Here is a 45729-nt window from a genome sequence, read left to right on the forward strand (position 1 = left end):
GGCGTGAAGCTGTGCCGAGGAGTCTATGATCGCGGACGATTTCGATGCATTGCCGATCGATACGGAGTTTATCCGCAGAGTCGGATCGTTTGCCGCCGAGTCTGATTTCAAGACTAAAGTCTGACGCTACCGATCATCGGAGATCGACGAGCGACTTCGACTCGGGTACGACGACGAGAACAAAGGACAGCATGGAAAGCGCAAAATAGAAGGCGAGGCGACAAGGAGGCGAAGAAAGACAAGGATGGAAAAACGGGCCCGCCAGTCGAGAGCGGGCCCGAGGGGCTGGAAACTCAGTCACGAAAGTTATCGTATTGCAGCGGAAGGTCCGGGCCATCCTCTCCCTTGAGCAGCGCGATGGCCTGTTGCAGGTCGTCGCGCTTCTTGCCGCTGACGCGGACCTTGTCACCCTGGATCGCGGGCTGCACCTTGAGTTTCGAATCTTTCAACAGCTTGACGATCGCCTTGGCGTCCGGCTGCTCGAGCCCCTGCTTGAGCTTGACCTGCTGGCGCGCCTTGACGCCGGAAGTCTGGGCATCCTCGATTTCCATGCAGCGCGGGTCGATGCCTCGCGCGATCAGCTTGTTGCGCAGCACATCGATCATCTGTTGCAGCTGGAACTCGGCGTCCGCCTCGAGCGAGACGGCCTCGCCTTCCAGCGCAAAGCTGGCATCGACGCCGCGAAAGTCGAAACGGGTCTGAATCTCCCGATTCGCCTGATCGACGGCATTGGTCGCTTCGTGACGATCGAATTCGGAAACGATGTCGAAAGATGGCATGTCAATCCTCCTTGAAAAAGGGCCTGTGTGCGGCCGAAGTCAGTCTTCAAGCGCCGCAGCCGGTATTTCGGCCGACTCGAGTCGCTTGTCCATCTGCCAGGCGGCGCAGCCGTCGGCATAGTAGTCGTCCAGCCAGCGGCGCGCGTTGAATCCCATTCGCCGGTAGAGCCCCATCGCCACGCGATTGTCGGCACGGACCTCCAGCAAGAGGCGTTGGCTGCCCCGCTCGCGCGCGGCATCTTCGAGCGCCTGGAGCAGCTCCCGACCGAGCCCGGTACCGCGAGCGACGGGGTCGACGCAGAAAGAGTAAAGCCTGGCCGTCACGCTGTTGCGCCGAAACAGCAGCGTGCCGTAGCCAACGACGCGCTGATCGTCGCTGACTGCCAGCAGATTGACGGCGTTGGCACGGGTCAACAGATGCGCGAGTTGGCGGCGGCTGAAACGGTCGTCGTCAAAGCAGCGCTCTTCCAATTGATACAGAGCGTCGCAATCGGCGGGCAGGCCTGGGCGAAGCGTGCGGCGCAGGCGTGCACTCTCATCTGGGATTTCGGTGGCGGGCGGCCCTTCGGCGGCATTCATTCGACGAACTCTCTCGACGTGCTTTTTTTGACTTGCGCTTTCGTCATGCCGTCCCGGCATGCTGTCTCGACGGCGCTGACCAATCGAGCCGAAATTATTTCATGCCGGCAACGGCTTGTCGTCGACTTCGCATCACTGCAAGCTGTTTTCCCTTGCAGTTCCGGCTGCATTTTCGTATCAACGCCGAATACTCTCGGGCAACGTCGAAAAAGGAGTCACCCATTCATGTCTCGCCTGCGTATCGTCGTTGACCGCCTCACCGACTGGCAACCCTATTACCCTTCCGAGGACCTGACCGTCGCCGACGACTTTCTGGCCCTGGCGGGTTCGGCCGCGACCGATGATGCCACTCACGTCATCAATCTGTGCGCCAACCTCGACTATCTGGAAACCGGCTATTACGTCTCGCTGCTGGCGCAGGCCCGCGATCAACGTGTTCTACCCAGCGTCGAAACGCTCAACCAGTTGTCACGCAAGGCGCTGATCGACATGCAACTGGCAGCGATCGACCCGTTGCTGATGGAGCTGGACAAGCGCGGCGTACTCGCGGGAGACACCTTCACGCTGCGCGTCTTCTTCGGCGAATGCCTCGCGCCTGAGCTGCAACGCCTGGCGCGCCGCCTGTTCGAGCGCCTGCCTCATCCACTGCTGGAGGCCCGTTTCGAGAAGCGCCAAAGCGTCTGGCGCCTGACGCGTCTCAAGCCTCTGGCGCTGACGGCGTTGCAGCCCGAGGAGGAAGATCGGTTCGCGACGGCGTTGAACCGTCACTCCACCCGGGTCTGGCGAACACCGCGAGCGCGGCGTCGTTATCGCTTCGATCTGGCGATACTGATCGATCCGCAGGAGGCCTTGCCGCCCAGCAACCGAGGCGCGATCAAGCGCTTCATTCGTGCCGGACGACGCCTGGGTATCGATGTCAGCCTGATCACCCACCGCGACGCTGGCCGGCTGGCCGAATTCGATGCTCTGTTCATCCGCGAGACGACCCGGCTGGATCACCACACCTATCGCATGGCCAAGAAGGCCGAGCATGAAGGCCTGGTCGTGATCGACGATCCGCAGTCGATCCTGCGCTGCACCAACAAGATTTTCCTCCACGAGCTGCTGGGCACCCACAAGATCCCCGCGCCTCGGGGCCAACTGCTGTATCGCGGCGACATGAAACGGCTCGACGAAAAACTCGCACACCTGGAGTACCCGCTGGTACTGAAAGTGCCGGACGGCGCCTTTTCCAAGGGCGTGGTCAAGATTCGCTCGCGGGAGGAGCTGGTCGCCGAGGCGCCCAAGCTGTTCGAGTCGTCCGCCCTGCTGCTGCTACAGGAGTGGCTGCCCACCGATTTCGACTGGCGCATCGGGGTGCTGGACGGCCAGATGCTGTTCGCCAGTCGCTATTACATGGCGCGTGGCCACTGGCAGATCTACGACCACTCCAGCGGCAAGACCCGCAGCGGCGGATTCACCACCCACGATCTTTCCGAAGTACCGCCACCGGTGGTCAAGGCGGCGCTGCGGGCGACCAAGCTGATCGGCAACGGTCTTTACGGTGTCGATCTCAAGCAGATCGGCGACCGCGTGGTGGTCATCGAGGTCAACGACAACCCCAACCTGGATGCCGGCGTGGAGGATCTCGTACTGAAGGACACGCTCTACGAGCAGGTCATGGCGGTATTCCTGAAACGCATGGAGCGTCAGCTCGAGCACAAACCGCGCTGACGGGCCTGCCGGCTCGGGCTAGATCACCCCGGGCTAGATCACCCGGGGCTAGTTCACCCCGGGCTATGGCAGCCCGGGGCATTCAGCTCGAAGCGCTCCAGCTCAGGCCGCTTCCGCGCTCGCGGACACTTGGTAGCCGGCGAATTTGCGCAGGTTGATGACGCCGGTATCGAGAATCATGTACTGCCCCTTGAGGCCCAGCAAGGTGCCCTCGATCGACGGTGTCTTGTCGAAATTCAATGACACGATCTTGCGCGGCCATTCGAGAACGGGATAGTCGATCGCCAGCGGCGCGACGTCGTCGACCGTCTGGATCGCCTCTTCACCGAAACGCCGGCGCAAGGCTACGAGCCCCGGCGCAAGCTCGGTCAGCAGGCGATCGCGCTCGGCCAGCAGATCGAGCGGTTCGACCTCGCCCTTGAGCATCGCTCGCCAGTTGGTGCGATCGGAGACATGCGACTTGAACAGCGTTTCCACCATGCCCGACTGCTGGCGCGTATCGACATCGAGAATCGGCAACGCCTGGATCGCGCCCTGATCCAGCCAGCGCGTCGGCATGTTGGTACCCCGCGTAATGCCGACCTTGAGGCCCGAAGCATTGGCCAAGTAGACGGTGTGGGGGCGGAAACAGTGACGTTCGCCCCAGGCCGGGTCGCGACAGGTGCCCTGGAAATAGTGACAGGTCTCCGGGCGCATCATGCACAGATCGCAATGCGCCAGCGAGGTAAAACAGGGATAACAATGGCCCTGACCGAAGCTCTTGCGCGTGGCTCGCCCGCACTCGACGCAGTGAATCTGGCCGCTGGAATGCAAGCGAATACGCTGCCCCACCCAGCCGTTGATCGCCACCCGCTGTTCGCCGGTGCGCAGATGATAGTCGGCTCGGCCAGTCTCCGTCGGCAGCCGAATATCGAGCTTTCGCAGCTGGCCGCTGGCGGCCTGGCCCTCGTGTCGTGAATCGGGCCGACCCAGAATCAGTTGATCCATTTGACCGCGGCTTCCTCGGCCGACGAATGGCTGCCGGAAGCACACTCGTTGCGCTCCAGGTATCCCACGCGCTGATCCGCAGGCACGTCATGGATCATTTCGTACTTGATCACCGCTTCCAGGCAGAGCTCGGTCTGCTCGGGGCTCAAGCGGCGTCCATCGGGCCATTTCCGCAGCTGGATGGCCTGCTTGAAGTTCTCGTACATCTCTACCGTCATCTGCGCGACCATGCGGTCGAAATTCATCTCGCTCACTGATTGTCTCCTGAAGAGCTCTCTCCTGAAATCTCGTGGCCAGCGCCGCCGGAAGCGTTGCGGCTGGCGAACCAACCCATCACCAGCCCGACCAGCAACCCGCCCAGATGGGCCTCGTTGGCGACATTGCCAAAGCCGACGGCATCTCCCAGCCCCGTCATGGTGAAGACCATCCAGCCCAGCATGAAGACCATCAACATCTGCGGCACGAAAAATCCGCTGCCCGGCCGGCGGCGAGATATCAGCCACACGTAACCCAGCAGCGCATAGTCGACCCCTGACATGCCCCCGAACAGCACGGTGCCGGTGAAATATTGCGCGAGGTTGGAAAACAGTGCCGCGACCAGAACGATAACGCCGAGCCGACGCCAGCCCTGGACCGACTCGACCTGGCGGCCGAAATACCACACCCACAGCATGTTGAAGATCAGATGCATCCAGCCGAAGTGCAAAAGCGCTGGCGTGAACAGCCGCCATACCTGTCCACCGGCCAAGGTATCGGTGACCAGATCGCCCGGCACGATTCGCTGACCCACCACGTCCAGCGGAACGATGACAAGCGCACGGACGATGGCGTCGCCGGCGAATGTCATGGCGAGAAAAATCGCCACGCAGACGGCAATCAGGCCGGCGGCAAACGGCGCCTGTCCGAACGCCTGCCCGGTGACGCTGGGCCGACGCCGAGGCGCGGCACGGGTCGCTGACGCGTCCAGCTCGCCGCGATGCCAGAGTTCGATCAGCCGGGCGGCCTCATCGCGCTGCTCGGGATCGGCCAGCCACAATACCTGCTGATTTTCCTGCTGGGTAAAACGATGCCCGATATGGTGTGCCCATAGCGCCTGCCGCAACGAACGCGTATCCAGGTCACCGGGCAGCTCGAGAAGTTTGTACATGAAAGAGATCCGACTCACTTGCCGAGAGAATAGCGAAACATCGACTCCGGAAACGCTCGTGACGTTTGACCACGAACGCGAGCATCGATGCCGACAGGCATCCATACCAAAACGAATCCGAGCGGCCATTCTACAGAGCCGACAAAGAAAAATCCGGCGGTAGGCCGCCGGATAAGAGCAAGGGATCATTCAAGGGAACACTGACTTTGAGGACCTCGGGTGGCGGTAGTTCCCGGAAGGCTCGAAAAAATTCCGATTCTTTCTCGCTCTCGACCGGGTTTTTCCCAAAAGTATCCTCGAATCAAAAACCTGCAGCCGTGTAAAAAAATGCAAAACTCAGAATCGCGAAGACGTCAGTCCCGAATGCCCTCCTTCGATACATCGACCCAGACGAAACGATTGGCATCGAGCCGCTGTTCCCCTTCCCAACGGTAAGCCACCAACCGGCCGTGCTTCACCGCGCTGTAATCGAGGCAGGCGATGTTGGCCCGCGGCAGCGCCGGCACGCCCTGGCACCAGTAATGACCGACGAACAGCGGCGGCGCCGATTCCGGATAGAAAGCCAGCCGCTCACGCTCGGCAGCGCTCAGCGGCCTATCTTCGAGCGCCGGCGGCAGATTGTCGGGTTGAAACACCACATCGCCATAGGTGTGCGGGTTTCGGCACCAGAAATGCGCTCGAAACGAGCGCCGCGTGAAGCCATCGCGAGACCGAATCTCGACCCCGGGTGGCAGTGGCATCTGCGTGCCGCGGGTCAGCCGATCCATGACCCCATGGGCAAAACTGCCGGGGGACGTCGACTCGGTCAGAAAAGCGCGGTCGATACGGGCATCGGGGCGGCGTGCGAGAAAAGCGTCGACCAAGGGCTCGTCCCAGCAAGCGTGAACCACCCGCAGCCCTTCCAGGTCGAGACACAGCGGCAGCGTCATGAACCAGGCAAGACAGGTTTCCCACTCCATCGGAAAGGCGTGAAACTGTTCCAGCGTCCGCTCGATGATGCGGTGGTTGCGCGGCGTATGCTCGCGCAGCCAGTCGCGTTCGCTATCGCTGGGCGCCTGGTGGCAGTAGGCCAGGGCGTTGTACTCATGGTTGCCCATCACGATGTGCGCCTCGCCAGCGTCGACCATCCCCTTGGCGATGGAAACGGCAAGCCGGATGTCGGGGCCACGATCGATCAGATCCCCCAGAAAGATCACCTGGCGGCGGGGATGACGAAATACACCGTCTTCCGCCCGATAACCGAGCTTCTCGAGCAGCCTGACCAGGCTCCGACCGCAGCCGTGAACATCCCCGATCAGATCATAGCCATCGACCTCGCGTTGCTGGGCCATGTCAGTCTCCCAGCCTGCTGCTCCATCCCAGCTTGGAACGGCAGGCCTCGAAGAAACTGTGTCCGCGCGGATGGATCAGCGTCAGGCGCTCGGCGTGGCGACGAACGTAGAGTACGTCGTCGGGCTTGCAGACGACACGGGTCTGACCGTCGCAGCTGACATGCGGATAGGCCTGATTGATATCGCCGATCTGCACCCGGATCTCGCTGGCCGCATCGATCACGATCGGCCGGCTGGAGAGCGTGTGCGGGAACATCGGCACCAGCGTGATGGCTTCCAGCCCCGGATGCACGATCGGCCCGCCGCCGGATAGCGCATAAGCCGTGGAGCCGGTCGGCGTCGCCATGATCAGGCCGTCGGAGCGCTGTGAGTAGACGAAACGATCGTCGACGAACAGTTCGAACTCGATCATCCGCGCGGCCTTGCCGGGATGCACGACGACATCGTTGAGGCTGGTGCCGGAGCCGATCAGTCGTTCGCCACGATAGAGTTCCGCCTCGAGCAGGAAGCGGCGCTCGGTATCGTACTGGCCGTCCAGCACCTCGGCCACTTTCTGTTCGACCTCGTCCGGCAGAATGTCGGTCAGAAAGCCCAGCCGTCCACGATTGATGCCGAGCACCGGTACCGCGCTGTGACATAGCGTTCTCGCCGCGCCGAGCAGACTGCCATCGCCCCCCACCACGATCACCAGATCACACAGCGTACCCAGCTCTCGACGCCGGGCTTCACCGTGGCGATGGCCGGGAAGCAGCGCGGCGGTACGATCCTCGATCACCAGATCGAGACCACGACGCTCGAGAAAGATCATCAGACGCTTGAGCGTCTCGACGACCTTGTCGCTGCCCAGGCGGCCAATCAGACCGATGGTGTTGAACGATTCCATACAAGGTGTCTCTCGCGACGTGACGGCCGGCCATTATGCTGGCTGCTCTCGTCCGCCGGCAAACGAGGCTCGGATGCGGGCAAAAAAAGCAGGATAGTTTCTCTGCTAACTTCTAAAAATCCTTTATACTTTAGCCGGCCTGGCATGTGGAATACGGGCAAGCGTAGCCACACCATCGAGCTGTTTCGTCGATGTTTTTTGGCCTGATGCAATATCAGAGCAACGCAGAAGCAGCCGCCAGGTGCACCAAACCGCTCTCATCAGGAGACAACAACCTCATGTCCCAATCTCGATCATTCAGGGCGGGCATCATCGTGCTGCTGCTGGGCTCGCTCGTCGGGCTCGCCGTGTCACTTTATGCCTATTTCACTCCGCTGACCGGGGTCAACGGCACGCTCGGCGCGCTGGTCGTCATCCTCTCGACGATCGCACTGGTCGTTCTGACGCTGGTGCTGGCACCGCTGTCATGCCGTAGCGGCCGCGTCGCGCTGCGTGTGCTGATCCTGCTGGCGCTCGTCGGCACCGGCTTCGCTGGGCTGCTGCTGCATCAGTGGTGGCTGACGGCCGCCATGGTGGTTGGCCTTATCGGTCTGCTGATGGACATGGCCAGCCCGACCGCCTCCACCAAAACAGTTCATTCATGAGGAGCCGATTCATGCCCATACCCTCGCCGACACTGTCCATACCCACGCTGAAAGCTACGGCACAGCGGCTGGGAATGGCCACGGCACTCGCGCTCTTGATCGCTCCCGCTCCACTGCTGGCGCAAGATCAGCCCACCGAATCCAGTCAGTCTTCGGCCAATAGCAGTGCCGGGGATTCATCAGCCGGAACTCAGGGCGCCACTCAGTCCGATACAACTCAGTCCGATGACGCTCAGAGCGACTCGACTCAAAGCGACTCTACTCAAAGCGAGTCGACACAGAGCGACAGCGCTGCCGACTCTCAGGATTCCGAAGACGTTGCCACGACGGACACCGGCGCCCGCAACGACAGCGATCGCCCGTCGATTCCGCTGGTGCCGGAAAACGCCACCTGGGACAGCTTCCACGGTCAGCTCAACGCTCAGAAGTACAGTCCCCTCGACCAGATTACGGCGGACAATGTCGGCGATCTCGAGAAAGTCTGGGAATTCCACACCGGCGACGTCTCCGACGGTTCCGGAGATACGCCGGCAAGCGTCTGGTCGGCGACCCCCGTCTTCGCCAACGACACCATCTATATCGGCACGCCCTTCTATCGCTTGATCGCGCTGGATCCGGGCACCGGTAAAGAGAAGTGGAGCTTCGACACCAAGTCTTCGCGCAAGGCCTTGACCCAGCCGGTGTTGAAGAACCGCGGCGTGTCCTATTGGGAAGCAGAAAACCCGGTCGCCGGTGAGCCGTGCCAGAAGATCGTCTACATGGGCACCATGGACGCTCAACTGTTCGCGCTGGACGCCGATACCGGCAAGCTCTGCAAGGGCTTCGCCGACAACGGCGTGCTCAACGTCAACCAGTGGAACGACACCCACGCCGTATGGCCGCTGTCCATACTGCAGCCACCGACCGTGGTCGGTGATCACCTGATGCTCGGTTGGGCCGGTATGGACTGGGCCTACGAACAGGCACCGCCGGGAACGATCTTCTCGCTGAACGCCCAGACCGGCGAGCTCGAATGGACATTCCAGGCGCTCTCCGACGAGATGCGCGAGAAGAGCGGTACCGCCAACGTCTGGACGCACATGTCTGCCGACCGCGAGAACGGCCTGCTCTATCTGCCGGTCTCTTCGCCATCTCCGAACTACTGGGGCGGCAACCGCACCGAAAAGGCACCGCTGGCGACATCGACCACTGCGCTGGATATCGATACCGGTAAAGTGGTGTGGTCTCGTCAGTGGGTTCACCACGATATCTGGGACTACGACATCAACTCCGCCCCGACGTTGATGGATATCACCGTCGACGGAAAAGAGATTCCGGCACTGGTTCAGGCGACCAAGCAGGGCTTCCTGTTCGTGGTCAACCGTCTGACCGGGGAAGACGTCTGGCCGATCGAGGAACGTCCGGTACCGCAGGGCGATGGCAGCGTCAAAGGCGAAGTCTATGCTCCGACACAGCCGTTCCCGACCAAGCCGGCGCCGCTGCTGGATCAGTCCAAGAAGCCCAAGATCTGGGGCCTCGCCGATGCCGTGGGCGGTGGCCAGTGTTCGCGTCTGTGGGACGATCTGACCTACGAAGGCATGTACACACCGCCGACCACCAAGGGAGAAGGCGCACTCTCCTATCCTGATAGTGCTGGTGGCGTGCAGTGGGGCGGTGTCGCGTACGACCCCCAGAGCCAGACCGCGATCGTCAATACCTCGCATATCGTGCAGACCATCAAGCTGTACAACCGCGAGGATTACAAAAAGGCCGATAGCGGCTCTGGCAACGAGAGTGGCTTCGCGCCGCAGGAAGGCGCGCCGTACGGCCTGCGCCTGCAGGTCGCGACGAACTGGCTGGGCATGCCCTGCTGGGAGCCGCCCTTCGGCGAGCTCGTGGCGATCGACATGCATACCGGTGACGTGAAATGGCGTCGTCCGATCGGGGCTTCTCAGCAGTACGGCTTCTTCATGCCAGAAAAATGGGGCTCGCCGACCATCGGTGGCCCGGCCGTGACGGCAGGCGGCGTCGTGTTCATCGGTGCCTCGATGGATGCCAAGCTGCGCGCCTTCTCGCTGAAGACCGGTGAAGAGTTGTGGGAAGACCAGGCCGAAGCACCGGCCGTGGCCAATCCCTCGGTCTACGAGTACAAGGGCCGCCAGTATGTTGCCTTCGTCGCCGGCGGCAACACGATCCTCAAGGATCAGGTTGGCGATCAGGTCGTGGTGTACGCCCTGCCGGAGGATTGATTCTCTAGTTCGGCAACACTGATGCGGTAACAGCCGCAATCGTCGTGACGGGGTGGGCCTTTGGCCCACCCCGTTTTACGTCAGGCCATCCAATAAACAGAACACCTCGCGCCTTTCATTCGATCACGCTCTCTCTCGATACTCGGTCAATCACCTCTCCACCAACAATAAAGAGGTCGCGACCGATGTCCCTCTCCCAACTGCTCAACTGGCGCCTGCACCTGCTGGTCGTCGTACTCTCGCTGTTCAGTGAATGGATCGGCATTCTCAAGATCCCGCTCGGACCCGGCGCCCTGCTGCTGTTGCCGTTGTTCTATGCCTTTATCCTCGGCGTACTGCTCAACCCCCATCTATTTGCGGGAACGAAGCGATTCCTGCCGGAAAGCGTCAGCCAGGCGGCTACCCCGCTGATCCTGATCTCGATCATGCCGTTCATCGCACGCTTCGGCTCGACCATCGGCCCGGCCATCGACCAGCTCATCAGCGCCGGCCCGGCACTGATCCTGCAGGAACTGGGCAACCTCGGCACCATGCTGGTGGCATTGCCGGTCGCGGTGCTGGTGCTCAAGATGGGACGCGAGGCCATTGGCGCGACCTATTCGATCGCTCGCGAGCCCAATATCGCGATCATCTCCGACAAGTACGGCCTCAAGGGGCCGGAGGGGATCGGCGTAATGGGCGTGTATGTCGTCGGCACCATGTTCGGCACGCTGTGGTTCGCGCTGATGGCCGGCTATCTGGCCTCGCTCGACTGGTTCGATCCACGCGCGCTGGCCATGGCCTGTGGTGTCGGCAGCGGCAGCATGGTGGCGGCCTGCTCCGGTGCGCTTGCCGGCGCCATGCCCAATCTCGCCGATGATCTGCTCGCTTTCGCTGGCGCCAGCAACCTGCTGACCTACGCCACGGGGCTTTACGTGTCACTGTTCATCGCGCTGCCCGTCGCGGAATGGCTGTATCGCCGCCTGGGCGGACGTAGTCGCGCCGATAGCATGGCGGGTGTCACCTCGGCCGATGGTGGCAGTCAGGGTGCAAACGACGACCTGACCGCCGAAGAACGTCCCGAAGCGAATCTCGGCAAGACCGCCGCGGTGCAGGCGATGGCCTGCGTAGTCGGCTGGATCGCCAATACCATCAACGGCTCCTCGCTGATCGACGCCCTGCCGGGCATGATCATTCTCTACATCATGACCCTGATCGGCCTGGTCATCACCCGCCTGGCACCGTTCTATCTGCCCGGCGTGGCCTGGGTATCACTGGTCAGCATCGTCATGACGTTGCCGTTCTTTCCGGGCAGCGGCTGGATCGTCGATCAGCTCGCCGCGGTCAATTTCCTGGCCATCGTCACGCCGGTGCTGGCCTACGCCGGACTGGCCCTCAGTCGCCGCGAGTTCACGATGTTCCGCCAGACCGGCTGGAAACTAATCATCATCTCGCTGCTGGTATTCACCGGCACCTATGTCGGTTCGGCGGTCGTAGCCCAACTGTTGCTGTAAGTCATTGACCGCCATTGTCGGAGGAGATCATGAACCAACCCGCTTCCTATCCCGATCCTGAAACGTTGATCGAGTGGCGCCACGACTTCCACCGCCATCCGGAGATCGCGTTCGAAGAGACTCGCACCAGTCAGCGCATCGCCGCGATACTACGTGAGCACGGTCTCGACCCGGTCACCGGCCTTGGCGGCGGTACCGGTATCGTTGTCACCATCGAGGGTAACCGAGGCCCGGGCCGTGCCATTGGTCTGCGTGCCGATATCGATGCGCTTCCGATCGAGGAGCTCAACGACGTCGACTACCGCTCGACGATACCGGGCCGCATGCATGCCTGCGGCCACGACGGCCACACCACCATGCTGCTGGGCGCGGCCTGCGCACTGGCGAGAAACCCAGACTTTGCCGGCCAGGTGCACTGTATTTTCCAGCCCGCCGAAGAGAGCGAAGGTGGCGGCCGCGTGATGGTCGAGGAAGGATTGTTCGAGCGCTTCCCGATGGCGGCGGTCTACGGCCTGCACAACTGGCCGGGACTCGCCGTCGGGGAAGCGGCCGTCCACGACGGCCCGGTGATGGCCGCGTTCGATGTTTTCACGCTCAGACTAACCGGGCGCGGCTGCCACGCCGCCATGCCGCATCTGGGCACGGACGTGGTGCTTTCCGCCTGCCAGCTGGCCAATCAACTGCAGGGGCTGATCAGCCGCGAGACCCCACCCCATCAATCCGCCGTGCTGAGCATTACCCAGTTTCACGCCGGCGACGCCTATAACGTCATTCCCGAGACGGTCGAACTGCGCGGCACCGTGCGCTGCTTCGATGCGGCGCTCAAGGCCAGGCTGGAGCAGCGCTTTCGCGATGCCGTGGATGCCACCGCCCAGTTTCACGGCCTCAAGGCCGAACTCGACTATCAGGCGCGCTATCCGGCGACGATCAACGATCCCGAGCACGCCGCGCGCTGCGCCGACGTGCTCGACACGCTCCCCGGTATCGCCAAGGTTCACCGCGACATGGCGCCCAGCATGGGGTCGGAAGACTTCGCCTTCATGCTGAACCAGTGCCCCGGCGCTTATGTCTGGTTGGGCAATGGCGATAGCGCCGCGCTGCACAACCCGGCCTACGACTTCAACGATGCCATCGCTCCCCTCGGCGTTGCCTACTGGCAAGCGCTGGTGAGGGAACTGCTGAGCGAGTGACACGACGCGCCGAGCAGAACGCTTCATTTTCAGACCCAGCCTGGAGAACTGCATGAAAATCACCGTCATCGGTCTTGGCCAGATGGGCGGCAACATGGCGCTGACACTCAAGCGCGCCGGCTTCGATGTCACCGGCAGCGACGTGTTCGAAGCCGCCCTCCAACGTCTCGCCGATCAGGGTGTTGACACCGTCACGCCCGACGCGATTCCGGCGAGCGACGTCTATCTGCTGTCACTGCCAACCTCCGATCATGTGCGTGAAGTCATCGAGACGTCCCCGGGCTTGCTCACACTGGCGCCCAGGGGCAGCGCGATCGTCGATACCTCCACCAGCGATCCGGTGGTGAGCCGCGAACTGGCGGCCAAGGTGATCGATGCCGGGCTCGAATGGCTGGACGCGCCGATCAGCGGCGGCCCCAAGGGCGCGGCGAGCGGCAAGCTCGGCATGCTGCTGGGCGGCGACATGGCAACGATCGAGCGCGTCATGCCGATGCTGGAAGCGATGTCCGCCAGACGCACCCACGTGGGCGGCCCGGGCAGCGGCCACGTCGTCAAGCTGGCCAACAACTACCTCTGCGCCGCCCACCTGATCGCCACCGCCGAGGCGGTCACGCTGGCCGCCAAGGCGGGAGTCGACCCGGCGGCCTGCCTGGCCGGTCTTAACAGCGGCTCCGGTCGCAGCGCCATCAGCGAGATCAACTTCCCCGAATGGATTCTCTCCGGGCGCTTCGACTCCGGCTTTACCAGCGGTCTGATGCGCAAGGACCTGCGCCTGGCGCGCGATGCCGCCGCGGGTCTCGACCTCGACCTGGCGCTGTTGGATCAAGTGGTCGCTCGCTGGCACGCCAACGCCGATCGGCCGGCGGATGCCGACGATTTCAATCACATTACCTCGCCGATTCTGGCCCAGGCCGGCATCGATTTCGCCCCTTCCGCCGCCGACGATGAAGAGACCTCCGCATGAATGAACTGAACCGTCAGGCACAGCAAACCCTGCATCGTCTTCTCACCCAATTCGGTTTGTCGCTGGAAGCCGGAGACACGCCCTGCTCCAACTGGATCAATGGCGATCTGGTCACCGGCCAGGGCGATGCCATCAGGCTGACGAACCCGGCGACTGGGGCTGAGCTGATCAACTATCGAGATGCCGGCGCCGAACTGCTGAATCAGGCCGTCGAAGCCGCTGTACGTGCCCAGGTCGAATGGATGGCGCTGACCGCCAGCGAACGGGGTCGACGCATGAACACCGCCGTCCGTCGACTGGAGGGCCACGAAGAAGACCTCGCCCAGCTCGAGAGCGTGATCGCCGGCAAGCCGATTCGCGATTGCCGGGGCGAAGTCGGCAAGGTCCGCGAAATGTTCGAGTACTACGCCGGCTGGTGCGACAAGCAGCATGGCGAAGTCGTCCCGGTGCCTACCTCGCATCTCAACTACGTGCGCCACGTTCCGTTCGGCGTCGTCGGCCAGATCACGCCCTGGAATGCGCCGATGTTCACCTGCGCCTGGCAGCTTGCCCCGGCCCTTGCCGCGGGCAACGGGGTCGTGCTCAAACCCTCGGAGCTAACGCCATTCTCTTCGGTCGTCATCGCCCGCCTGCTCGAATCCGGCGGCCTGCCGCAAGGCCTGATCAACATCGTCAACGGCCTCGGCCCAACCACCGGCGCGGCGCTGACCGGCCATGACGGCATCAGCAAGCTGGTGTTCGTCGGCTCGCCGGATAGCGGCCGCCTGATAGCCGAAGCCGGCGCCCGTCGGCTGGTGCCCAGCGTGCTCGAGCTCGGCGGCAAATCCGCCAATATCATCTTCAGCGATGCCAGGCTCGACGACGCCGTGGCGGGCGCGCAGGCGGCGATCTTCGCGGCGGCCGGGCAGAGCTGCGTGGCCGGCTCGCGACTGCTGATCCAGCGCGACATTTTCGACGCCGTGGTCGAACGCGTCGGCCGTGCTGCCAGCCAGATCGCCGTTGGCCTGCCCGCCGAGGAAGCGACCCGGATGGGACCGCTGCAGAACGCGCGCCAGTTCGAACGCGTGACCGGCATGATCGAACGCGCCTGCGCTGCCGGGGCTCGCATCGTTAGCGGCGGCGCCCGCCCTGCGGACCTGCCAGAAGGGGCGGACGGCTACTATCTCGCGCCCACGGTCCTCGCCGATGTCGATGCGTCGATGGAAATCGCCTGCGAGGAAGTCTTCGGTCCGGTCGTGGTGGCAATGCCGTTCGATGACGAAGCCGATGCCATTCGGCTCGCCAATGCAACTCGCTTCGGCCTCGCCGGTGCCGTCTGGACGCAGGATCCGGCCCGGGCGCATCGCGTCGCCGCTCAGCTGCGCGCCGGCACCGTCTGGATCAACAGCTACAAGGCGATCAATGTGATGTCGCCCTTCGGCGGCTTCCGCGACAGCGGTTTCGGCCGCTCCAGCGGACTCGACGGCTTGCGCGAATACACGATTCCCCAAAGCGTATGGGTCGAGACCGGCCTCGAGGCCAGCGTCGCCATGGGGTATGGCAGCGGCCAAGGGTAGCGATCTGGGCGCGGTCGACAGTAAGAAACCGGCAAGCCTGAGCCATCGGGCTGCCGTGAATCTCGCCTCATGGACCCAATACGTCGAAAGATACCGACCGTGTCGTGGCAGAGCCGGATCGAGAGAGCGGTGCCGAAATGAGAAAAAGCGCGGCCGATCCCGTACCCTACCCATCTCTTATCTCGATATTAGGCAATACTGCAGACAACGACACCATCGGACGGACGGCTCATGAGCTTCGGTATCGATCACCCTTTACTGGCGGTCAGTGATCTCGATCATGCCGCCCGAGCAGCCACGGATCTGGGTTTCACCGTCAACGCGCGCCATCAGCACCCGTGGGGCACGGACAATCATCTGCTGTTTTTCAGCAATAATTTCATCGAATTGATCGGTATCGGGCGCCCCGAATGCCTCGATTACCAGGACGATAACGGCTTCCAGTTCGGCCGGCTGATCGAGGCCCGTCTGAAGGCGGTCGGCGACGGTATCGCCATGGTGGCGCTCGATAGCAACAGCATTCAGCGCGATCATGCGCTGGTGGCATCGCGAGGATTTACCGAGGCGTGTCCGATCATTTTTCGACGCACGACCCACCTGCCAGGCGGACGCGACGAAGAGGTCAGCGTGGCGCTGGATATCCTGCATGATGCAGAACGCCCCTTCCTGACCCAGTTCCTGTGCCAGCAGCTGCGTCCGGAACTGTTTCGTGTCGACCCGACCCAGGAATCGCATGCCAACACCGCCACCTCGATCGCCGACATCTGGTACGTCAGCGATGATCCCGGCTATGACGTCGAATACTTCAGACGCATTCATGGCCCCCAGGCCGTACGCGGCGGCGACACCGAATGGACCATTCATACCCACAAGGGCGACTGCCACCTGCTCGATCGCCGAGCCCTGGCGGAAACCTTCCCCAGCCTGGGGGATCTGGAAGAGCAGCCGCCACGAGCCGTGGCGCTGACGTTGACCTGCCGGGACCTGAATGCCGCCATCACGCAATGGGAAGCTGTCGGCATCGACTACCACCGCCACAGCGAAACTCAGGCCGATATCGCGCCCGGCGTGCTCGGCACGCTGCTGCGTTTCGAGCAGCGCTGAACGTTTCAGTCAGATCGGCCTGACAGCGAGCGGAATGCCTGCATCCACGAACCGAGATGACGCAACAGCTTGAGACTCGCTTGAGGTTGGCGCCGACCCACCCGAGTGACCATGTGGGCCTGGGAATTCTGAAACAGTGCCGACGCCACCGGCAAGGCAACGACATTGCCTTCGCCCAGTTCGTGGGCAACGGCAAAGCGAGGCAGTAGCGTGATGCCCATACCCGCCACCACCGCGCGACGCAGCACGGCCATCGAATTGGTCTCCACGGCCACCTGCGGCCGCAACCCCGCCTGCACGAAGGCCTGATCCACCAATCGGCGCACGCCGTGGCCCGGCTTCCAAAGCGCCATGGGGGTTTCGCTGAGCCGTTGCAGCGAGATCGGCTGCGATTCCCGGGCCAGCGCATGATCCACGGGGCAGATCGCCAGCAGCGGCTGGCCACTGGAAGCCCAGAAGCGAATCTGCGGGTGCACTCGCTCGTGGAACATCAGCCCGATATGTGCCCGATCCTCGACCACGGCTTCGATGATCTCGTCGGTGCTGCCCTGCTCGATGTCCAGACGCACGCCTCGGTAGCGCTCGGCAAAAGCTTTCAGCGGGGCATCGATCAGATCGTTGATGAACCCCTCGCCGACGACCAGCGAGATGGTGCCTGTCTCGAGCCGCTGGTACGCCTCCAGCCGACCGATGAATGCATCGTCGAGGTCTCCTCGCTGGCGACAGTAATCCAGCGCCATCTCGCCCACCGGTGTGGGCCTGATCCCTCTCGGCGTGCGTTCGAGCAGCGGCGCTTCGAAGGCAGATTCCAGCAGTGCAATCTGCCGGCTGACCGCCGACGGCGCGATGCCGAGCCTGGCCGCGGCCTTGCGCAGCGAGCCGGATTCGACCGTGACCCGAAAATAGACCAGGCGCTGATGAGGAATATCCATGGTTGATGACCGAGAAGCGGGAACCGTTGCCTCGATTAGCCCACTAACCCCTGGTGACGTCAACGCCTCGCTCCATCCTGGCTGAGCCTTTCCGGCTCGACTTTTGCCACGGGATGCTGGCAATGTTGTCCAGTCAGGGCTGAAAACGAGCGGCGAAGGTCTTCACACGGCGTCTTTCGCTGACGCCGATGTTCTAACCAGAAGAATGTCTTACCAGGACGATGTCTTAACCAGGAGTCAATGCATGTTCATCGCCATGAACCGCTTTCGCGTCAACCCGGAACGCACCCAGGAATTCGAAACGATATGGCTGGAGCGAGAAACGCACCTTCAGGACCTGCCCGGGTTCGTCGAATTTCAGATGCTGCGTGGCCCCCAGGAAGAAGATCACGTTCTCTACGCCTCACATACCGTGTGGCGCACTCGCCAGCATTTCGAGGACTGGACGCATTCTGAAGCCTTCCGTGCCGCTCATGCCAACGCCGGCCAGAGTCGACGCGAAGGTCTTTATCTAGGCCCGCCCAAGTTCGAGGGTTTCGAGGTCATTCAAACGATCGGCACCGATGACCAGGCTGTCTAATCGGCGATACCGGGGTCTGTCCCGCTACCTTGCGCTAACCGTTCTATTGTTGGGCTGTACTTCAGCGTTGGCCGGGCCGCCGCCCACCAAAGCCGAAATCGCCAGGCAGAAGGCCGAACGGCTCGAGCGGCGCGTCGTCGAAACGGATCAGATAGCGCCGGCTCCCGCCGCGATACGACTCACGCCCGAGGGAACGCAGGCCGTCGATCCCAACGGGCGAGCCCCCCTGGACGACGCGATCACCTGCCTGGCCCGGTCGATCTACTGGGAGGCCAAGGGCACCGACTCGCAAGAAATGCAGGCGGTCGCCAACGTGATCATGAATCGACTGGGCGATCCGACCTTCCCTTCCACGCTGTGCGGCGTCGTTCAGCAGGGTTCGGAGACCGGCCGCTGCCAGTTTTCCTGGTGGTGTGACGGGCGGCCCGACGAAGCCGACGAACCCAAGGAATATACAACGGCCAGAGAAATGGCTCGGCGTGCACTCAACGGAACGCTGCCGGACATCACCCACGGCGCGCAGTTCTTTCATCATCGCAGCATCGGGCCGGGCTGGATGGCGACGCTGGTCAAGACGACACAGACGCACGAGTTCAGTTTCTATCGCCTTCCGGGATGAGCGCGGGCATTGATCGAACGATCTGCCCGCTCCGAATCAACGGACGTCACCGCCGTGGCCGCGAAATCTAGGGGCTAGGCATACGACATCCGGCGCCACGATCGAGCCGCTTCCGACTAAGGCGCCGGACCACACCCATCGAGCCATGATGACTCACGACTCAGAACCTGACGCACTATTCGACGCCTTTCACCCGACGGCAGAGCCGTTGCGCCAGGATCTGGTGCCACTCCGCCAGCTCTGGGTGCGCGACATCGCCTGGCTGCTGCACGCGCCGGATATGGCGACCCTCGATGCGACGTCCGGCTATTTCGGCCGCCCCACATTGGCAGAGCTCGGCCTCGATGAGCCTCGCCGAAGACGTTGCTGGCTGCTGACGCAGGAATCACGCACAGCCAGTTTCGAGGCCCATCATCAGGCGCGCCGTTCCCATCGCCTGGGCATCTATCATGAGTCGCTGTGGCAATGGGTTCTGGATCACGCGCCCCGCACCCGGTTACTGGCCCACAACGTGACGCTGCGCGAGGACAGGCAGACGCTCGGCGAACTCGACCTGCTGTATGCCACCGAAGCGTCCACGGCGACGACTGAAGCCGAGCACGAGCCGCTGATCTACCATGTCGAACTGGCCATCAAGTTCTTTCTTGGCCTACCCGAAGGACCCGGCGACGAACGAAATGCCGCGCGCTGGATCGGCATCGGCAGTTTCGACTCCCTGGCGATCAAATGCCATCGCCTCGAGTTCCATCAGTTACCCAAGGGGCGATCGCCAGCCGCCCAGCATCAGCGCCAGCGGCTCGGCGCCGGAGGACCGCTGCACCAGCGGATCATCATGCCCGGGTTTCTCTATCACCCCTGGCATCAGCGCCTGCCGCTGCCGACGCTAGCCAATGAGGGCGTCTGGCAGGGCCTGTGGTGCTCCCATCGGTGCTGGGCCGCCCTGGCTCGGCGGTTACCCGAGGCGACTACCGGCCACTGGCTGATCAAACCCCACTGGCTCGCGCCACCGATAATGGCGCCGATGTCCCTGGCAGAGCTGAGTGCTGCGCTCGCCGACCACTTTTCGCTTCACGGCTCACCCAGGCATCTGTTGCTGACCCTGCCGGACGGTCGCCATTGCCGGGTTTTCGTGGTCAGGAACGACTGGCCGCCGGCGTTGCCGTTGCCACCCCGCTGCGCTTCGCCCAGCGCGCATTGAGCCACAGCGAACCGGCGAGAATCGCAGCGCCGACGCACAACCGGGCCAGATCGGCGTCACGATTCCAGATCAGCAGATTGACGATCAGACCCGCGGGAATCAGCGCGTTGTTCATGATGGCCAGGGTACCGGCATCGACGCGGCAGGCACCCTTGTTCCAGAGAAAATATCCCAATCCGGAGGCCGCGATCCCCAGCCAGCCCAGCACACCCCACTGCAGCGGCGTGGACGGCAGTTTCGTCGCATCGCCGAGGATCCAGAACGCCGGCACTGCCAGACACAGCGCCCCCAGATAGAACCAGCCGAAAAGGTGGCGATGCGCCACGCCGCTTGGCAAACTGCGCGCCAGATGGCGATAGCCGACCTGGCCAAAAGCGAAACTCAGGTTGGCCCCCTGCACGACCAGAAAACCCAACCAGTAGTCGCTGGTCACGCCGTCGTAGCGAATGACCGCGGCCCCTGCCACGGCCACGATTGCCACCAGCAGGTAGCGCGGCGAAAAGCGTCGTGCCAGCAGATCATCGATCAGGGTGATGTAGAGCGGCGTGAAGATGGTAAACAGCAGGACTTCGGGTACGCTCAGCAACAGGAAGGATTGATAGAAGAAGAGATACATCACGCCAAGCTGCACGCTACCGATCGCCATCAGCCCCAGGCGAACGGGCCAGCGTAATGCGGCGGGGCGCAGAAAGGGAAGAAATACCAATGTCGCCAGGATGATGCGGGTCATGACGGCGAAGTAGCTGTCGACTTGTCCCGAGAGATAGACGCCGATCAGACTGAACGAGAAAGCCCATAGCGCCGTGACGCCAACGAGATACGACATGAACGGTAAACCTTCAAAAGAGCCAAAGTTGACAGCCATTATACGGCTACGTCGACTTTTGCCCAAGCTCTCGCGCTTCGAATTCGACGCACGCTCCGGTGAAGCGTCGCACGTCGGCTGGAACGGTCACGGCGAAGGCTCGCTCGACATCACGCAAGAGGACAACCATGTGCGGTTCTTCGAGTCGGGTACTTTTATGGTCGCCGGTGGGAGTCGTAGCGTTCCCATGCGTAACGTCTACCGCTGGGAGCTCTTTGATGACCGCGTCGGGCTTTTCCACGAAAGACGCGGGGTCGAAGCGGCCGTTCCGCTGTTCGATCTGATCGCGGAGAGCGATGACACTCTGGTCAATGCCGAAGTTCATCAGTGCGCGGCGGACGCCTATAGCGCCAGGCTGGTGCTGACGCCGGAAGGACTGGACCTCGAATGGCGAATCGTCGGTCCGCGCAAGGACGAGCGAATTCTCTATCACTATCGATGATTAATCACTACCGATGATGAATAACTACCGGCGATGAATGGGAGTTCCATCGCGTCTTCAGGAGAGTCAGGAGATCCCCTGAAAAGCCCCTGCTCTGAGACGACGACGGCTTCCCGAAGGAAGCCGTCGTGACTGTCTCGAAGGACTGTCTCGAAGGACTGTTTCGAAGGACTGTGTCGAAGCGGTGCCTCAACGCGTTGCGATGATCCAGATCGCGTGGATGATACCGGGAATATAACCCAGCAGCGTCAGCACGATGTTGATCCAGAACTGCAACCCCAGACCGACCTGCAGGAATACTCCCACCGGCGGTAGAATGATAGCGATAATGATACGAATGATGTCCATGTAGCCTCCTTTGCCCAGAACGACATCTTTATTGATTTTCGACAATCCATTGCGGCGCCTCGAGAATAGAGATCCCACTCCCGAGGGCAAATTGACGAAAGCTTTGGTTACTCTTGCTTCACCCCGTGTAGAGCATAGTGCCCATCAACGCCGAACGCAGCCTTTCATTGATCACGCTCCTTGTCATTTATCTCGCTCTTCGCATCGCGCCCTTTGGCGCGACCCCGATCGCCTACCTTGCTATGGATCGAGCGTGAATCGGAAGCCAGTTCGTCGTGGTGGCGCTCCCAGTCTTCCCAGTCATGCGGCGTTCCACTGCGGGGGCCATGTTCCGCGGCCTCGCGGGCACGGGCCCAGGCTTTCTCCTCGAGCGATTGAGGCTTTTCTTCCTCCTTGTCGAGCGAGATCCCCTGCTTGGCCATGTAGTCTTTTGCATTCATGAGCTGATTCTCCTGTTCGCGCCTGAGCGGTACGACGAACCACTCACATGAGGAGCCGATTTACGGTATCGACTCGTTCACGGCTGCGCCACGACGGCAAAGGCAGTTACGACACTGACCTCTGATATGGCGTCGAAGTCCCGGGAGTTCAAGCCTCCCGCGTCTGAAAGGATTCCAGCCTGAGCAGACTGCCAAGATGAACGACAAAGTGACGAGTGCAAATTCTGCGGACAAATGGAGACTATGCACTATAGTTAATGTGTCTTGACCGTAGTAAAGCGCGATGCCGTTCTCCTCCACAAAAGGAATTTGTCATGAGAAAGAATCTGATCACCGCTTCACTGACCGCCCTGATGCTGATGGGTTTCGCTGGCGGCGCCATGGCGCAGAGCGATGCAATGCAGGAAGCCGAGAACGCCAATGACAAGCCTCTCGCCGAAGGCAGCGGCGTGACCGCCTCCGGCAAGGAAGATACCGACAAGGAAAGCGGCCACAGCGATGCCGCCAACCAGTCGCTCGATGCCGTCGACTCCGAGACCGATGAAGCCACTGATGTTTCCGACTCGAAAGAACTGGACGACATCAACGCCGAGGGCCAGAGCGACGCCGCAGGGGACGCTATAGAAAGCCAGTAACTTTCAATAGTCAGGAGCTTTCGATAGCTAGAAACTTTCGAAAATCAGAAACTTCCGAATGCCAGTTCCTGATTATTGTCAGATAGCTTCAACACGCTTGAAACCAGTGACGAACCCACCCTTCCGGTGGGTTTCGTCGTTATAGGGCTCAGCGCGTGGGATAGCGGTAACGCAGCAACCGGCTCCCGCCGGATTTCCATTTATGTCAGACTTCGCCTTTCTTTTGTTATCAGGCCTTTGTCAGCAGGAGCCCTTCCACGCATGCTGGATCGCATTCGCATCGTTCTCGTCCAGACTTTCCATCCCGGCAACATCGGTGCCAGCGCACGTGCCATGAAGACCATGGGCCTGAGCGATCTGGTACTGGTGTCGCCACGCCAGTTTCCCGATGAAGAAGCGACTCGGCTCGCCGCTGGCGCGACCGATCTCATCGACGACTGCCGTGTCGTCGAAACGCTTTCCGAGGCGATCGGCGACTGTGTCCAGGTCATCGGTGCCAGCGCTCGTCTACGCAGCCTGCCCCTTCCCTGCTACCACGCGCCGGATCTCATGGCAGCGGAGCTGTGGCAGCGCCTACCGGAAGGGCCCGTCGCGATCATTTTCGGGCGAGAGCGCTACGGGTTGACCAACGAGGAAATCGGCCACTGCACCCATCAGTTGAATATCCCCGCCAATCCCGACTATGGCGTGCTGAACCTTTCCCAGGCGGTGCAGATCGTCGCTTATGAAGCGTTCAGACAGTCCCGAATGCACGGAGAGGCGCAACAGACCCCCAGAGCGGCCGGCCCCTATCCTACCGTCGAGCAGCTCGAACACTTCTATGGTCATCTCCATCGAGCCCTGGATAGCGCCGGGTTCCTGACCCAGCCCCATGCCAAGACGGAGGCCCATCTTCGAGCGCTGTTTACCCGCGCCGAACCCAGCCGCAAGGAGCTATCGATTCTGCGTGGGGTTCTCAATGCGCTGGAAAGCCGCAGTCCATCAGAGTGAAGGGAATACGCTGGGTGCCTCGGAAAAACCGCCCCGAAAAAGCACTTTGACAGTGGAGCCGTCGCGATAGAGAATGGGAATCACTCTCATCAAAAATGGCGATGACGACGATGATAACCGAGCGCTCCCAGCTCTACTACACCTGCGTCTTTCTCCAGGTGTCGTTCCGGGCCATTGGGAATTCGATAACGGCGGCCGACGATGAAACTCGGCGTTGCTGGCTGGACGCCCAGACACTGCAATTGCTGCTCGGTGAACTCCAGCGCTGCCGCCAACAGGCATCGCCGTTTCGCGATCTTCACTCGCCGCTGGACCAGGCAATCTATCACTGCGGTCTGCTGATGGCCCAGTGCCCCGGGGCCCTCGATCAGCGACTGTGTCGGCATCATCTCGACGCTATTTGCCTGCCACTGGGCCAGGCCATCGACCAGCTCGCCGGAAAGCCGACGCTGGCGACAAAACCATCACCCAAAGCAGACCGGCGATTTCGCCACTGGTTCGGGCGCTGAGCGCCTCGGGCTCGAACCGATTGACCACATGGTTATGCCTGACGGTGACGCATAAAAAAACAGCGCCCGGAGGCGCTGTTTTCTGAGGGATAGAACTAATTTAGAGAATCAGTCCTGGCCCATCTGCTGCTTGATCAGATCACCGATGGTAGTCGGGCCGTTGGGCTCCGCTTCCTGGTCACGCGTCTTGCCCGGCGCACGACGCGGCGCCTCGACCTGGTCTTTCGCCTTGATCGAGAGATTGATCACGCGGCTCTTGCGATCCACGCTGACAATCCGTGCTTCGACGCTGTCGCCTTCGTTCAGCACGTTGCGCGCGTCTTCGACACGGTCAGCGCTGATTTCGGAGGCCTTGAGCACGGCCACGACATCAGTCGCCAGCTCGACATGGGCTTCCTTGGCATCGACTTCGACGATGCGGCCCGTAACGAGCGCGCCCTTGTCGTTGACGGCCAGGAACTCGGAGACCGGATCGGACTCGAGCTGCTTGATGCCCAGCGAGATGCGCTCACGCTCCGGATCGATCGACAGGATGACCGCTTCCGCTTCATCGCCCTTCTTGAACTGACGAACCGCTTCTTCGCCGGTTTCGCTCCAGGAGATGTCGGAGAGGTGAACCAGACCGTCGATGCCGCCTTCAAGACCGATGAAGATACCGAAGTCGGTGATCGACTTGATGGTGCCGGCAACGCGGTCGCCCTTGTTGTAACGGCCGCTAAAGTCTTCCCACGGGTTGGTGGTGCACTGCTTGATACCCAGGGAAATACGACGACGCTCTTCGTCGATGTCGAGAATCATGACTTCGACTTCATCACCGACCTGAACCACCTTGGACGGATGGATGTTCTTGTTGGTCCAGTCCATTTCAGAGACGTGAACCAGACCTTCGACACCCTCTTCCAGCTCGGCGAAGCAGCCGTAGTCGGTCAGATTGGTGACGCGAGCGTTGACCTTCATGCCTTCCGGATAGCGGTCGACGATGTTGACCCACGGATCTTCGCCCAGCTGCTTGAGACCCAGAGAAACGCGGTTACGCTCACGGTCGAACTTGAGCACCTTGACATTGATCTCGTCGCCGACGGCAACGATTTCGCTCGGATGCTTGATACGCTTCCAGGCCATGTCGGTGATGTGCAGCAGGCCATCGACGCCGCCGAGGTCGACGAAAGCGCCGTAGTCGGTCAGGTTCTTGACGATACCGATGATCTGCTGGCCTTCCTGCAAAGTGGCGAGCAGCGCTTCACGCTCGGCACTGTTCTCGGCTTCGAGCACGGCACGGCGGGAAACGACGACGTTATTGCGTTTCGGGTCGAGCTTGATGACCTTGAAGTCCAGCTCTTTGTGCTCGAGGTGCGCGGTATCGCGGACCGGACGCACGTCGACCAGTGAACCCGGCAGGAAGGCGCGGATAGAGGCGACGTCGACGGTGAAACCACCCTTGACCTTGCCGTTGATCACGCCCTTGACGATCTCGTCCTTCTCGAAGGCCGCTTCCAGCTCTTTCCACGCTTCGGCGCGCTTGGCCTTCTCGCGTGACAGGCGAGTCTCGCCGAAACCATCTTCGACGGCTTCCAGCGCGACCTTGACTTCGTCACCGACCGCAATGGTCATTTCGCCATTGTCGTCGCGGAACTGCGCCACGGGGATCTGCCCCTCGGACTTCAGGCCAGCGTTAACAGTGATCCAGTCGCCTTCGATGTCAACCACGGTCGCCATGACGATGGCACCGGGTTCCATGTTGATGTCCTGGAGAGACTGTTCAAATAACTCAGCAAAGCTTTCGCTCATGTGATTCCTACGTGATCAACGTTGATGACGGTCAAACCGTCTTCCTCCGTACCACCAGCGAGCACGGGCCTTATCGACATATCCCTGGGGATGTTAGCGCTGGTTCGACCTGCAACGACTTGCCAGTCGGATCGTTGCACGTCATGACATCTTGCCAGGGGCCCCGGAACGGAAGTGCGTCGTCAGCTGGTGCCGTCCAAAACCGATCGTCGCCAATCCTGCAGGCTTCAGACCAGGTTCCGTTCGGCGAGCAGCGTCTCGATACGCTCCACGACTTCCGGTATATCCAACTGCGTCGTGTCCAGCTCCACCGCGTCTTCAGCGGGTTTGAGCGGAGCCACGGCACGCTGCATATCACGCGCATCGCGCGCTTGGATTTCTTTCAAAAGGGTCGAGAGTCTAGCATCTTCCCCTCCCTGCTGCAATTGGAGCAAGCGTCGCCGCGCCCGCTCCTCGGCGGAGGCGGTCAGGTAGATCTTGAGCGAGGCGTCGGGAAAGACCACCGTTCCCATGTCGCGGCCGTCGGCGACCAGCCCGGGCGCCTGACAAAAATCCCGCTGACGCTGGAGCAGTGCCTCGCGTACCGGGGGCAGCGCCGCGACCTGGGAAGCGGCACTACCGACCCCCTCGCTGCGAATCGCCTGGGTCACGTCGTCGCCTTCCAGCAGAATCTGCATCGCGCCATTCTCGACCGCGAACACCACGTCGAGATTCTGGGCCTGCTCAGAGAGCGCCCGGGCGTCATCGACGGCAACGCCATTGCGCAGCGCGGACAGCGCGGTCAGTCGATAGAGCGCGCCGCTGTCCAGCAGATGCCAGCCCATGTGTTCGGCGATCATCCGACTGATGGTGCCCTTGCCGGCGCCACCCGGGCCATCGATAGTGACGATTGGTGCGGCCTCGCTCATGTCGGGGCCTCCGTCAGTTCGAGCCCGACCCTGTTCGCCAGTGAAACGAATCCCGGGAAAGACGTCGCCACGTTGGCACAGTCGTCGATAGTGATCGGGCCGTCGGCGCGTAGCGCGGCAATGGTAAAGGCCATGGCGATACGATGATCGCCCAGGCTATCGACCTGACCACCTCGATAGTTGGCGGCGTCGCCACCCTTGCCGACGACATCGATACCGTCATCGTAGACGGTGGTGTCGACGCCCAGGATGGTGAGACCGTCGGCCATCGCCTGGATCCGATCGGACTCCTTGACGCGAAGTTCCTCGGCGCCCCGTAGCCGGGTCGTGCCCTCGGCGTTGGCCGCGGCGACGAACAGCGCTGGGAACTCGTCGATCGCCAGCGGCACCTGGTCGACGGGAATGTCGATCCCCTTCAACGGCGCGTAGCGAATGTTTAAATCGGCGACCGGTTCGCCGCCGACTTCCCGCGGATTTTCCAGCCGCAGATCGGCGCCCATCGCCTTGAGAATATTGATCACGCCGATACGGGTCGGGTTGACGCCGACGTGCTCGAGGACGAGATCGGAACCCGGCGTGATGGCCGCGGCGACCAGAAAGAAAGTCGCCGACGAGATGTCGGAGGGCACGTCGATCGGCGCGCTGGTGAGCTCGCCGCCGCCCTGCAGCATCGCCAGGTCGCCATCGCGGTCGACCTGGTAACCGAAGCCGTTGAGCATGCGCTCGGTGTGATCGCGGGTCGGTGCCGGTTCCCGCACGCGGGTCTCGCCCTCGGCGTAGAGACCGGCCAGCAGCAGGCAGGATTTAACCTGGGCGCTGGCCATCGGCATGTCGTAGTCGATGCCTTTCAGCGGCTGACCGCCGTGAATCTTCAGCGGCGGGCGTCCGCCTTCGGCGGTATCGATCTTCGCCCCCATCAGCCGCAGCGGATCGGCGACTCGTGCCATCGGCCGCTTGGTCAGCGAGGCATCGCCGGTCAGCTCGGTATCGAATGCCTGCCCGGCGAGAAGGCCGGTAAACAGACGCATGGCGGTGCCGGAATTGCCGACGTAGATCGGCCCCGCCGGCTTTTTCAGTCCATTCAGGCCCACGCCGTGGATGGTCACGCGCCCCTGGTGCGGGCCTTCGATCGCCACGCCCATGTCACGGAACGCCTGCAGCGTCGCCAGACTATCCTCGCCCTCGAGGAAGCCCTTGACCTCGGTAATACCGTTGGCCAACGCCCCGAGCATGATCGAGCGATGAGAAATGGACTTGTCGCCGGGAACGCGAATTCGGCCGCTGACCGAACCGCCGGGCGACACCCGGTACTGAACCTGTCGTGCTTCCATGGTCTGATAACTCGTCTGATTCAACAGCGTTTCGAAATAATGTCTGGCGTGGCTGGCCCGGTCGAACGTGCCCAGCATGGCGTCGCTATCGCCCTGCTCCACGGCCGTCCGCAGCCGGGCGAGCCCGGCCTCGAAATCGTCCAGCGCCGCCAGCAGTGCGCCGCGATTGGCGGTGAAGATGTCGCGCCACATGACCGGATCGCTGCCGGCGATCCGGGTGAAGTCGCGAAAACCACCGGCCGCATAGCGAAAGATATCCAGGCGCTCGTCCTGCCGCGCCAGGGTATCGACCAGCGAAAACGCCAGCAGGTGCGGCAGGTGGCTGGTTCGCGCGAGCACCTGGTCATGTCGGTCCACCGGCATCTCCAGCACTTCGGCGCCACAGCGTTGCCAGAGTGCGCGCACGGTGGCGACGGCGCGAGGCGCCGTGACAGCTTCCGGGGTCAGAATGACCTTGTGATGACGATAGAGCTCGGGATTGGCCGCGGCCACACCGCTCTTCTCGGAGCCGGCGATCGGATGACCGGGCACGAAATGCGGCGGCATATGGCCGAAGGCTTCTCGCGCCGCATCGCAGACCCGGCGCTTGGTGCTGCCGACGTCGGTCAGGATGCGATCGCCGATCAGCGCCACCAGCTGCGCGAAAACCTGACTCATGGCCAATACCGGCACCGCCAGCACGACGACATCGCTCTTGGCCACCAATGGGGCCAATTCGCCACCGCCCTCGTCGATCAATCCCATCTCGAGCCCGGTGGCGATCTCGTCGGGATTCGGGTCGCATGCCAGGATTCGGCCGCGATAGCCATTGGCCTTGAGCGCGGCGGCCAGCGAGCCGCCGATCATGCCGAGCCCCACGATCAGCAGCGTCGGCTCGACAACCGTTGTATCGCCTCCCCCCATCCTAAAGCACACCCACCGGATAGGAGCCGAGCACTTTCATGTCCTGAGCGCGACGGCGGACTTCATCCAGCACGCTGGCGATCTCGGGCTGATCGAGATGGCCCTTGAAATCGATGAAGAACACGTAGTTCCAGGCGCCGGTTCGAGACGGTCGCGTCTCTAGCCGTGTCATGTCGACTCCGTGGCGATGGAACGGCTCGAGCAGACCGTGAAGCACACCGGGCTCGTTGCGCATGGCGACCACCACCGTGGTCTTGTCGGTACCCGAGGGCGGCACCAGCTCGTTGCCGATGATCAGAAAGCGCGTGGAGTTGTCCGGGCGGTCCTCGATCTTCTCGGCGACGTGATCGAGCCCGTAGAGCTGGGCGGCCATGTCGCCGGCGATCGCCGCGCTGTGCCACTCGGTCTTGACCAGCCGCGCGGCTTCGGCGTTGGACGATACCGCGACGCGCTCGGCGTGCGGATAGTGCGCGTCCAGCCACTTGCGGCACTGGGCGAAGGATTGCGGATGCGAGTAGATCCGCGAGATCTTGTCGCGGCGGGTCACGCTCGACATCAGCAGATGATGGTGAATGCGCAGCACCACCTCACCACTGATATGCAGGCCGGAATCCATGAAGGAATCCAGCGTGTTGTTGACCACGCCCTCGGTAGAGTTTTCGACTGGCACTACGCCATAATTGACCGCGCCCGCCTCGACTTCGCGGAAGACCTCGTCGATCGCCGCCATCGGCAGGCTGATCGCGCTGTGACCGAAGTGCTTGAGCGCCGCCTGCTGGGTAAACGTCCCTTCCGGACCGAGATACGCCACCTTGATCGGCTTTTCCAGCGCCAGACATGCCGACATGATCTCGCGAAACAGCCGCGCCATCTCCTCGCTGTGGAGCGGCCCGGGGTTGTTCTCCATCACCCGGCGCAGCACCTGGGCCTCGCGTTCGGGGCGATAGAACACCGCATCGGGGTCATCCGCCGTCTTGACGTGGGCCACCTGGGCGGCGCATTCAGCCCGCTCGCTGATCAGGCGCAGCAGCTCGCCGTCGATGGTATCGATGCGTTGCCGCAAGGCCGCGAGATCCAGCGGCGAGTTCGGGGAGTCACTCATGACCGTTTCCTGATTGACTGTATCCTGATGCCCGTATTGCCAAGGCGTTGGATGACGCTGCGCTCAACCGCGGCGGCGCTCGAAATCCTGCATGAAGGTGATCAGCGCCTGGACATCGGCTTCACTGACCGCATTGTAAAGGCTCGCGCGCATCCCGCCGACGCTGCGATGCCCCTTGAGGTTGAGAAGCCCCGCCGACTCGGCTTCGCTCAGAAAGACGGAATTCAACGACTCGTCCGCCAGCGTGAACGGCACGTTCATGATCGAGCGGTTGACCGGATCGATCGGATTGGCATAGAAGTCGCTGGTGTCGATCGCGGCGTAGAGTGCCTCGCACTTGCGTCGGTTGATCGTCTCCATCTCGTTCAGCCCGCCGATGTCGTGCTTGAGCCACTGAAACACCAGACCGGCCAGATACCAGGCGTAGGTCGGCGGCGTATTGATCATCGAATCGTTGTCGGCGTAGACCTTCCAGCCCAGCAGCGACGGCGTCTGCGGCAGCGCCCGCTCGAGCAGGTCGTCGCGCACGATGACCACCGTGATACCGGCGGGGCCGATATTCTTCTGCGCCCCGGCGTAGATGACGCCATAGCGACTGACATCCAGCGGCGTCGACAGAATCGACGACGACATGTCGCAGACCAGCGGCACCTCGCCATTCGCCCCGTCGACCTGAGGCACGTAGTCGTAGGCCAGGCCACCGATGGTCTCGTTATGACAGTAATGCAGATAGGCAGCGTCGGCGGAGAGCGCGATCTCGTCCGGGCGCGGTACGTGAACGTAACCGTTGCCGCGGGTCGAGCCGGCAATGTGAGGACCTGCCAGATGCTTATTCGCGAGATTCAGATGCTTATTCGCGAGATCCAGATGCTCGGCTTCCTTGATCGCCTTGCCGGACCAGATGCCGGTATCCAGGTAGTTGGGTGACCCGCCCGGCCCCAGCAGATTGAGCGGCACACAGGCGAACTGCATCGTCGCGCCGCCCTGCATGAACAGCACCCGGTAGTTGTCGGGAATCGCCAGCAGATCGCGAAAATCCTGTTCTGCCTGAGCGGCGATCGCCTCGAAGGTCGGACTGCGGTGACTCATTTCCATCACCGACGCGCCCTGCCCGCGATAATCGAGCATCTCTTCGCGGGCGCGCTCCAGAACCGCGGTCGGCATCGCCGCCGGACCCGCGCAGAAATTGTGCAGACGTGTCATTGCCAGAATTCCTAGAAGTTGTCCGAAACTCGTCAACGGCTGAAAAACGTGCCACTGCCAGCGCCCCGGCTTGGCCGGGGCGCCTCACTTCACTCGCCGCGCGGCTCGTCGTCGTTCGAGCCATTGCCGTCCACCCCGTCGTCGTCCGCCTCGGCGTCGCGATCAGTGTCGGACTCGTCAGCGGTGTCGTCGGCGGTCCCGGAGCCCGGCTGATCGGCGTCAACCGTCTCGGCGTCCGTCGCTTCGGCATCGACCGCTTCGTCGTCGAGCAGCTCGTCGTCCTGAGGCTCGTCGTCCTGAGGCTCGTCGACACGCACGGTCTTGACCAGATGCTCGTCGTCGCCCGTCCGAATCAGCGTGACACCCTGAGTGTTACGCGAGCTGATCGAGACTTCGGCGACACGCGTGCGGACCAGCGTACCGCGGTCGGTGATCAGCATCATCTCGTCGCTCGAGCGCACCTGCATCGCGGCCACCAGCGAGCCGTTACGTGCAGTCGTCTGCATCGCGATCACGCCCTGGCCACCTCGACCACGGAGCGGGAACTCCTCGAGCCGGGTCCGCTTGCCGTAGCCATTCTCAGAGCCGGTCAGAATGTAGATCTGCTCGTCATTGACGGAGACATTGCCATCACTATCGCCGGCATCGGTCGGGCTGTCGGACTCGGCGTCGGCTTCGGCATCGATGGTCTGGCTCTGGGGAATGATCAGGCTGATCACCTGGGCGCCGTCGAGCAGGCGCATCCCGCGCACGCCGCGGGCGGTACGGCCCATGGCGCGCACGTTGCCTTCCTCGAAGCGGATCGCCTTGCCGTTGGAAGAGAGCATCATCACGTGATCCGAACCGGAGGTGATCGCGGCACCGATCAAACGGTCACCCTCGTCGATGTCGATGGCGATCAGACCGACGCTACGCGGGCGGGAGAACTGATCCAGCGACGTCCGCTTGACCGTACCGTTCGCGGTGGCGAAGAAGATGTAGCTGTCGGCGCGATACTCGCGCACCGGCAGGACCGCACTAATCGACTCGTCGGCGTCCAGCGGCAGCAGATTGACCAGCGGCTTGCCGCGCGAGCCGCGGCTGGCGTTGGGCATCTCGTAGGTCTTGAGCCAGTACACCTTGCCGCGGCTGGAGAACAGCAGCATGGTGTCATGGGTCGAGGCGACCACCAGATGTTCGATGACGTCTTCGTCCTTCATGCTGGTCGCCGATTTGCCGCGGCCGCCACGTTTCTGCGCCTGGTAATCGGTGATCGGCTGGGTCTTGGCATAGCCGCCACGCGACAGCGTGACCACCATGTCTTCCTCGGCGATCAGATCTTCCATGGAGAGGTCGAGACGACTGGTGTGGATCTCGGTCCGGCGGTCGTTGCCGAACTGATCGCGAATCGACTCCAGCTCCTCGCGGATGACCTCGAGCAGGCGATCCGGCGAGGCCAGAATATGGTTAAGCTCGGCGATCTTCTCGAGAATGCTCAGGTACTCGTCGAGCAGCTTCTCGGTCTCCAACCCGGTCAGACGGTGCAGACGCAGTTCCAGAATCGCCTGGGCCTGCGCCGGGGAGAGCCGATACATGGCGCTGTCGTCGGACAGCCCGTAGGGTCTTTCGCCAGCGCCCTCTTCGAGATCTTCCGGCTTGCACGACGTGGCGCCGGCGCGCTCGAGCATCCCGGTCACCTGACCCGGCTGCCAGTCGCGGCCCAGCAGCTTCTCCTTGGCCTCGGCCGCATTGGGCGACGCCTTGATCAGCTCGATAACCTCATCGATGTTGGAGATCGCCACCGTCAGACCTTCGAGCAGATGACCGCGCTCGCGAGCCTTGCGCAGCTCGAAGAGCGTGCGGCGGGTGACGACTTCACGCCGGTGACGCACGAAGGCTTCGAGCAGCTGCTTGAGGTTGAGCGTCTTGGGCTGGCCGTTGTCGAGCGCGACGATGTTGATCCCGAACACGTTCTCGAGCTGGGTATGCGCGAACAGATTGTTGACGACGACGTCGCCGGACTCGCCGCGCTTGATCTCGATCACCACCCGCAGGCCGTCCTTGTCGGACTCGTCGCGCAGCTCGGCGATGCCCTCGACCCGCTTCTCTTTCACCAGTTCGGCGATCTTCTCGATCAGCCGCGCCTTGTTGACCTGATAAGGCAGCTCGGTGATGACGATATGGTCACGACCGCTCTTCTTGTCGAACTCGACGGTGTGCTTGGCACGCACATAGATGCGCCCGCGACCCGTCCGATACGCCTCGAGAATACCGGCGCGGCCATTGATGATACCGGCGGTGGGGAAATCGGGGCCGGGGATATACTCCATCAGATCGTCGATCGTCAGGGTGTAATCGTCGATCAGCGCCAGACAGCCGTTGATCACCTCGACCATGTTGTGCGGGGGAATGTTGGTCGCCATGCCGACGGCGATGCCGGAGGCACCGTTGATCAGCAGGTTCGGCACCTTGGTCGGCAGCACCTCGGGAATCCGCTCGGTGCCGTCGTAGTTGTCGACCCAGTCGACGGTGTCCTTCTCGAGATCGGCGAGCAACTCGTGAGAGAGCCGCGACATGCGCACCTCGGTGTAACGCATCGCGGCGGCGTTGTCGCCATCGATGGAACCGAAGTTGCCCTGGCCGTCGATCAGCACGTGACGCATCGAGAAGTGCTGGGCCATCCGCACGATAGTGTCGTAGACCGCACTGTCGCCGTGGGGATGATACTTACCGATCACATCGCCAACCACGCGCGCCGATTTCTTGTAGGCCTTGTTCCAGTCGTTGCCGAGCTCGTGCATGGCATAAAGCACACGCCGGTGGACCGGCTTCAAGCCATCGCGGACGTCAGGCAGTGCCCGCCCGATGATGACGCTCATCGCATAGTCCAAATAGGACTGCTTGAGCTCATCTTCGATGTTGACTGGCAGAATTTCTCTGGCGATATCACCCATGGGTCGTCAAATCCTTTGCACCGCTGCCACGACCGGAGTCCGGCCGTGGCAGCGTTAATAAAGCCCCGGCAAGGCGACTGAGAGGCTCAGCCGCACAATCATGGGATAATACCATTTCAGGGGCTTCAAAGGCAGGCGTTGACGCGCTTTGAGCGGGTTTTCTACGTCGCTTCGGGTATCGCCACTACCAGCGGCCCCAGTCGCTCCGCCCATTCGCCCGTCATCGGGATCACCTGGGCGCTCTGCTGATCGAGCAGCACGAAGGTCAACGAGGCCGCCACCACCAGCTCGCCGCTGCCGACGTGAGTGATCCGATGCCCGACGACACCGCTGCGGCCGCCGATTCTAGTCAGGCAGGTCTCGACCTCGAGATCGTCGTTCATCACCGCCGCCCGGCGGTAATCGATGTTGAGATTGACCGCGACCAGCGCCACGCCCTGGGCCAGCCCCTCGGCGAATTCGGGATGGGCATCGACGTAGGCCCAGCGCCCCTCCTCGAGAAATTCCAGATAGCGGGCATGATTGACGTGGCCGTAGCCATCGAGATGGAAGCCGCGAACGCGGACAGCGGTCACGGTAGTGCGTGAATCCATGGAAGCCTCTCCTGGTTGGGCGCAAGGTTTTGACGTCGCTCGTCGCTCGTAGCTCGTAGCTCGTAGCTCGTAGCTCGTAGCTCGTAGCTCGTAGCCAAAAACATACGCCCGTTTGAAACAGGCGCGCAAATATCAAAGGTCCATCTCGGTAGTAACAGCTGGGTCATTTCGCCATAATATGCCTCCTTTCAAACGGAACTGGCGCATGTGGTTCAAGCATTGTCATCTGTATCGCTGCCATGACGTCGAGGTCCTCTCGCTAGAGGATCTGGAAACCGCATTGGCAGAATTCGCATTTCGCCCCGTCTCCCCGCGCGAGGCACGGCGGGTCGGCTGGAGTGCACCGGCAGGCCGTCGCAGCGAACAGCGCGCGCATGAAATCCAGGGCCATCGGCTGCTGTCGATGCTGCGCCAGGAACGCCTGCTGCCGGCCGCGGTGATCAACGACGAAGTCAACGAACGCAGCGAGGAGCGCGAACAGGCCGAGGGCCAGCCGCTGTCACGGCGCGAACGTCAACTGCTCAAGGAGCAGGTGATGGAGGAACTACTGCCGCAGGCTTTCACCCGCACCCAGCGGGTCGAACTGTGGTGGGACACTCGCAAGCGCCTGATCGGCATCAACGCGTCCAGCCGCAAGCGCGCCGAAGAAGTGCTGGACCTGCTGCGTCAGTCGCTGGGTTCGCTCAAGGTCACTCCCCTGGCGACTAAAACGCCGCCGGCACGGGGGATGACCCAGTGGCTGAGCGATCCGGCCAGCCGCCCCGCCAGCCTGTTGCTGGGCGACCAGGTCGAGTTGCGCGCCGCCGAGGACGACGGCGTGCTGCGCGCCCGCAAGGTCGATCTCGACAGCGAGGAGATTCAGTCGCTGCTCGAGAACGGGCGCCAGGCGAGCCAGCTGAGCCTGGGGAGCGAAGGCCAGCTTCGCGTCATGCTGCACGACGATCTGGCGCTCAAGTCGCTGCAGTTCGACGACGCGCTGCTGGACGAAGCCAGCCAGAGCGACAGCGGAGAGGACCCGATCGTGAGTCTGGAGACGGACTTCGCGCTGATGTCGCAGACGCTTTCCACCTTCGTCGACCAACTCATCGAATGGCTGGGCGGTGAAGCCGACCCGGCAACGCCGACACCATGACGCCACGATCCAATACCGACAACAATACCGTGCCCGGTAACGATGCCGTAAACGGCAGCGGCGCCGTGACCGACGCCAAGCCTTCGGTGACCGCTAACCAACATAGCGCCGAAGCGGCGATCGATCTCGATCGCTTCGCCGACATTCGCCCCTATCACGACGAAGAGGTCGAAGCCGTACTGGCCCGACTGGCGCATGACAGCGAGCTGCTGGATGCGATCACCCGCTTTCGTCTGCCGCGGCTAGCCCGTTTCGCCCCGCCATTGGCGCGGGCATTGGCGAGCTTTCGGCTCCAGCGCGAGATGCGCGGCGTCAAGACCGTGCGCGATCTTCAGCTGCGTATTGCCGACTACATGGCCCACATGATCAGCCACTCCACCCGCGGCTTCACGGTCGAGGGACTGGATCGGCTGGATGCGAATCAGGCCTACCTGTTCATCGGCAATCACCGCGATATCGCCATGGACCCGGCCTTCGTCAACTACGCGCTGTACAGCGAAGGCCACGACACCGTGCGCATCGCCATCGGTGACAACCTACTGCAGAAGCCCTTCGTCACCGACCTGATGCGGCTCAACAAGAGCTTCATCGTGCCGCGTTCGGCCAAGGGCAAACGCGCGATGCTGGCGGCGTATCAGTCGCTATCGGGCTATATCCGCCATTCGATCACCGACGACAACCACTCGGTGTGGATGGCGCAGCGCGAGGGCCGGGCCAAGGACGGCATCGATCGAACCGACAGCGCCATCGTCAAGATGCTGTGCATGGCACGACGCCTGGAAGAAGGCGACAGCGACATCGGCCAGGCCGTGCAGGAACTCAAGATCGTGCCGGTCTCGATCAGCTACGAGTACGACCCCTGCGCGATCAACAAGGCCCGCGAGCTGCACGCCAAGGAGACCGACGGCGCCTACCAGAAAGTGGAGTTCGAGGATATCTTTTCGATCGTCGCCGGCATCACCGGCGACAAGGGGCGCGTCAAGCTCAAGTTCGGCACGCCGCTCTCCAGCGATTTCGAAAGCGCCGACCAGGTCGCCGAAGAGATCGACCGCCAGGTGCTGGAAAATTACCCGACCTTTCCCAGCCATCAACTGGCACTGGCGGAAACCGGCCTGGCGCCGGAGCTGGTCGACCTTTCAGGCGTCACCCCGGAAGACCGCGAGCGCTTTCAGACCCAGCTGGCCGCCGTCCCCGATGCGCTGCGCCACTGGTGGCTGCTGCAGTACGCCAACCCGATTCTGAATCGGGCCGGAAAAGCGCACAGCCGCGACGCCTGAGCGCCGCTATGCCCTCCGGCACACGCGGTTGAGTTCAGACAGCCCTACCGCCATCGCCCCGCGATGGCGGTTTTTTATGGGCGCTCGGTAAGTGGCGACGGAAGAACCTCGATGGCGATGAAACAACATTGGTACCCCCGAGCGACCGCACGGGGCGATGAAAAACGTTCGTGACGACGAAAAACGTTCGTGACGATAAAACGTTCGTGACGATGACAGATGTCACTTGCGCCAGAAGAACGGTGTCATCAGTACCAGCACGGTGAGGATCTCGAGTCGACCCATCAGCATGCCGACGGAGAGTAGCCACTTGGCGGCATCCGGCAGCGAGGCGAAGTTGCCGGCGGGGCCGATCGTATTTCCCAGCCCCGGGCCGACGTTGGCCAGCGCCGTGGCCGCCCCGGTAATCGCGGTGACCATGTCGAGCCCCAGCGCGGCCAGCGCCAGCGCCAGCACCGCCACGGTCAGAAAGAAGAAGAACGAGAAGGCCATGACCGCCCGCACCACTTCGTCGTTGAGCGGGCGACCGTTGTAACGCTGAGCGAACACGCCGCTGGGGTGCACCAGGTAGCGCAGCTGATTGGCCAGCAGCATGCCGCCGATCTGAAAGCGGAAAATCTTCATGCCGCCGCTGGTCGAACCGCTGCAGCCGCCGATGAAAGTAATGAAGAAGAACGTGGTGACCGCCAGCGGCCCCCACTGGGTGTAGTCCGCGCTGGCGTAGCCGGTGGTCGTTACCACCGAAATCACGTTGAAGGCGACATTCGTCAACGCCTCGAAAGGCGCGTCCGAGAACGCCAGCACCCGATAGAGCGTCAGCGCCGTGATAACCATGATCAACAGCCCGACCAGACCGCGCACCTGCTGGTCCTCCCACAGCGCGCCCCGGCTATCGCGTAGTAGACGAATATAGAGCACGAACGGCAGCGCGCCGCCGAGCATGAACAGACAGCCCAGCCACAGGATCAGCGGCTGATCGTGGTAGATACCGAACGACGCGTCGTAGTTGGCGAAGCCGCCGGTGGAAACCGAACTCATGGCGTGCACGACGGCATCCAGCATGCCCATACCCGCCAGCCGGTAGCTCAGAATCGCGGCCAGGGTCAGCCCGAGATAGATAAAGGTCGAGGCCTTGGCGATACCGCCGGCCCGCGGCAGTACCTTGTCCGACCAGTCGGAGGATTCGGTCTGGAACAGCCGCATGCCGCCGACCTTCAGAAACGGCAGGATTGCGATCGCCATCACGATGATCCCGATACCGCCCAGCCACTGCATCAGCCCGCGCCAGAGTTTTAACCCATCCGACAGATTATCGATGCCGGAGAGCACGGTGGAGCCGGTGGTGGTGATCGCCGAGACCGACTCGAACACCGCATCGGTGAACGACAGCTGCGGCGCCCCCAGCACCAGCGGCAGGCTGGCAAAGGCGCTGATCACCGCCCAGCTCGACGTGGTCAGGATGAACATGTGGCGCGTCTTCAACTCGACCGACGTGCGCCAGGTCCAGATCAGCAGAGAACTCGAGACGATCGCTACCAACCCCATCGACTTGAGAAACGCCCACAGATCGGGATCGCTTTCCAACCCCAGCATGATCACCGGCGGCACCATGAACAGCGCCAATACGATCAACAGCAGCGCCAGAATCTTGAAAATCGGCTTGGCGTCTTGCAAGACTTCCTCCTGATCCCATTACCGTTCGGCTGTTATCGCCGCGACGAGCCGAATGAACCGCAGCGATGATAGGCCATCCCGACGCGCAAGACACGACCCGGACACCATTTGTTATCGATACGCCTTGCTCGAGACTGGCGGCAAAAAGCCGCCAGAAGCCGCCGAAAGCCACGGACCGAATCCGCTCTGGGCCCGCAGCGAGATATGCTATGGTGGCGCCAATCATCACCGCCGAACATGACCCGACAAGCACGAGAGGAAAACCCCATGAGTTCCGCTTCGGAAATGCAGAAGACCCGCGTCATTCAGGAGCTTCGCGCCTTCATCAAGAAACTGCTGCAGGAACCCGGCATTCTCGAGAACTCGCTGACCATCGCCAAGCGCCATTCCGACGGCAGCAACGACGCCACGGCCTGGGCGACCATCGCCAACGAGATTTCGGATACCACCAGCGTGCATATCCCGGAAGACCCCGCCGAGCATTCGGAAGCGGATCGACTGTTTCTGGAGGTGTTGCGGGAAGTGGTGGGGGAAGAAAAGGCACTTTACTGAGTTGTAAGAATGAAGCTGTAAGAGAGAAGAGAAAGAAGGCCGGCGAGTGCCGGCCTAATAATTATTCAGCCGTGGAGGTACAACTACTTGCGTATTGTGCCTTTACAGATGTTTCGCACTCCCACCGTCCTGTTTCGGGGTCATATTTATATTCGACAGTGTCTCCATTAATGTTGGAGTTCGCGGTTACCGCTTTTCCTGTCGTATCTTTTCCAGAACCGAAGGTGTAAATGGCAGTAGCCTCGTCGGCGTCGCTACTCCATTTTCCTTCCGTAATCGCGCCGTACGACCCTTGGGTCGTAATTCCTAAACCGTCAGCGCCTGAAGTAACACCAGCGTCTGTAGTGGCGATTGTGTACGCTTCACCTCTATCGACTTGCTGCTGAATACTGATCTTGGCACCACCAAGCAAGCTATGAGCTTCCGAGAACTGCGACCGTGCGACATAATTCTGATATTGCGGAATCGCGATGGCGGCGAGAATGCCGATGATCGCGACGACGATCATGAGTTCGATCAGGGTGAAGCCGCCCTGCCGGCGTGACATATTCTTTCGTGTTTGCTGCATCGTGGTTCCCTGCCTTGCTGTTGTTGGATTGATCGCTGAATCGATCGATGAATCGTTCGTTGAGTCAACCGTTGAGCCAAGTGCCGAGCCGCTCGACGTGATCCCTTTCGTCACACCCGCCGCGCGCCCCGAATTTTGCGTTCCGCCCGCCTGCCTTGCTCGAGCCTGAGAGCCCCGTCGAATCCGCCCGAGCCGCTCTAACCCTGCACACGCGCCGATACGTAAAATTACCTTCAGTGACACTACAGTCGCGTTATCGGCCGATTGCGAAGAATACTTAAAGAAAAAAAGCCGTTCGCCGATAGCAGCATCATTGGAGACGGTAAGGATCGACTTTTCAGGCTTCGATCGACCGCCTGCCCGTTCGTCAGCCAGTCAGCCGGGGCCCTATTCCCATGCCGGACGTCATCACCTCGCGCGCCCAGAGCAGCCTCGCTCAGCGCTTTATCGAACATCGCCTGATCGGCGCGGCGGACTGCGAGCAAGCGTTCCGTGAAGCGGCCGACAAACAACTGACGCTGCTGGAGTTCCTGGTTCGCGAAGGCCGGATCGATGCCCGCGAGGCCGGTATTCTGGCCGCCCGCGAATACGGTTTGCCGTTCATGGACCTGAAGGACGTCGACTGGGACAAGCTGCCGGTCATCGAACCGGTGGCGGACAAGGTCATCCGCCGCTTCCAGGTGCTACCGCTGGCCCGCGACGATCGCCGCCTCACGGTGGCGATCGCTTTCCCCGCCACGTTGGCGAGCCTCGACGAGCTGCAGTTCACCACCGGTCTGGCGATCGAAGGCGTGCTGGTGCCGTTCGATCAGCTGGAACGGACGCTGGCCAAACGCTATCAGCACCACGAGACCTCCGGCATGCTGGAAGCGCTGGGGGAAGCCAGCGACTCGCTGACGCTGGACACCAGTGAGGCGGATCTGGCGAGTGAAGCCGCGGCGTTCGACAAGGGCGGCGAGGACGACGAGCCGGTGGTGCGCTTCGTCAACAAGATCCTGCGCGACGCCATCCATCGCGGCGCGTCCGACATCCACTTCGAGCCCTACGAATCCAGCTACCGGATTCGCTTTCGCGTCGACGGCATGCTGATCGAGATCGCCCGGCCGCCGCTCAACCTCCGCACCCGCCTGGCCGCACGGCTCAAGGTCATGGCGCGGCTGGATATCTCCGAGCGCCGCTTGCCGCAGGATGGCGCGATGAAGATCCGACTCGATGCCAATCGGGCCATCGATTTCCGCGTCAATACGCTGCCGACCGTATTCGGCGAGAAGATCGTGCTGCGCCTGCTGGATGCCCGGACCGCCAGCTTCGGTATCGATGCACTGGGCTTCGCGCCGGACCAACGGCGGCTATTCGAAGCCGCGCTGGCCGAACCCCAGGGCATGATTCTGGCCACCGGGCCGACGGGCAGTGGCAAGACAGTGACGCTCTACACCGGCATCAACCAGCTCAATACCGAGGAGCGCAATATTTCGACGGCCGAGGACCCGGTGGAGCTCAAGGTGCCCGGGGTCAATCAGGTCAACGTGCAGCCGCGTATCGGCCTCGACTTCGCCAGCGCCCTGCGCGCCTTCCTGCGCCAGGATCCGGACGTGGTGATGGTCGGCGAGATCCGCGATCTGGAGACCGCCGAGATCGCGGTCAAGGCAGCCCAGACCGGCCACCTGGTGCTGTCGACGCTGCATACCAACTCCGCCGCCGAGACGCTGACGCGCCTGCGCAACATGGGGGTCGCGAGCTTCAATATCGCAAGCTCGGTGTCGCTGATCATTGCCCAGCGACTGGCGCGCCTGCTCTGTCCGCGCTGCAAGGCGCCGGCGGAAATTCCTCACGAGGTGCTGCGTCGGGAAGGCGTCTCACCGGAGAAGCTGGCAGACGCCACGCTCTACCGCGCCGTGGGCTGTGACCACTGCACGCTGGGCTACAAGGGCCGCATCGGGATCTATGAAGTCGTGCCGGTGGACGATGCCATGAGCCAGTTGATCATGACCGACAGCCACGCCCTCGAACTCGCCCGCGCAGCACGCACCGCCGGCTTTCCGGGGCTGCGCCAGAGTGGAATCGACAAGGTGCTCCAGGGCCTGACCAGCCTCGAAGAGATCAATCGCGTGACCACCGACTAGCCCATGCGCGGCCAGCGAAGGCCTCGCACCCCCTTTTCATCGATTCACTGTCAGGAACGCACGCATGGCGACCACGCTCAAGTCAGCCAGACCGTTGAGGCCCTCCAAATCACCCAAGCGAGTGGTGATGCACCGCTGGCAGTGGCGCGGCAAGAATCTGCGTGGCGAAGCGGTTTCCGGAGAGCTGATTGCCAGCGAAATCGCGGATGTGCGCAGTGAACTGACCCGCCAGAAGATCATCGTCAAACGGATCACCCGCAAGACCGGGATGTTCGGTCTGGGCCGGATCAAGTCAAAGGACATCACGCTGTTCTCGCGTCAGCTGGCGACCATGATTCGTGCCGGCGTGCCGCTGCTGCAGGGCTGCAAGGTCGTCGCCGAAACCCTCAAGAATCCGGCCATGCGCAATCTGGTCGAGACGCTGGCCAACGATATCAGCGCCGGCGCCAGCTTCTCGGAAGCGCTGGCCAAGCATCCCTCGCGATTCGACCGCATGTTCGTCAACATGGTCGCCGCCGGCGAACAGGCCGGCGCCCTGGACAAGATGCTCGAACGCGTGGCCAGCTACCGCGAAAAGGTCGAGACCCTCAAGGGCCGGGTCAAGAAAGCGCTCTACTACCCGACCGCGGTGGTGCTGGTGGGGATCGGTGTGACCGCCCTGCTGCTGGTCAAGGTGGTTCCCCAGTTCCAGAGCCTGTTCAACGGCTTCGGCGCCGAGCTGCCGGCGTTTACCCAGTTCACGGTGCATCTTTCCCAATTGACCCAGGCCTACTGGTGGCAGGCGATTCTCGCCGCCGCGGCGATCGTGTTCGGACTACGCCAGGCGATGAAACGCTCGCCGGCCTTCGCCTATCGTGCCGATCAACTGGTGCTCAAGCTGCCGGTCATCGGCAATATCGTCGACAAGGGCTCGATAGCGCGTTTCTCGCGGACCCTGGCGACAACGTTCAATGCCGGCATTCCACTGGTCGAAGCGCTCGATACGGCCGCCGGCGCCACCGGCAACCGGGTCCACCAGCGGGCGATTGCCAGCATTCGCGAAGATGTCGGCACCGGCCAGCAGCTCAACTTTGCCATGCGTCGGACAAAAATTTTTCCCGTGATGGCCGTTCAGATGGTCAGCATCGGCGAGGAAGCCGGCGAACTGGATACCATGCTCGACAAGGTGGCGGAGTTCTACGAGGAGGAGGTCGACAACCAGGTCGACGCGCTGACCTCGCTGCTGGAGCCGTTCATTCTGGTGGTACTGGGGACGCTGGTCGGTGGGCTGGTCGTGTCGATGTATTTGCCTATTTTCCAGATGGGTTCCGCCATTTAGGTTGTTATTCATGACTGCGCGCATCCGCCGTGTTGTTGCCCGCCACCTCGAAATCCTCACGGACAACCGCGTCCGCTCCGGGTTCTCGGCGTCGGGCGCCTAGCGGCAAAAGCGCTCGACAATGAATCTCGACCTCAGCGCACTCAAAAGCCAGCTTTCATATGCGTTACCCTTAGCGCTGACTATTTATTCGATGTTCGTGGAGTTTCCGTTGTCCGACCTTCCACCTCTGATTCTCTGGCCGCTGGCGTTCGTGTTCGGCGCGGCGCTTGGCAGCTTTCTCAATGTCGTCATCGTGCGGCTGCCGGTGATGCTGATGCGCCGCTGGCGGGCCGAGGCGCTGGCAGCGCTGGAGCAGCCGACGGAAGCCGACGCGCCCTACAATCTGGCGACGCCACGTTCGCACTGCCCCGGCTGCGGTCATTTCATCGCCTGGCACGACAACCTGCCGCTGATCGGCTGGCTCAAGCGTCGCGGCCGCTGTGCCGCCTGCGGCACGTCGATCAGCGCCCAGTATCCGCTGGTCGAACTGGCCGCGGCGCTGCTGACGGTGGCGGTCATCGCCCTGCACGGTTTGAGCTGGCAGAGCCTGTGGCTGATCGGCGCCTGTCTGACCCTGCTGGCCATGGCCGTGATCGATTGGCGAACCCAGCTGTTGCCGGATGCGTTGACCCTGCCGTTGCTCTGGGCCGGGCTGCTCTACCAATGGCTGTTCGATCCGCTGATGCTGGCAAGCGCGGTGCTGGGGGCGGCCGCCGGGTATCTGTCGCTATGGTCGATCTACTGGCTGTTCAAGCTGACCACCGGCAAGGAAGGGATGGGCTACGGTGATTTCAAGCTAATGGCGGCGCTCGGCGCCTGGCTCGGCTGGCAGAATCTACCGCTGCTACTGTTGATTTCCGCGGGTGTCGGCGCGATCGTCGGCTTGATCCTGATCGCCTCACGTCAGCAGAATCGCGACCAGTCGATGCCGTTCGGACCCTACCTCGCGCTGGCCGGCTGGATCTCTTTGCTGGTCGGCGCGCCGCTGCTGGCCGGCTATCAGGCGCTGCTGATGGGAGGCTGGCAATGAGCACCGACGACAGGCAAGCCGAAGCGGAAATCGCCACGCTGGTCGTTGGCGTGACCGGCGGGATCGGCTCGGGCAAGAGCGCAGTGGCGGATGCCTTTGGCGACCTGGGCATTGGCTGGGTCGATGCCGACCAGGTGGCGCGGGAAGTCGTCATGCCGGGCGAACCCGCACTGGCCGCTATCGTCGAGCGCTATGGCCCGACGATCCTGCAGCCGGACGGCACGCTCGACCGGCGCGCGCTCCGCACTCGAATATTCGACGACGAGGCGCAACGCCAGTGGCTGGAACACGAGACCCACCCGCGTATCCGTCAGGGCCTGATGAGGCACCTGGAACGACTGGCCGGCAGCGGCGCGCCCTACTGCCTGCTGGTCTCGCCGCTGCTGATCGAGTCGGGGCAGCGCGAGCTGGTCGATCGCATTCTGGTGGTCGATGTGCCGCAGGAACTCCAGATTTCCCGCACCCTGGCACGCGATGGTGTCGATCGACGTCAGGTGGAATCCATCATGGCCGCCCAGAGCCCGCGGGAACATCGTCTTGCAGCCGCCGATGACGTCATCGACAATGGACGCGACCACCAACATCTACTCGAACAGGTCGCCCGGCTGGATATCCGCTATCGTCAAATGGCTCGTTCACGGGAACGATAGCGGCCGATACCCAAGCCGCCGCGCACCAATCTCCGACACGAAAGCCACCGACACGACACCTCTCGCCATGACCCGACGTAACGACCCCAGTAACGATGCAGGCCAGGGTTCCAATCCCGCCTCCGGCAAGAAGCCGTTGACGGTACCCTGTCCTCAGTGCCAGAAACCGATCGCCTGGACGACCGAAAATCTCTACAGGCCATTCTGCTCGAAACGCTGCAAGCTACTCGATCTCGGCGCCTGGGCCGACGGCTCTCACCGTATCGCCGGCGAACCGCACATGGATGAAACCGAACTCGACGAACTGATCGATCGCCTCGAGCGCGGCGAATAATCCGCTCATACCCAGAGTACCGACACTTCCCACAGCGTAACTCTCCACAGCGTGACTCTCTACAGCGCAAGTCCGTGGCCAACAACGAAGACGCCGCACCCACTGGGTGCGG

At 62.3% G+C, this 45729-nt stretch carries 43 protein-coding genes; 23 read left to right on the forward strand and 20 right to left on the reverse strand.

The features are described from left to right. Positions 1-293: 293 nt before the first annotated feature. Positions 294-779: a YajQ family cyclic di-GMP-binding protein gene (locus tag DOM58_RS16555; RefSeq protein WP_110693796.1), complete on the reverse strand. Its 486-nt coding sequence runs from the start codon at positions 777-779 to the stop codon at positions 294-296. Between the two features lie 39 nt (positions 780-818). Beyond that, on the reverse strand, positions 819-1358 hold the full coding sequence (locus tag DOM58_RS16560; RefSeq protein WP_083627714.1) for a GNAT family N-acetyltransferase: 540 nt from the start codon (positions 1356-1358) through the stop codon (positions 819-821). Between the two features lie 225 nt (positions 1359-1583). Between DOM58_RS16560 and DOM58_RS16565 the strand changes: the two genes are divergently transcribed. Further along, entirely contained in the window at positions 1584-3071 is a 1488-nt protein-coding gene (locus tag DOM58_RS16565) for a RimK family protein (protein ID WP_110693797.1), read from the forward strand. A gap of 102 nt (positions 3072-3173) precedes the next feature. On the opposite strand, the gene DOM58_RS16570 is transcribed toward DOM58_RS16565, so the two are convergent. From DOM58_RS16570 to DOM58_RS16590, 5 genes are all read right to left on the reverse strand, one after another. Continuing rightward, positions 3174-4058 carry a DUF2797 domain-containing protein gene (locus DOM58_RS16570; RefSeq protein WP_110693798.1) on the reverse strand — a complete coding sequence of 295 codons (885 nt, stop codon included), beginning with the start codon at positions 4056-4058 and terminating at the stop codon, positions 3174-3176. After that, a complete protein-coding gene (locus tag DOM58_RS16575; RefSeq protein ID WP_075561641.1) occupies positions 4046-4312 on the reverse strand; it encodes a YeaC family protein in 267 nt (88 codons plus the stop codon). The genes DOM58_RS16570 and DOM58_RS16575 overlap by 13 nt, the downstream gene beginning before the upstream one ends. Continuing rightward, positions 4309-5205 (reverse strand): rhomboid family intramembrane serine protease, encoded by an 897-nt coding sequence (locus DOM58_RS16580; protein WP_110693799.1) that lies wholly within the window; start codon positions 5203-5205, stop codon positions 4309-4311. The genes DOM58_RS16575 and DOM58_RS16580 overlap by 4 nt, the downstream gene beginning before the upstream one ends. Positions 5206-5558: 353 nt before the next feature. Beyond that, positions 5559-6536 (reverse strand): metallophosphoesterase, encoded by a 978-nt coding sequence (locus DOM58_RS16585; protein ID WP_110693800.1) that lies wholly within the window; start codon positions 6534-6536, stop codon positions 5559-5561. A gap of 1 nt (position 6537) precedes the next feature. Next, entirely contained in the window at positions 6538-7419 is an 882-nt protein-coding gene (locus DOM58_RS16590) for an NAD(+) kinase (RefSeq protein WP_075561638.1), read from the reverse strand. A gap of 278 nt (positions 7420-7697) precedes the next feature. On the opposite strand from DOM58_RS16590, the gene DOM58_RS16595 reads away from it, so the two are divergent. The 7 genes from DOM58_RS16595 to DOM58_RS16625 all read left to right on the forward strand — a co-directional run bounded on the left by DOM58_RS16595 (position 7698) and on the right by DOM58_RS16625 (position 16598). Next, positions 7698-8063, forward strand: a complete 366-nt coding sequence (locus DOM58_RS16595; protein WP_075561637.1) for a hypothetical protein — start codon at positions 7698-7700, stop codon at positions 8061-8063. A gap of 11 nt (positions 8064-8074) precedes the next feature. After that, positions 8075-10291, forward strand: coding sequence for a pyrroloquinoline quinone-dependent dehydrogenase (locus DOM58_RS16600; RefSeq protein ID WP_245392307.1), 2217 nt, complete (start codon positions 8075-8077; stop codon positions 10289-10291). Positions 10292-10476: 185 nt separating this feature from the next. After that, positions 10477-11784 carry a DUF3100 domain-containing protein gene (locus tag DOM58_RS16605; RefSeq protein ID WP_110693801.1) on the forward strand — a complete coding sequence of 436 codons (1308 nt, stop codon included), beginning with the start codon at positions 10477-10479 and terminating at the stop codon, positions 11782-11784. Positions 11785-11813: 29 nt separating this feature from the next. Further along, entirely contained in the window at positions 11814-12974 is a 1161-nt protein-coding gene (locus DOM58_RS16610; protein WP_110693802.1) for a M20 aminoacylase family protein, read from the forward strand. A 52-nt stretch (positions 12975-13026) separates the two neighbouring features. Next, complete coding sequence (locus tag DOM58_RS16615) at positions 13027-13938, forward strand: NAD(P)-dependent oxidoreductase (RefSeq protein WP_110693803.1); 912 nt, start codon at positions 13027-13029, stop codon at positions 13936-13938. Next, positions 13935-15494, forward strand: a complete 1560-nt coding sequence (locus DOM58_RS16620; RefSeq protein WP_110693804.1) for an aldehyde dehydrogenase family protein — start codon at positions 13935-13937, stop codon at positions 15492-15494. Before DOM58_RS16615 ends, DOM58_RS16620 begins: the two co-directional genes overlap by 4 nt. A gap of 231 nt (positions 15495-15725) precedes the next feature. Continuing rightward, the gene (locus tag DOM58_RS16625) at positions 15726-16598 is read left to right on the forward strand and encodes a VOC family protein (RefSeq protein WP_110693805.1); all 873 of its coding nucleotides are present in this window, start codon (positions 15726-15728) and stop codon (positions 16596-16598) included. A gap of 5 nt (positions 16599-16603) precedes the next feature. Here the strand turns inward: DOM58_RS16625 and DOM58_RS16630 are convergent, their stop codons facing one another. Continuing rightward, on the reverse strand, positions 16604-17530 hold the full coding sequence (locus DOM58_RS16630; RefSeq protein ID WP_110693806.1) for a LysR family transcriptional regulator: 927 nt from the start codon (positions 17528-17530) through the stop codon (positions 16604-16606). Positions 17531-17774: 244 nt separating this feature from the next. Between DOM58_RS16630 and hmuQ the strand changes: the two genes are divergently transcribed. The 3 genes from hmuQ to DOM58_RS16645 all read left to right on the forward strand — a co-directional run bounded on the left by hmuQ (position 17775) and on the right by DOM58_RS16645 (position 19927). Beyond that, positions 17775-18110: a heme-degrading protein HmuQ gene (hmuQ, locus tag DOM58_RS16635; RefSeq protein ID WP_110693807.1), complete on the forward strand. Its 336-nt coding sequence runs from the start codon at positions 17775-17777 to the stop codon at positions 18108-18110. Next, positions 18094-18729 (forward strand): cell wall hydrolase, encoded by a 636-nt coding sequence (locus DOM58_RS16640; protein WP_110693808.1) that lies wholly within the window; start codon positions 18094-18096, stop codon positions 18727-18729. The genes hmuQ and DOM58_RS16640 overlap by 17 nt, the downstream gene beginning before the upstream one ends. Before the next feature lie 148 nt (positions 18730-18877). Continuing rightward, positions 18878-19927: a DUF1853 family protein gene (locus tag DOM58_RS16645; RefSeq protein ID WP_110693809.1), complete on the forward strand. Its 1050-nt coding sequence runs from the start codon at positions 18878-18880 to the stop codon at positions 19925-19927. On the opposite strand, the gene DOM58_RS16650 is transcribed toward DOM58_RS16645, so the two are convergent. After that, positions 19863-20753 (reverse strand): carboxylate/amino acid/amine transporter, encoded by an 891-nt coding sequence (locus DOM58_RS16650; RefSeq protein WP_110693810.1) that lies wholly within the window; start codon positions 20751-20753, stop codon positions 19863-19865. The two genes, DOM58_RS16645 and DOM58_RS16650, sit on opposite strands and share 65 nt — an antisense overlap. Before the next feature lie 28 nt (positions 20754-20781). Between DOM58_RS16650 and DOM58_RS16655 the strand changes: the two genes are divergently transcribed. Then, positions 20782-21234: a DUF6314 family protein gene (locus tag DOM58_RS16655; protein ID WP_157957572.1), complete on the forward strand. Its 453-nt coding sequence runs from the start codon at positions 20782-20784 to the stop codon at positions 21232-21234. Between the two features lie 189 nt (positions 21235-21423). Here the strand turns inward: DOM58_RS16655 and DOM58_RS16660 are convergent, their stop codons facing one another. Further along, a complete protein-coding gene (locus DOM58_RS16660) occupies positions 21424-21582 on the reverse strand; it encodes a YqaE/Pmp3 family membrane protein (protein WP_075563162.1) in 159 nt (52 codons plus the stop codon). Between the two features lie 164 nt (positions 21583-21746). Beyond that, complete coding sequence (locus DOM58_RS16665; protein ID WP_188113831.1) at positions 21747-22022, reverse strand: hypothetical protein; 276 nt, start codon at positions 22020-22022, stop codon at positions 21747-21749. Positions 22023-22336: 314 nt separating this feature from the next. On the opposite strand from DOM58_RS16665, the gene DOM58_RS16670 reads away from it, so the two are divergent. From DOM58_RS16670 to DOM58_RS16680, 3 genes are all read left to right on the forward strand, one after another. After that, the gene (locus DOM58_RS16670; protein ID WP_110693812.1) at positions 22337-22657 is read left to right on the forward strand and encodes a hypothetical protein; all 321 of its coding nucleotides are present in this window, start codon (positions 22337-22339) and stop codon (positions 22655-22657) included. A gap of 261 nt (positions 22658-22918) precedes the next feature. Further along, the gene (locus DOM58_RS16675) at positions 22919-23647 is read left to right on the forward strand and encodes an RNA methyltransferase (protein WP_110693813.1); all 729 of its coding nucleotides are present in this window, start codon (positions 22919-22921) and stop codon (positions 23645-23647) included. Positions 23648-23748: 101 nt separating this feature from the next. Continuing rightward, positions 23749-24156, forward strand: coding sequence for a hypothetical protein (locus DOM58_RS16680; protein WP_245392308.1), 408 nt, complete (start codon positions 23749-23751; stop codon positions 24154-24156). Between the two features lie 108 nt (positions 24157-24264). Here DOM58_RS16680 and rpsA read toward each other — a convergent pair whose 3' ends face one another. From rpsA to DOM58_RS16715, 7 genes are all read right to left on the reverse strand, one after another. Then, positions 24265-25944, reverse strand: coding sequence for a 30S ribosomal protein S1 (gene rpsA / locus DOM58_RS16685; protein WP_075563159.1), 1680 nt, complete (start codon positions 25942-25944; stop codon positions 24265-24267). Positions 25945-26171: 227 nt separating this feature from the next. Continuing rightward, positions 26172-26852 carry a (d)CMP kinase gene (gene cmk, locus DOM58_RS16690; protein WP_110693814.1) on the reverse strand — a complete coding sequence of 227 codons (681 nt, stop codon included), beginning with the start codon at positions 26850-26852 and terminating at the stop codon, positions 26172-26174. Then, on the reverse strand, positions 26849-29086 hold the full coding sequence (locus tag DOM58_RS16695; RefSeq protein ID WP_110693815.1) for a bifunctional prephenate dehydrogenase/3-phosphoshikimate 1-carboxyvinyltransferase: 2238 nt from the start codon (positions 29084-29086) through the stop codon (positions 26849-26851). The genes cmk and DOM58_RS16695 overlap by 4 nt, the downstream gene beginning before the upstream one ends. Position 29087: 1 nt before the next feature. Continuing rightward, positions 29088-30188 carry a prephenate dehydratase gene (gene pheA / locus DOM58_RS16700; RefSeq protein WP_075563156.1) on the reverse strand — a complete coding sequence of 367 codons (1101 nt, stop codon included), beginning with the start codon at positions 30186-30188 and terminating at the stop codon, positions 29088-29090. A gap of 63 nt (positions 30189-30251) precedes the next feature. Beyond that, positions 30252-31391: a 3-phosphoserine/phosphohydroxythreonine transaminase gene (serC, locus tag DOM58_RS16705; protein ID WP_110693816.1), complete on the reverse strand. Its 1140-nt coding sequence runs from the start codon at positions 31389-31391 to the stop codon at positions 30252-30254. A gap of 89 nt (positions 31392-31480) precedes the next feature. Beyond that, the gene (gyrA, locus tag DOM58_RS16710) at positions 31481-34324 is read right to left on the reverse strand and encodes a DNA gyrase subunit A (protein ID WP_110693817.1); all 2844 of its coding nucleotides are present in this window, start codon (positions 34322-34324) and stop codon (positions 31481-31483) included. A gap of 161 nt (positions 34325-34485) precedes the next feature. Then, positions 34486-34917, reverse strand: coding sequence for an acyl-CoA thioesterase (locus DOM58_RS16715; protein ID WP_110693818.1), 432 nt, complete (start codon positions 34915-34917; stop codon positions 34486-34488). A gap of 205 nt (positions 34918-35122) precedes the next feature. Between DOM58_RS16715 and DOM58_RS16720 the strand changes: the two genes are divergently transcribed. After that, complete coding sequence (locus tag DOM58_RS16720) at positions 35123-36049, forward strand: recombination-associated protein RdgC (RefSeq protein ID WP_075563152.1); 927 nt, start codon at positions 35123-35125, stop codon at positions 36047-36049. An 86-nt stretch (positions 36050-36135) separates the two neighbouring features. Further along, positions 36136-37326: a 1-acyl-sn-glycerol-3-phosphate acyltransferase gene (locus DOM58_RS16725; RefSeq protein ID WP_425353404.1), complete on the forward strand. Its 1191-nt coding sequence runs from the start codon at positions 36136-36138 to the stop codon at positions 37324-37326. Between the two features lie 222 nt (positions 37327-37548). Here DOM58_RS16725 and DOM58_RS16730 read toward each other — a convergent pair whose 3' ends face one another. Then, positions 37549-39000 (reverse strand): TrkH family potassium uptake protein, encoded by a 1452-nt coding sequence (locus DOM58_RS16730; RefSeq protein ID WP_245392309.1) that lies wholly within the window; start codon positions 38998-39000, stop codon positions 37549-37551. A 267-nt stretch (positions 39001-39267) separates the two neighbouring features. Between DOM58_RS16730 and DOM58_RS16735 the strand changes: the two genes are divergently transcribed. Next, the gene (locus DOM58_RS16735; protein ID WP_075563150.1) at positions 39268-39552 is read left to right on the forward strand and encodes a hypothetical protein; all 285 of its coding nucleotides are present in this window, start codon (positions 39268-39270) and stop codon (positions 39550-39552) included. Positions 39553-39613: 61 nt separating this feature from the next. On the opposite strand, the gene DOM58_RS17890 is transcribed toward DOM58_RS16735, so the two are convergent. Continuing rightward, entirely contained in the window at positions 39614-40099 is a 486-nt protein-coding gene (locus DOM58_RS17890; RefSeq protein ID WP_110693829.1) for a pilin, read from the reverse strand. Positions 40100-40515: 416 nt separating this feature from the next. Here DOM58_RS17890 and pilB point away from each other — a divergent pair, with 416 nt between their 5' ends. The 5 genes from pilB (at position 40516) to yacG (ending at position 45617) form a co-directional block, all read left to right on the forward strand. Then, positions 40516-42243: a type IV-A pilus assembly ATPase PilB gene (gene pilB / locus DOM58_RS16745; RefSeq protein ID WP_110693820.1), complete on the forward strand. Its 1728-nt coding sequence runs from the start codon at positions 40516-40518 to the stop codon at positions 42241-42243. Between the two features lie 64 nt (positions 42244-42307). After that, positions 42308-43561 carry a type II secretion system F family protein gene (locus tag DOM58_RS16750; protein ID WP_075563148.1) on the forward strand — a complete coding sequence of 418 codons (1254 nt, stop codon included), beginning with the start codon at positions 42308-42310 and terminating at the stop codon, positions 43559-43561. A 211-nt stretch (positions 43562-43772) separates the two neighbouring features. Beyond that, positions 43773-44633 carry a prepilin peptidase gene (locus DOM58_RS16755; RefSeq protein ID WP_245392310.1) on the forward strand — a complete coding sequence of 287 codons (861 nt, stop codon included), beginning with the start codon at positions 43773-43775 and terminating at the stop codon, positions 44631-44633. Continuing rightward, positions 44630-45283, forward strand: coding sequence for a dephospho-CoA kinase (coaE, locus tag DOM58_RS16760; protein ID WP_245392311.1), 654 nt, complete (start codon positions 44630-44632; stop codon positions 45281-45283). Before DOM58_RS16755 ends, coaE begins: the two co-directional genes overlap by 4 nt. 67 nt (positions 45284-45350) lie before the next feature. After that, the gene (yacG, locus tag DOM58_RS16765; RefSeq protein WP_110693821.1) at positions 45351-45617 is read left to right on the forward strand and encodes a DNA gyrase inhibitor YacG; all 267 of its coding nucleotides are present in this window, start codon (positions 45351-45353) and stop codon (positions 45615-45617) included. The last annotated feature ends 112 nt before the right edge of the window (positions 45618-45729 follow it).

This window comes from Salinicola halophyticus (assembly GCF_003206695.1).
Taxonomy (GTDB): domain Bacteria; phylum Pseudomonadota; class Gammaproteobacteria; order Pseudomonadales; family Halomonadaceae; genus Salinicola; species Salinicola halophyticus.

Coding starts and splice junctions, on each gene's coding strand:
- DOM58_RS16555 (WP_110693796.1), bottom strand. CDS start 779: ATGCCATCTTTCGACATCGTTTCCGAATTCGATCGTCACGAAGCGACC.
- DOM58_RS16560 (WP_083627714.1), bottom strand. CDS start 1,358: ATGAATGCCGCCGAAGGGCCGCCCGCCACCGAAATCCCAGATGAGAGT.
- DOM58_RS16565 (WP_110693797.1), top strand. CDS start 1,584: ATGTCTCGCCTGCGTATCGTCGTTGACCGCCTCACCGACTGGCAACCC.
- DOM58_RS16570 (WP_110693798.1), bottom strand. CDS start 4,058: ATGGATCAACTGATTCTGGGTCGGCCCGATTCACGACACGAGGGCCAG.
- DOM58_RS16580 (WP_110693799.1), bottom strand. CDS start 5,205: ATGTACAAACTTCTCGAGCTGCCCGGTGACCTGGATACGCGTTCGTTG.
- DOM58_RS16585 (WP_110693800.1), bottom strand. CDS start 6,536: ATGGCCCAGCAACGCGAGGTCGATGGCTATGATCTGATCGGGGATGTT.
- DOM58_RS16590 (WP_075561638.1), bottom strand. CDS start 7,419: ATGGAATCGTTCAACACCATCGGTCTGATTGGCCGCCTGGGCAGCGAC.
- DOM58_RS16595 (WP_075561637.1), top strand. CDS start 7,698: ATGTCCCAATCTCGATCATTCAGGGCGGGCATCATCGTGCTGCTGCTG.
- DOM58_RS16600 (WP_245392307.1), top strand. CDS start 8,075: ATGCCCATACCCTCGCCGACACTGTCCATACCCACGCTGAAAGCTACG.
- DOM58_RS16605 (WP_110693801.1), top strand. CDS start 10,477: ATGTCCCTCTCCCAACTGCTCAACTGGCGCCTGCACCTGCTGGTCGTC.
- DOM58_RS16610 (WP_110693802.1), top strand. CDS start 11,814: ATGAACCAACCCGCTTCCTATCCCGATCCTGAAACGTTGATCGAGTGG.
- DOM58_RS16615 (WP_110693803.1), top strand. CDS start 13,027: ATGAAAATCACCGTCATCGGTCTTGGCCAGATGGGCGGCAACATGGCG.
- DOM58_RS16620 (WP_110693804.1), top strand. CDS start 13,935: ATGAATGAACTGAACCGTCAGGCACAGCAAACCCTGCATCGTCTTCTC.
- DOM58_RS16625 (WP_110693805.1), top strand. CDS start 15,726: ATGAGCTTCGGTATCGATCACCCTTTACTGGCGGTCAGTGATCTCGAT.
- DOM58_RS16630 (WP_110693806.1), bottom strand. CDS start 17,530: ATGGATATTCCTCATCAGCGCCTGGTCTATTTTCGGGTCACGGTCGAA.
- hmuQ (WP_110693807.1), top strand. CDS start 17,775: ATGTTCATCGCCATGAACCGCTTTCGCGTCAACCCGGAACGCACCCAG.
- DOM58_RS16640 (WP_110693808.1), top strand. CDS start 18,094: ATGACCAGGCTGTCTAATCGGCGATACCGGGGTCTGTCCCGCTACCTT.
- DOM58_RS16645 (WP_110693809.1), top strand. CDS start 18,878: ATGACTCACGACTCAGAACCTGACGCACTATTCGACGCCTTTCACCCG.
- DOM58_RS16650 (WP_110693810.1), bottom strand. CDS start 20,753: ATGTCGTATCTCGTTGGCGTCACGGCGCTATGGGCTTTCTCGTTCAGT.
- DOM58_RS16660 (WP_075563162.1), bottom strand. CDS start 21,582: ATGGACATCATTCGTATCATTATCGCTATCATTCTACCGCCGGTGGGA.
- DOM58_RS16665 (WP_188113831.1), bottom strand. CDS start 22,022: ATGAATGCAAAAGACTACATGGCCAAGCAGGGGATCTCGCTCGACAAG.
- DOM58_RS16670 (WP_110693812.1), top strand. CDS start 22,337: ATGAGAAAGAATCTGATCACCGCTTCACTGACCGCCCTGATGCTGATG.
- DOM58_RS16675 (WP_110693813.1), top strand. CDS start 22,919: ATGCTGGATCGCATTCGCATCGTTCTCGTCCAGACTTTCCATCCCGGC.
- DOM58_RS16680 (WP_245392308.1), top strand. CDS start 23,749: ATGACGACGATGATAACCGAGCGCTCCCAGCTCTACTACACCTGCGTC.
- rpsA (WP_075563159.1), bottom strand. CDS start 25,944: ATGAGCGAAAGCTTTGCTGAGTTATTTGAACAGTCTCTCCAGGACATC.
- cmk (WP_110693814.1), bottom strand. CDS start 26,852: ATGAGCGAGGCCGCACCAATCGTCACTATCGATGGCCCGGGTGGCGCC.
- DOM58_RS16695 (WP_110693815.1), bottom strand. CDS start 29,086: ATGGGGGGAGGCGATACAACGGTTGTCGAGCCGACGCTGCTGATCGTG.
- pheA (WP_075563156.1), bottom strand. CDS start 30,188: ATGAGTGACTCCCCGAACTCGCCGCTGGATCTCGCGGCCTTGCGGCAA.
- serC (WP_110693816.1), bottom strand. CDS start 31,391: ATGACACGTCTGCACAATTTCTGCGCGGGTCCGGCGGCGATGCCGACC.
- gyrA (WP_110693817.1), bottom strand. CDS start 34,324: ATGGGTGATATCGCCAGAGAAATTCTGCCAGTCAACATCGAAGATGAG.
- DOM58_RS16715 (WP_110693818.1), bottom strand. CDS start 34,917: ATGGATTCACGCACTACCGTGACCGCTGTCCGCGTTCGCGGCTTCCAT.
- DOM58_RS16720 (WP_075563152.1), top strand. CDS start 35,123: ATGTGGTTCAAGCATTGTCATCTGTATCGCTGCCATGACGTCGAGGTC.
- DOM58_RS16735 (WP_075563150.1), top strand. CDS start 39,268: ATGAGTTCCGCTTCGGAAATGCAGAAGACCCGCGTCATTCAGGAGCTT.
- DOM58_RS17890 (WP_110693829.1), bottom strand. CDS start 40,099: ATGTCACGCCGGCAGGGCGGCTTCACCCTGATCGAACTCATGATCGTC.
- pilB (WP_110693820.1), top strand. CDS start 40,516: ATGCCGGACGTCATCACCTCGCGCGCCCAGAGCAGCCTCGCTCAGCGC.
- DOM58_RS16750 (WP_075563148.1), top strand. CDS start 42,308: ATGGCGACCACGCTCAAGTCAGCCAGACCGTTGAGGCCCTCCAAATCA.
- coaE (WP_245392311.1), top strand. CDS start 44,630: ATGAGCACCGACGACAGGCAAGCCGAAGCGGAAATCGCCACGCTGGTC.
- yacG (WP_110693821.1), top strand. CDS start 45,351: ATGACCCGACGTAACGACCCCAGTAACGATGCAGGCCAGGGTTCCAAT.